General features: G+C 69.6%; 43 protein-coding genes. 23 read left to right on the top strand and 20 right to left on the bottom strand.

The window, feature by feature from the left end; translation table 11 throughout:
• Window positions 1-100: 100 nt before the first annotated feature.
• A complete protein-coding gene (locus Q0Q47_RS24860; RefSeq protein ID WP_293866475.1) occupies window positions 101-1,693 on the bottom strand; it encodes an ABC transporter substrate-binding protein in 1,593 nt (530 codons plus the stop codon).
• Window positions 1,690-2,346, bottom strand: a complete 657-nt coding sequence (locus tag Q0Q47_RS24855) for a cupin domain-containing protein (RefSeq protein ID WP_293866472.1) — start codon at window positions 2,344-2,346, stop codon at window positions 1,690-1,692. The genes Q0Q47_RS24860 and Q0Q47_RS24855 overlap by 4 nt, the downstream gene beginning before the upstream one ends.
• A 105-nt stretch (window positions 2,347-2,451) precedes the next feature.
• On the opposite strand from Q0Q47_RS24855, the gene Q0Q47_RS24850 reads away from it, so the two are divergent.
• From Q0Q47_RS24850 to Q0Q47_RS24825, 6 genes are read left to right on the top strand one after another with little or no spacing between them, the layout of a single operon-like run.
• Window positions 2,452-3,534, top strand: a complete 1,083-nt coding sequence (locus Q0Q47_RS24850; protein WP_293866469.1) for an ABC transporter permease — start codon at window positions 2,452-2,454, stop codon at window positions 3,532-3,534.
• Window positions 3,531-4,433 (top strand): ABC transporter permease, encoded by a 903-nt coding sequence (locus Q0Q47_RS24845; protein WP_293866466.1) that lies wholly within the window; start codon window positions 3,531-3,533, stop codon window positions 4,431-4,433. Before Q0Q47_RS24850 ends, Q0Q47_RS24845 begins: the two co-directional genes overlap by 4 nt.
• Window positions 4,433-5,272: an ABC transporter ATP-binding protein gene (locus Q0Q47_RS24840; RefSeq protein ID WP_293866463.1), complete on the top strand. Its 840-nt coding sequence runs from the start codon at window positions 4,433-4,435 to the stop codon at window positions 5,270-5,272. The genes Q0Q47_RS24845 and Q0Q47_RS24840 overlap by 1 nt, the downstream gene beginning before the upstream one ends.
• On the top strand, window positions 5,269-6,009 hold the full coding sequence (locus Q0Q47_RS24835) for an ABC transporter ATP-binding protein (RefSeq protein WP_293866460.1): 741 nt from the start codon (window positions 5,269-5,271) through the stop codon (window positions 6,007-6,009). Before Q0Q47_RS24840 ends, Q0Q47_RS24835 begins: the two co-directional genes overlap by 4 nt.
• Window positions 6,010-6,035: 26 nt before the next feature.
• Window positions 6,036-6,536, top strand: a complete 501-nt coding sequence (locus Q0Q47_RS24830; RefSeq protein ID WP_293866458.1) for a GAF domain-containing protein — start codon at window positions 6,036-6,038, stop codon at window positions 6,534-6,536.
• Between the two features lie 58 nt (window positions 6,537-6,594).
• Window positions 6,595-7,050, top strand: coding sequence for a DUF202 domain-containing protein (locus tag Q0Q47_RS24825; RefSeq protein ID WP_293866455.1), 456 nt, complete (start codon window positions 6,595-6,597; stop codon window positions 7,048-7,050).
• Window positions 7,051-7,219: 169 nt separating this feature from the next.
• Here the strand turns inward: Q0Q47_RS24825 and Q0Q47_RS24820 are convergent, their stop codons facing one another.
• Entirely contained in the window at window positions 7,220-8,383 is a 1,164-nt protein-coding gene (locus tag Q0Q47_RS24820) for an efflux RND transporter periplasmic adaptor subunit (protein ID WP_293866453.1), read from the bottom strand.
• A 14-nt stretch (window positions 8,384-8,397) separates the two neighbouring features.
• On the bottom strand, window positions 8,398-11,562 hold the full coding sequence (locus tag Q0Q47_RS24815; RefSeq protein ID WP_293866451.1) for an efflux RND transporter permease subunit: 3,165 nt from the start codon (window positions 11,560-11,562) through the stop codon (window positions 8,398-8,400).
• A gap of 418 nt (window positions 11,563-11,980) precedes the next feature.
• Between Q0Q47_RS24815 and Q0Q47_RS24810 the strand changes: the two genes are divergently transcribed.
• A complete protein-coding gene (locus Q0Q47_RS24810) occupies window positions 11,981-12,562 on the top strand; it encodes a TetR/AcrR family transcriptional regulator (RefSeq protein WP_293866448.1) in 582 nt (193 codons plus the stop codon).
• A 188-nt stretch (window positions 12,563-12,750) separates the two neighbouring features.
• Here the strand turns inward: Q0Q47_RS24810 and Q0Q47_RS24805 are convergent, their stop codons facing one another.
• The 3 genes from Q0Q47_RS24805 to Q0Q47_RS24795 form a co-directional block, all read right to left on the bottom strand.
• Window positions 12,751-13,380 carry a cupin domain-containing protein gene (locus tag Q0Q47_RS24805; protein ID WP_293866445.1) on the bottom strand — a complete coding sequence of 210 codons (630 nt, stop codon included), beginning with the start codon at window positions 13,378-13,380 and terminating at the stop codon, window positions 12,751-12,753.
• Between the two features lie 347 nt (window positions 13,381-13,727).
• Entirely contained in the window at window positions 13,728-15,074 is a 1,347-nt protein-coding gene (locus Q0Q47_RS24800) for a sigma-54 dependent transcriptional regulator (protein WP_293866442.1), read from the bottom strand.
• A complete protein-coding gene (locus Q0Q47_RS24795) occupies window positions 15,071-16,966 on the bottom strand; it encodes an ATP-binding protein (protein WP_293866439.1) in 1,896 nt (631 codons plus the stop codon). The genes Q0Q47_RS24800 and Q0Q47_RS24795 overlap by 4 nt, the downstream gene beginning before the upstream one ends.
• Before the next feature lie 298 nt (window positions 16,967-17,264).
• On the opposite strand from Q0Q47_RS24795, the gene Q0Q47_RS24790 reads away from it, so the two are divergent.
• Window positions 17,265-18,611, top strand: a complete 1,347-nt coding sequence (locus tag Q0Q47_RS24790) for a dicarboxylate/amino acid:cation symporter (protein ID WP_293866436.1) — start codon at window positions 17,265-17,267, stop codon at window positions 18,609-18,611.
• Window positions 18,612-18,674: 63 nt separating this feature from the next.
• Here the strand turns inward: Q0Q47_RS24790 and Q0Q47_RS24785 are convergent, their stop codons facing one another.
• From Q0Q47_RS24785 to Q0Q47_RS24775, 3 genes are all read right to left on the bottom strand, one after another.
• Window positions 18,675-20,051, bottom strand: coding sequence for a hypothetical protein (locus Q0Q47_RS24785; RefSeq protein ID WP_293866433.1), 1,377 nt, complete (start codon window positions 20,049-20,051; stop codon window positions 18,675-18,677).
• A 176-nt stretch (window positions 20,052-20,227) separates the two neighbouring features.
• Window positions 20,228-22,675, bottom strand: coding sequence for an FAD-dependent oxidoreductase (locus Q0Q47_RS24780; protein WP_293866430.1), 2,448 nt, complete (start codon window positions 22,673-22,675; stop codon window positions 20,228-20,230).
• Window positions 22,672-23,562, bottom strand: a complete 891-nt coding sequence (locus tag Q0Q47_RS24775) for a choline/ethanolamine kinase family protein (protein WP_293866427.1) — start codon at window positions 23,560-23,562, stop codon at window positions 22,672-22,674. The genes Q0Q47_RS24780 and Q0Q47_RS24775 overlap by 4 nt, the downstream gene beginning before the upstream one ends.
• 204 nt (window positions 23,563-23,766) lie before the next feature.
• Here Q0Q47_RS24775 and Q0Q47_RS24770 point away from each other — a divergent pair, with 204 nt between their 5' ends.
• The gene (locus Q0Q47_RS24770; RefSeq protein ID WP_293866424.1) at window positions 23,767-24,564 is read left to right on the top strand and encodes a DUF1194 domain-containing protein; all 798 of its coding nucleotides are present in this window, start codon (window positions 23,767-23,769) and stop codon (window positions 24,562-24,564) included.
• 12 nt (window positions 24,565-24,576) lie between these two features.
• Here the strand turns inward: Q0Q47_RS24770 and Q0Q47_RS24765 are convergent, their stop codons facing one another.
• On the bottom strand, window positions 24,577-25,779 hold the full coding sequence (locus Q0Q47_RS24765; RefSeq protein WP_293866421.1) for an amidohydrolase: 1,203 nt from the start codon (window positions 25,777-25,779) through the stop codon (window positions 24,577-24,579).
• Window positions 25,780-25,966: 187 nt separating this feature from the next.
• Here Q0Q47_RS24765 and Q0Q47_RS24760 point away from each other — a divergent pair, with 187 nt between their 5' ends.
• Window positions 25,967-26,755 carry a lytic transglycosylase domain-containing protein gene (locus tag Q0Q47_RS24760; protein ID WP_293866418.1) on the top strand — a complete coding sequence of 263 codons (789 nt, stop codon included), beginning with the start codon at window positions 25,967-25,969 and terminating at the stop codon, window positions 26,753-26,755.
• Between the two features lie 54 nt (window positions 26,756-26,809).
• Here the strand turns inward: Q0Q47_RS24760 and Q0Q47_RS24755 are convergent, their stop codons facing one another.
• Complete coding sequence (locus Q0Q47_RS24755) at window positions 26,810-27,115, bottom strand: hypothetical protein (RefSeq protein WP_293866415.1); 306 nt, start codon at window positions 27,113-27,115, stop codon at window positions 26,810-26,812.
• A 174-nt stretch (window positions 27,116-27,289) separates the two neighbouring features.
• On the opposite strand from Q0Q47_RS24755, the gene Q0Q47_RS24750 reads away from it, so the two are divergent.
• Window positions 27,290-28,597, top strand: coding sequence for an NAD(P)/FAD-dependent oxidoreductase (locus Q0Q47_RS24750; protein WP_293866412.1), 1,308 nt, complete (start codon window positions 27,290-27,292; stop codon window positions 28,595-28,597).
• Between the two features lie 80 nt (window positions 28,598-28,677).
• Window positions 28,678-29,247, top strand: coding sequence for a HupE/UreJ family protein (locus tag Q0Q47_RS24745; RefSeq protein WP_293866409.1), 570 nt, complete (start codon window positions 28,678-28,680; stop codon window positions 29,245-29,247).
• A 9-nt stretch (window positions 29,248-29,256) separates the two neighbouring features.
• Here Q0Q47_RS24745 and Q0Q47_RS24740 read toward each other — a convergent pair whose 3' ends face one another.
• Genes Q0Q47_RS24740 through Q0Q47_RS24730 form a run of 3 tightly spaced genes read right to left on the bottom strand, consistent with a single transcriptional unit; the run spans window position 29,257 to window position 33,361 of the window.
• Window positions 29,257-31,584: a xanthine dehydrogenase family protein molybdopterin-binding subunit gene (locus tag Q0Q47_RS24740; protein ID WP_293866406.1), complete on the bottom strand. Its 2,328-nt coding sequence runs from the start codon at window positions 31,582-31,584 to the stop codon at window positions 29,257-29,259.
• Window positions 31,584-32,399 (bottom strand): hydratase, encoded by an 816-nt coding sequence (locus tag Q0Q47_RS24735; protein WP_293866403.1) that lies wholly within the window; start codon window positions 32,397-32,399, stop codon window positions 31,584-31,586. Before Q0Q47_RS24735 ends, Q0Q47_RS24740 begins: the two co-directional genes overlap by 1 nt.
• A gap of 2 nt (window positions 32,400-32,401) precedes the next feature.
• Window positions 32,402-33,361 (bottom strand): acetamidase/formamidase family protein, encoded by a 960-nt coding sequence (locus Q0Q47_RS24730; RefSeq protein WP_293866400.1) that lies wholly within the window; start codon window positions 33,359-33,361, stop codon window positions 32,402-32,404.
• 167 nt (window positions 33,362-33,528) lie between these two features.
• On the opposite strand from Q0Q47_RS24730, the gene Q0Q47_RS24725 reads away from it, so the two are divergent.
• Window positions 33,529-34,749 (top strand): cysteine desulfurase-like protein, encoded by a 1,221-nt coding sequence (locus Q0Q47_RS24725; RefSeq protein ID WP_293866397.1) that lies wholly within the window; start codon window positions 33,529-33,531, stop codon window positions 34,747-34,749.
• A 16-nt stretch (window positions 34,750-34,765) separates the two neighbouring features.
• Entirely contained in the window at window positions 34,766-35,779 is a 1,014-nt protein-coding gene (locus Q0Q47_RS24720) for a LacI family DNA-binding transcriptional regulator (RefSeq protein WP_293866394.1), read from the top strand.
• A 287-nt stretch (window positions 35,780-36,066) separates the two neighbouring features.
• Here the strand turns inward: Q0Q47_RS24720 and Q0Q47_RS24715 are convergent, their stop codons facing one another.
• The gene (locus Q0Q47_RS24715) at window positions 36,067-37,107 is read right to left on the bottom strand and encodes an ester cyclase (protein WP_293866391.1); all 1,041 of its coding nucleotides are present in this window, start codon (window positions 37,105-37,107) and stop codon (window positions 36,067-36,069) included.
• A gap of 149 nt (window positions 37,108-37,256) precedes the next feature.
• On the opposite strand from Q0Q47_RS24715, the gene Q0Q47_RS24710 reads away from it, so the two are divergent.
• The 8 genes from Q0Q47_RS24710 to Q0Q47_RS24675 all read left to right on the top strand — a co-directional run bounded on the left by Q0Q47_RS24710 (window position 37,257) and on the right by Q0Q47_RS24675 (window position 46,772).
• Window positions 37,257-38,324: an ABC transporter ATP-binding protein gene (locus tag Q0Q47_RS24710; RefSeq protein ID WP_293866388.1), complete on the top strand. Its 1,068-nt coding sequence runs from the start codon at window positions 37,257-37,259 to the stop codon at window positions 38,322-38,324.
• A 52-nt stretch (window positions 38,325-38,376) separates the two neighbouring features.
• Window positions 38,377-39,597, top strand: coding sequence for an ABC transporter substrate-binding protein (locus Q0Q47_RS24705; RefSeq protein WP_293866385.1), 1,221 nt, complete (start codon window positions 38,377-38,379; stop codon window positions 39,595-39,597).
• A 66-nt stretch (window positions 39,598-39,663) separates the two neighbouring features.
• Window positions 39,664-40,689 (top strand): carbohydrate ABC transporter permease, encoded by a 1,026-nt coding sequence (locus Q0Q47_RS24700; protein ID WP_293866382.1) that lies wholly within the window; start codon window positions 39,664-39,666, stop codon window positions 40,687-40,689.
• Entirely contained in the window at window positions 40,690-41,907 is a 1,218-nt protein-coding gene (locus Q0Q47_RS24695; protein ID WP_293866379.1) for a carbohydrate ABC transporter permease, read from the top strand.
• A gap of 5 nt (window positions 41,908-41,912) precedes the next feature.
• On the top strand, window positions 41,913-42,449 hold the full coding sequence (locus tag Q0Q47_RS24690; RefSeq protein ID WP_293866376.1) for an ester cyclase: 537 nt from the start codon (window positions 41,913-41,915) through the stop codon (window positions 42,447-42,449).
• 17 nt (window positions 42,450-42,466) lie between these two features.
• Window positions 42,467-43,441, top strand: coding sequence for a nuclear transport factor 2 family protein (locus Q0Q47_RS24685; protein ID WP_293866373.1), 975 nt, complete (start codon window positions 42,467-42,469; stop codon window positions 43,439-43,441).
• A gap of 77 nt (window positions 43,442-43,518) precedes the next feature.
• Entirely contained in the window at window positions 43,519-44,646 is a 1,128-nt protein-coding gene (locus Q0Q47_RS24680) for a cobalamin-independent methionine synthase II family protein (RefSeq protein WP_293866370.1), read from the top strand.
• Window positions 44,647-44,795: 149 nt separating this feature from the next.
• The gene (locus Q0Q47_RS24675; protein WP_293866367.1) at window positions 44,796-46,772 is read left to right on the top strand and encodes a methyl-accepting chemotaxis protein; all 1,977 of its coding nucleotides are present in this window, start codon (window positions 44,796-44,798) and stop codon (window positions 46,770-46,772) included.
• A 21-nt stretch (window positions 46,773-46,793) separates the two neighbouring features.
• On the opposite strand, the gene Q0Q47_RS24670 is transcribed toward Q0Q47_RS24675, so the two are convergent.
• From Q0Q47_RS24670 to Q0Q47_RS24660, 3 genes are all read right to left on the bottom strand, one after another.
• Window positions 46,794-48,236 carry a UdgX family uracil-DNA binding protein gene (locus tag Q0Q47_RS24670; RefSeq protein WP_293866364.1) on the bottom strand — a complete coding sequence of 481 codons (1,443 nt, stop codon included), beginning with the start codon at window positions 48,234-48,236 and terminating at the stop codon, window positions 46,794-46,796.
• Entirely contained in the window at window positions 48,233-49,453 is a 1,221-nt protein-coding gene (locus Q0Q47_RS24665) for a putative DNA modification/repair radical SAM protein (RefSeq protein ID WP_293866361.1), read from the bottom strand. The genes Q0Q47_RS24670 and Q0Q47_RS24665 overlap by 4 nt, the downstream gene beginning before the upstream one ends.
• A gap of 122 nt (window positions 49,454-49,575) precedes the next feature.
• Window positions 49,576-51,075, bottom strand: coding sequence for a mannitol dehydrogenase family protein (locus Q0Q47_RS24660; protein WP_293866358.1), 1,500 nt, complete (start codon window positions 51,073-51,075; stop codon window positions 49,576-49,578).
• A 146-nt stretch (window positions 51,076-51,221) separates the two neighbouring features.
• On the opposite strand from Q0Q47_RS24660, the gene Q0Q47_RS24655 reads away from it, so the two are divergent.
• Window positions 51,222-51,437, top strand: a complete 216-nt coding sequence (locus tag Q0Q47_RS24655; RefSeq protein WP_293866355.1) for a CsbD family protein — start codon at window positions 51,222-51,224, stop codon at window positions 51,435-51,437.
• Window positions 51,438-51,480: 43 nt separating this feature from the next.
• Here the strand turns inward: Q0Q47_RS24655 and Q0Q47_RS24650 are convergent, their stop codons facing one another.
• The gene (locus tag Q0Q47_RS24650) at window positions 51,481-51,882 is read right to left on the bottom strand and encodes a hypothetical protein (RefSeq protein WP_293866352.1); all 402 of its coding nucleotides are present in this window, start codon (window positions 51,880-51,882) and stop codon (window positions 51,481-51,483) included.
• Window positions 51,883-52,216: the final 334 nt, after the last annotated feature.

Here is a 52,216-nt window from a genome sequence, read left to right as displayed (position 1 = left end):
CCCCGAACGAGTGTTCACCATGTCTCCGGTCTGTACACCAAGCCCGGCCATGACGTGGAGAGGTGGGAGCAGCTCCCTGGACGTTGCCTCTGGAGCCGGCTCAGTTCTTCTTCACGAGACGATAGAACACGAAGTCGGACGTCGCGCCGTTGACGTAGCCCGACACCGCCGGCGCCATGGCCACGCGCGAGGTCGCCTGGAACATCACCACGATCGGCGACACGGCCTGCACCTTCTTCTGCAGGTCGAGGTAGATCGCGTTGCGCTTGGCCGGGTCGGCTTCCGCGAGCGCGGCCTTGGTGCCCTCGCTGAGCTCCTTCGGCGGCATCCAGGAGTTACGCCACGTGGTGGTCGACTGGTACTTGTCGTCCGAATTGTCCTCGTTGTAGGCGAAGGCCTTGGCGTTGGAATGCGGGTCCATGAAGTCCGGCCCCCAGAACAACAGGGCCGCCTTGTGGGTGCGGGCGCGGTACTTGGTGATCACCTGCGCGCCGGTGCCGGGGACGATTTCGAACTGGATGCCGGCGTCGGCGAAGCTCGCCTGGATCGACTGGGCCATGTCGGTGAAGGGCGCGGAGTTGATGACCTCAAGCGTGACCTTGATCGGCAGCGGCACCTTCGCGTCGGCGAGGATCTGCTTGGCCTTGGCCGGGTTGTAGGAATACGGCTTGTCCTCCAGCGCGCCCGGGAAGCCCGACGGCCAGAAGGCCTGGTGGGTCCGCATCTGGCCCTTCAGGAAGCTCGAGGTCATGCCCTCGTAGTTCACGAGATAGCGCGCCGCCTCCCACACCGCCGGGTTGGTGAGTTCCGGCGTCTTCTGGTTGAACGAGATGAAGTGGACGGCGGCCTGGGGATAGTTCTCCAGCTTGAAGCCGCCCTTCGTCTGCAGCCCGTTGATCTGGTCGGGCGTCAGGTTCTTGGCCATGTCGACGTCGCCGGTCTCCAGCAGCAGCTGCTGTGTCGCGGCCTCCGCCACGTGGCGGATGACGACGTTCTTCATCGGCGGCGCGCCCTTGAAGTAGGTCGGGTTCGCCGCGAGGCTCAGGATCTCGCCCTTGCGATAGGCGCGCAGCGTGAACGGGCCCGAACCGGCCGACTTGCCCTTGAGGTAGGCGTTGCCGAAGTCGCCGTTCGCTTCGTTGGCCTTCACGACGACGGAGTCGACGACCGAGCCGGGCCGGGCGGCCAGCACGTTGAGCACGAAGCCCGAGGCGAAGTTGCCCGTGTACTTGATCGTCACCGTGTTGCCGGAGCCGGTGACCATCTGCTCGACATTGTCCTTGTTCCAGCCGAGCTGGGTCAGGATGAAGGCCGGGGCCTTGTTCAGCGCCACGACACGCTTGAACGAGTAGATCACGTCGGCGGCGGTGAGCGGGTTGCCGGACGCGAACTTCACGCCGTCGCGCAGCGTGAAGGTGATGGTCTTGGCGGCGTCGTCGGCGACCCACGAGGCGGCGAGGCCGCCCGCCAGCTTCTGCACGTCGTCGGCGTCGTACTGGACGAGCCGGTCATAGGTCTGCGTCACGTACTCGCCCGACGAGAACTCGTAGGCCTCGGCCGGGTCGATCGAGACGATGTCGTCGATGTTCTGGGCGATGACGAGCGTGTCGGCGGGCGTGGCGGCGAGCACGGCGGCGGGCGCGACGGATATCAGCAGGGCGCCGGCGAGGCCGGCCAACGAGAACAGCTTCATGACTTCTTCTCCCTCCGAGGTTTAGCGGGTCTTGCCGTTTGCGGCGATGGTTGGATCGGGCGCACGGCGCGTGGCCGGAACATCGCGAGCGTTCCGGTCCAGAGCAGCCGCACGGGCTTCTTCGTGTGGTTCGCCCAGGCGTGCGGACGGTTGCCACGGAAATGCATGCTGTCGCCGGCGTTGAGCACCGACCGGTGCCCGTCGAGGCTCTGCGTCAGCGAGCCTTCGAGCACGTAGATGATCTCCTCGCCCTCGTGCGAGACCGTCTCCGAGACGAAGCCCGGCGGCACGGTCATGACGAAGGAGGAGAGCGTGTTGCCGGCGAAGTCCGCGGCGATGCGCTCGTAGACGCAGGATGAGCCGTCGACCTGGAAGCGCTCGCGTTCGCCGTCACGCGTGATTCCGTCTTCCAGCGAGGGCGTCGCGATGAAATAATCGATGCCGACGTCGAGCGACTGGGCGATCTGGGCCAGCGTCCCGAGGGAGGGGGTCGCGAGGTCGCGCTCGACCTGGCTGAGGTAGCCCACCGAGATTCCGGCGGCATCGCAGAGCGCCTGCAAGGTCATGCCGACCTGGCGGCGCCGGGCCCGGATGAGGGGACCGACCCTGGGGTGGCCGGAGCGGTCCGGCGCAACGGCGTGGGAAGCGGTCATGCGTGAGGCTTCATGCGCGGAGACGGGCCACCAAAATTTTCTTGATAGAAGCAAAAATTTTTGTACCGTCCAAGCAGTTTTTTGATGCCGACCCGGGAGGCACGCATGTCCGTCGAAGCCTCCATCGCCCCGGTGCCGGGCGTGTCGCGCCGGCAGGGCACGGCGGGGCGGAGGATCGTCCGGCTCGCGCAGAACCTGGGGGCCGTCGGGATCTCCGTCTTCCTCACGGTGCTGGGCCTGATGGCCATCACCTTCTTCATCGGCCGCGTCATCCCGATCGACCCGGTGGCGGCTGCCGTGGGCGACCGCGCGCCCAAGGACGTCTACGAGGCGACCCGTCTCGCCATGGGCCTCGACCGGCCGCTCTACGAACAGTTCTACCGCTACTGCGTCGCGGTGTTTCGCGGCGATTTCGGCATGTCGCTCTCCACCGGCAATCGCGTCGTCGACGACATCGTGCGCGTGTTCCCGGCGACCTTCGAGATGGCCTCGATCGGCATCGTCGTGGGCGTGCTGCTCGGCGTCCCGATGGGCGTGTGGGCCGCCGCCCGCCAGGGCTCGTGGATCGACCAGGTCATCCGCGTGCTGGGCCTGATGGGATACGCCGTCCCGGCTTTCTGGCTCGGTCTCGTCGGCCTCGCGGTCTTCTACGCGCGCCTGCGCTGGGTGGGCGGCCCGGGCCGCCTCGACATCGCCTATGACGGCATGGTCGATCCCGTCACCGGCATCCTGCTCATCGACGCGCTGCTCGCCGGCGAACCGGCGATCGCCCGCAACGCGCTCTGGCACCTCGCGCTGCCCTGCGCCGTGCTCGGTTTCTTCAGCCTCGCCTACATCGCCCGCATGACGCGCTCCCTCATGCTCGACCAGCTCGGGCAGGAGTTCATCGTGACCGCGCGGGTGAAGGGCGTGCCGGAGTGGAAGGTCATCTGGAAGCATGCCTTCCGGCCGATCCGCATCCCGCTGATCACCGTCATCGGCCTGTCCTATGCCGGCCTCCTCGAAGGCTCCGTGATGATCGAGACGATCTTCTCCTGGCCCGGGCTCGGCAACTACATCACGACGGCGCTCCTCAACGCCGACATGAACGCCGTGCTCGCCGGCACGCTGGTCATCGGCGCGGTCTTCATCGTCATCAACAAGGCCTCCGACGTGCTCTATCGCATCCTGGACCCGAGGGCGCGATGAGCGGGACGATCGCCTGGCTCCTCGACGAGACGCCGACATCGCGCATGCAGGCGCGGCTCGGCCGCCTTTACCGGCTGACGCTCGCCATCCTGGCCAATCCGCTGGCGGTGGTCGGCGCCGTCATCGTTCTGACGCTGGTGCTCACGGCGGCCTTCGCGCCCCTCATCGCCACGCACGATCCCATCGCGCAATCGCTCTCGGAGCGGCTGAAGCCACCTTCGGCCGCGCACTGGATGGGCACCGACGAACTCGGCCGGGACATCTGGTCGCGCGTCGTCTACGGGTCGCGCATCACGCTCACCATCGTGCTGCTGGTGGCGGCCATCGCGGCTCCGCTCGGCATGGTGATCGGCGCCGTGGCGGCCTATGCCGGCGGCTGGATCGACCGGGCCCTGATGGGGCTCACCGACATCTTCCTGTCGATGCCCAAGCTCATCCTCGCGCTCGCTTTCGTCGCGGCGCTGGGTCCGGGCATCGAGAACGCGATCATCGCCATCGCCATCACGTCGTGGCCCGGCTACGCCCGCATCGCGCGGGCCGAGGCGCTGGTCGTGCGCCGCTCGGAATTCGTTGCGGCGGTGGAACTGCAGGGCGCGTCCGCGTGGCGGGTGATCGTGTCCAACATCCTGCCGCTCTGCGTGTCCTCGATGATCATCCGCGTCACGCTCGACATGGCCGGCATCATCCTCACGGCCGCGGGCCTGGGCTTCATCGGCCTGGGCGCCCAGCCGCCCGTGCCCGAATGGGGCGCGATGATCTCGCGCGGACGCAGCTTCATCCTCGACCAGTGGTGGGTCGCCACCATGCCGGGCTTCGCCATCGTCATCGTCAGCCTGGGCTTCTGCCTGCTCGGCGACGGCCTGCGCGACGCGCTCGACCCGCGTCGCAAGGAGGGGTGATGAGCGACACGCTCCTGGAGATCCGCAACCTGCGGGTCAGCTTCCCCACGCTGCAGGGCGGGCGCGTCGAGGTCGTGAAGGGCCTCACCTTCGGGCTGGGCCGCGAACGCCTCGGCATCGTCGGCGAGAGCGGCTCGGGCAAGTCCATGACCGGGCGCGCCATCCTGCGCCTCATCCGCCCGCCGGGACGCGTCACGGCGGACCGGATGGACTTCCAGGGCAAGGACCTGCGTAGTCTCGACGAGAGCGCGATGCGCGCCGTGCGCGGTGCCGGCATCGCCATGGTGATGCAGGACCCGAAATACTCGCTGAACCCGGTGATGACCGTCGGCGAGCAGATCTCCGAGGCGCTCGAGACGCACGAGCGGATCGGCCGCCGCGACGTGCGCCGCCCCGTGCTGGAGATGCTCGAGGCCGTGCGCATCGACGATCCCGTGCGGGTGGCGAAGCTCTATCCGCACGAGGTGTCCGGCGGCATGGGCCAGCGCGTGATGATCGCGATGATGCTGATCCCGCGCCCGGCGGTGCTCATCGCCGACGAGCCGACCTCCGCCCTCGACGTCTCCGTGCAGGCGCAGGTGCTCGACATCATCGACGATCTCGTGCGCAGCCACGGCATGGGGCTCATCTTCATCAGCCACGACCTCGACCTCGTCGCCGGCTACTGCGACCGCATCCTCGTCATGAACCGCGGCGAGATCGTCGAGGAGTGCGCGGCGGGCCGGCTCTCCGAGGCAACCCATCCCTACACGCGCGGCCTGCTCGCCGCGGTGCCGCGCCTCGACGAGGTGCGCGACGAACTCCCGGTCATGGACCGCCGCGCGGGGGCGCCCGCATGAGCGCGCTGTCGATCCGCGGCTTGTCGGTGTCCTACGGCGAGACCACCGTCACGCACGACGTGAGCTTCGACGTCGCGGAGGGCGAGAGCTTCGCGCTCGTCGGTGAGAGCGGCTCGGGCAAGTCGACGGTGCTGCGCGCCGTGGCCGGGCTCGCCCGCGACTGGACCGGCGAGATCGTCGCCTTCGGCGAGCCGCGCACGCGGCGCATCGAGGCGTCCTTCGCGCGGCGCTGCCAGATGGTGTTCCAGGACCCCTACGGCTCGCTGCATCCGCGCAAGACCATCGATGCCATCCTCGCCGAGCCCTTCGCCATCCACGGCATCGGCGACACGGACCGGCGCATCGTCCAGGCCCTGGAGGCGGTGGGCCTCGACCCGCGCTTCCGGTTCCGCTTCCCGCACCAGCTCTCCGGGGGCCAGCGCCAGCGCGTGGCCATCGCCCGTGCCCTGGTGCTGGAGCCGCGCCTGCTGCTCCTCGACGAGCCCACCTCGGCGCTCGACGTGTCCGTGCAGGCCGAGATCCTGAACCTGCTGAAGCGCCTGCGACGCGAGCAGGGCCTGACCTATGTGCTCGTGACCCATTCGCTGCCCGTGGTGAGCTTCCTGGCCGACCGCCTCGCGGTCATGCGGCAGGGCCGCGTGGTCGAGACGGCGACGGTCGAGCAGCTGCGCGACGACACGTTCCGTGACCCCTATTCCCGCGAGCTGCGCCGCCTCAGCCAGCCTCACGCCCGTTGACCACTCCGCAAGAGACGAGAATCCCCATGACCCTGCCGCAAGCCGCCCTCGATACCTTCGATGCCGCCCTCGCCAGGGCGACCACGCCGCCCGAGGTCTGGACGGCGCTGTGCGCGCTCGGACGCGCGACCGTCCCGGCGAAGCTGTTCACGGTCATGCAGATCGACAACGTCCGCGAGGTCGCCGGCCGCGTTTTCACCAGCGACCCGGTCGCCTATCCCGTCTCCGGAACCAAGCCCTTCCGGTACGGCGACTGGTTCGACCAGGTGCACAAGCGCAAGGAACCCTTCGTCGCCAACACGCTCGCCGACATCGCCAAGGTCTTCCCCGACCACGAGCTCATCGGCTCGCTGGGCTGCGGTTCGGTGGTCAACCTGCCCATCGAGATCGGCGGCAAGGTCGTCGGCACCGTCAACATGCTGGATGCCGAACAGGCCTATGACCCCGCGACGGTGACCCAGGCGATGCACCTGCGCCTTCCCGCCAAGGCGGCATGGCTCGCCGCGCGGCACTGGGGCCAGGGTTAGTCGGCAAACGCCCGGGGCGTCTCCAGCCACTTTTGCCTGCGCCGCGCGTTCACTGCCCATGGCGCAGGACGACTCCACCTCCAGAACCGTCAAGGAGACGGCCAAGGCCACGCAGGCCGCGGCCGGCCATGCCGCCGCTGCGGCGCGCTCGACGATGTCGAGTGCCGACCGCACGACGCAGCTCGCAATGGACAGGACGGTGCTCGCCGCCGAGCGGACCTATGCCGCTTGGGTGCGCACCGGGCTCGGCGCCTTGGCGAGCGGGCTGGGCGCGCAGAAGCTGTTGGAGGGGGTCATCCCCCTGTGGCTGGTGCGATCGACCGGGACCGTGCTGGTGCTGTTCAGCGCGTTCTGCTTCCTCGCCGGCATCTGGCGCCAGCTCTTCCCGGACCGCAGTTCGCCCCCCTCCGACGTGCGGCACATGCCGACGCCCATCCTCGTGTTCGTGAACGGCTTCCTGGCCCTGGTCGCGCTGTCGGCGCTCGTGGCGGTGTGGCTGGGGCCGACGCGGTGAGCCACCCAACCATCCAGCCCCCAAGCCCCTCATCCTGAGCCACGGCCCGCCGGGCCGTGAGTCGAAGGACGCACCAGGGTGCAGCCGCAGGCAGTCTGCGTCCTTCGACTCGGCCGCTTTGCGGCCGGCTCAGGATGAGGGAGAGGGAGGCTGAAGGGACAGACGAAGGCTATCGCGTTGACGCCACCTTGGCCGGCATCGGCGACACCGGTGCGCCGGGGCCGATCTTCTGCAGGTTGCCCGTGATGACCTGGTCGCTGTCCTTCAGGCCTGCGACCACCGACACCAGCTCGCCGTCCGTGCGGCCGACCGTGACCGGGCGCATCTCGACCTTGTTGCCCTGGCCGACGACGTAGAGGTACTTGCCGAACTGGCTGGAGCCGAGTGCCGCCTGCGGCACCATCAGCATGTCGGGCTCCTGGCCGAGCAGGAGGCGGATGCGCACGTACTGGCCGGGAAGCAGTCCGCCGTCGGCATTCGCAAGGGTGGCGCGGGCCAGGATGGTGCCGGTGTTGGCGTCCAGCGCGTTGTCGAGGAAGGACAGCTCGCCCTTGCGCGACGCTTCGCCGGGGACGACCACCTCGGCCTCCACCTTGCCCTCCGACATCGCCTTGCGGACCCGCACGAGGTCGGGCTCGCTGGGGCCGAAGGTCACGTAGACCGGCGCGATCTGGACGAGGGTGTTCAGCACCGTCGAGCCGGCGCCCACGAGGGTGCCGAGCGAGGCCTGGTTCTTGCCGAGCCGCCCCGCGAAGGGCGCGCGGATCTCGGTGTAGGACCGGTTCAGCTCCGCCACCTTGATCGCCGTGCGATCGATGGCGAGAGCGGACTCGGCCTGCCGCACCGCGCTCGAGCGCTGGTCGAACGTGTCCTTCGACAGGTAGCCGCTCTTGGCGAGGTCCGTGCCGCGGTCGAGGCTGGACTTGAGATAGTCCAGCGATGCCACGTTGCGGTCGAGCTGCGCCCGTGCCTGCTCGATGGCGAGGTCGTAGTCGCGCGGGTCGAGGCGGTAGAGCAGGTCGCCCGCCTTCACGTCGGCGCCTTCCGGCACCACCTGCTCGACCAGATAGCCCGAGACCTTGGACTGCAGCGCCGTGCGGGCCACGGCCTCGGTGCGGGCCGGATACTCCAGCAGCACCGGCAGCGACTTGCGCACCGCGGCGACCACGGGCACCGGCATCGGCGGCATGGCGGGCGGCGCGGCCTGCTGGGGCGGCGTGGACGCGCCGGCCATCTCGCCGTACCAGCGCTTCAGGTCGTCGACGCGCGGGGCGACGACGACGCCGGCCCCGACGAGGACGAGAAGCGCGACAGAGGTTTTCCACAAACGCATGGTGTGGCTCCGGATCATTCGGCCGGATGGGGCAGGGGGCCCCGATCCGGCGCGTGGGGGAGATGTCCTTCGTCCGCGCGGCCGCCCTTGCGCTCGCGCAGGAACTCGATGGTCGCGTAGAAGACGGGCACGAAGATGAGGGTCAGCAGCGTGGCGGCGAGCATGCCGCCGAACACGGTGGTGCCGATCGACTGCCGGCTCGCGGCACCCGCGCCCTTGGCCACCATCAGCGGCACGACGCCGAGGATGAAGGCGAAGGCCGTCATCAGGATGGGACGCAGGCGCAGGCGCGCCGCCTCCATGGCCGCCTCGACGATGCCGAGCCCGTCCTCGCGGCGGCGCCGCGCGAACTCGACGATCAGGATGGCGTTCTTGGCCGACAGGCCGATCAGCATCACGAAGCCGATCTGCGAGTAGACGTCGATCTGCAGGCCCCGGATCTGGAGGGCCAGCAGCGCCCCGAACAAGGCGAGCGGCACGGCGAGCAGCACCATGAAGGGCATGGACCAGCTCTCGTACTGCGCCGCCAGGATCAGGAACACGAACACGATGGCGAGTACGAAGACGACCGTGGCGATCGAGCCCGCCTTGAGCTCCTCGAAGGTGATGCCGGTCCACTCGTAGCCATAGTCCGGCGGCAGGGTCTTGGCGGCGCGTTCCATCGCCGCGACGGCCTGGCCCGAGGAGTATCCCGGGGCCGCCGCGCCGTTGATCTTGGCGGAGGTGTTGTTGTTGTAGTGCGGCACGGTTTCCGGCCCGACGGTGGGCACGAGCGTCCCCAGCGTGTCGAGCGGCACCATCCCGCCGCCATTGTTCCGCACGTAGAGCCGCGACAGGTCGTCGGCCGAGGCGCGCGCCTGCTGCTCAGCCTGCAGGGTCACCCGGAAGGTGCGCCCGAACAGGTTGAAGTCGTTCACGTACAGCGAGCCGAGATAGATCTGCAGCGTGTTGAACACGTCCGGCAGATTGAGACCCAGCATCTTCGCCTTGTTGCGGTCGAGGTCGTAGGAGAACTGCGGCGTCGACGTGGAGAAGGTGCTGAAGAGCTGCCGGCCGTTGATCTCCGGTTGCTTGCGGGCCTCGGCGATCAGCGCCTGCGTGACCTCGTTGAGCGCGGCGGCGCCGCGACCACTGAGGTCCTGCACCTGGAACTCGAAGCCGCCGGTGGCCCCGAGCCCGGGAATCGACGGCGGATCGAAGGCGAGCACCAGCGCGTCCGGGATCATCAGGAGCTTCATCCGCACCGCGTTCACGATGTTCGACGCCTGCAGCTCGGGACCGCGTTCGTCCCACGGCTTCAGGATCGCGAACTCCACCGCGGAGTTGGACTGCGCGGCGTTGGTGAGGAAGTTGAGGCCGCTGATCGAGCCGACGATCTGGATGCCCGGCTGCGCCTGCAGGACGTCGCGGACCTGCGCGGCGACCGCATCGGTGCGCTCCAGCGAGGCCCCATCCGGCAGCTGCACCACCACGAAGAAGTAGCCCTGGTCCTCCACCGGCAGGAAGGTCGATGGAATGCGCTGCCACAGCGCCGCCGTCGCCCCCGTCCCCGCGAGGAACAGGACGATCAGCGCCCAGCGCCACCGCACGAGGCCGCCCACGGCCCGTGCATAGCCGTGCGACATCGAGTCGAAGGCGCTGTTGAACCAGCGGAACGGCGGGAAGCGCGGCGGGCCGCGATGGCGCAGGAACGCGGCGCTCAGCGCCGGGCTCAGCGTCAGCGAGTTGAAGGCCGAGATGCCGACCGAGATCGCCACCGTCAGGGCGAACTGGTTGTAGAGCCGGCCGGCCACGCCCGGGATGAAGGCGACCGGGATGAACACGGCCATCAGCACGGCGGTCGTCGCGATGATCGGCCCCGTCACCTCCTTCATGGCGACGCGCGTCGCCTCGAGGGGCTTGAGGCCGGCCTCGAGCTGTCGCTCCACGTTCTCGACCACCACGATGGCGTCGTCCACGACGAGGCCGATGGCCAGCACCATGCCGAGCAGGCTCAGCATGTTGAGCGAGAAGCCGAGCAGGTGCATCACCACCAGCGTGGCGACGAGCGACACCGGGATGGCGATGGTCGGGATGATGGTCGTGCGCCAGCTCTGCAGGAAGATGAACACCACCGCCACGACGAGCACGAGGGCCTCGCCCAGCGTGACCAGCACGTCCTTCATGGCGGCGGAGACGAAGCGCGTCGTGTCGTAGTGCATCGCGTAGGCGATGCCCTTGGGGAAGCGCGTCGAAAGCTCGTCCATCTTCGCCTTGACGGCGGCCTGCAACTGCAGCGCGTTCGAGCCCGGCATCTGGAAGACGCCGAGGACGACCGTCGGATCCTTTCCGAAATAGCCGGACGAGGCATATTGCAGCGCGCCCAGCTCGATGCGGGCGACGTCCTTCAGGCGCAGCACGGCGCCGGTGGTCGCGTTGGCGCGGATGGCGATCTCGCCGAACTGGGCGGGATCGGTCAGGCGCCCCATGGCGTTGACCTGCAGCTCGAAAGGCGTTCCGGCCGGGGCGGGCGCCTGGCCGATCTTGCCCGCGGCCACCTGCACGTTCTGCTCGGCGATGGCGTTCTGCACGTCGACCGCGGTCACGCCGAGCTTGGCGAGCTTGTCCGGATCGAGCCAGATGCGCATCGAGTAGCGCCGCTCGCCGAAGATCTGGACGTCGCCGACGCCCGCCAGGCGCTTCAGCGGATCGACGATCTGCAGGAAGGCGTAGTTGCTCAGCGTCACCGGGTCGACCGACCCGTCCGGCGAGGTCAGGCTGACGATCAGAACGAAGTTGGGGTTCTGCTTCTTGATGGTCACGCCGGACTGGTTGACGATCGCGGGCAGCGACGACGAGGCCTGGGACACGCGGTTCTGCACGTCCACGGCCGCGGTCGCGAGCGGATAGCCTACGTTGAACGTGACCGTGATGTTGGCGCTGCCGTCGTTGGAGCTCGACGAGGACATGTAGGTCATGCCCTCGACGCCGTTGATGGCCTGCTCCAGCGGCGTCGTCACCGTATCGGCGACGACCTGCGCGCTGGCGCCCGGATAGCGGGCGCTCACCACCACCTGGGGCGGCGTGATGTCGGGGAACTGGGCGACCGGCAGCAGGAAGTAGCAAATGCCTCCCGCCAGCACCATGATGATGGCGATGGCGGAGGCAAAGACGGGTCGGCTGATGAAAAAGTTGACCATGGCTATCTTCCGCGGGGGGACCCCGCCAATCCGACGTCTGCTGCAAGACGTGAGAGGCGAGCGCAATCCGACAGAAGTGCCGTCAGAGAGGGCGTGTTTGTAGCTGACTTCAGCTTCGAGGCAAGAGGGCTCCAGGCGCGGCGCAGCGCAGCCGGGTCGGCGCCATCGGCGCGCATCACGGCGCGAATGAGCGGATCGGAGAGGGCTTCGTCGAGCGTGAGATCGTCGCGGCGCATGGGCATGTCTCCCTCCGGCAAGAATCGGACCGGGCGGGCAACCGGTGCTGCCCGCTTGGTGTTTTCCCGTGTCTTGACGGTCTAGAAGGTGGGTGTTACCTGTCAGTAACAAGGCCAAGAGTTACCGACCGGTCACACCCATGTCAAGGGGGCAAGTGTCCCGCCGGTTGAAGGAGACCCTGGTGATCGACATTTGCGGGAAAGCCCGTCCGCGCGAGCGGATCGTGGAGACGGCGACCAGCCTGTTCCGCCGGCACGGCATTCGCGGTATCGGCGTCGACGCCATCGCCGAGGCGGCCGGCACCAACAAGATGACGCTCTACCGCCACTTCGGCTCCAAAGACGAACTGATCGCCGAGTGCCTTCGCCACCAGGCCGACAAGGCCGAACGCAAATGGGCCGACCTCGAAGCCGCCGCCCCCGGCGACCCTCTGGGCCAGCTCCTGGGTTGGTGCCGCCTCGCCGCCGAATTCCTCGCCCGCGAGGCCCAGGGCTGCGATCTGGCCAACACGGCCGTCGAACTGCACGAGGACGATCACCCCGCCCGCGCCGTGATCGAGGCCTTCAAGACCGCCCAGCGCGACAAGCTCGCCTCAGTCTGCCGCGCCGCCGGCGCCGCCGAGCCCGAACTCCTCGCCGACACGCTGCACCTGCTCATCGAAGGCGCCCGCGTCAGCCGCATGAGCGTCGGCCCGGGCGGCCCCAGCGCCCGCTTCCTCACCGCCGCCGAAGCGGCCGTCAGGGCCGCGGTCGGGGCGCGCTGAGGCTCAGCCTTCCTCTTTCACACCTTTTCCCCGTCCTGCCCGGGCTTGGCCCGGGCATCCACGACTTCGCCGGGCCAAGCGGAAGTCGTGGGTGGCCGGGCCAGGCCCGGCCATGACGGCTGGGAGGGAGAGGTCTTTCCCGGGGCAGGTCCGATAGCCCGGCGAAACGCGAAGGTGGGCCGGTCCGGTCAAACCCGCTCCGGATCCGGCTCCGCCCGCCCATGGGTGTGCTCCCACAGGTGCCCCATCCGCTTGCCGCGCTCCAGCGTCGTCTCGAAGAAGGCGGCCTTCACCGGTTCGGGCGCATGCGCCAGGTCATGGTGGTGCCCCATGCCGATCGTCACCGCGTCGCCCGGCCGCATATCGAGGAAGCGCCCACCCACCACCACGGTGGCCCGGCCCTCGAGCAGGAACCAGTACTCGTCGTAGTCGTGGTAGTGCGAATCCATCCGGGTGGTCTTGGCATAGGCCACCGGATCGCCCGTGTCGGTCGGGTCGGCCTCGTCCGCGATCCTGAACACGCCGCAGCCCGCGACCTCGTCGCCCCAACGCCCGCTCATGCGGATGAACTGGGACGGCGCGGAGCGGCTCCGCAGCGAATAGGGCCCCGGGTCCGCCACGTCGAAAAACTGCCCCTCGCGCAGCGACAGCGACCCCGCCGCATGCGCGATCTGCAGCACGCCGGCCGTGACGAGGATGCGCTCGCGCCGATGTCGGCGCGTGCGATCAAGGGTTTCCTCGGGGGCCAGATCGACGATCTCGAAGCTCTGGAGCTGGCACCAGGCAGGAAAGGCGTCACCGCTTCGGACGATGGACATGGGATGCTTCTCACTCCGCAAGGTATTCAATCGCTGTCGTCGTCCTGGCCCCCGCGCTCCTCATCCTGAGCAGCCTGCGAAACGGCCGCTGCGCGGCCTGCCAAGAGCGTGTGAATCTTTCGGCAGTCCAGCTGACACTTCCCTCTCCGCGTCCTGGCCGGGCTTGGCCCGGCCATCCACGACTTGAGAATGGCCCCGGCAAAGTCGTGGATGCCCGGGCCGAGCCCGGGCAGGACGGCGGAGGGGTGGTCGCGCACTGGAGGAGTTGGATGCAAAGCGGCGCCGAACATTGATTCACAAGCTCTCAGGATGAGGACCGTGGGAGGGCTTGCTGATCCGCACGGTCCTCATCCCCGCCGGAACCCCGCCGCCTCGATCCCGTGGCGCGCGAGCTTGTCGTAGAGCGTCTTGCGCGCGACACCCAGATCCTCGCCGACGGCACGAACGTCGCCCTTGTGGCGCGCGAGCGCGTCGCGCAGGAGGCCGGCCTCGAAGGCGTCGACGCGCGCCGCCAGCGACCCCTCGGGAGACCCCGCCGGTTCGTCTCCGGAGACGCCGACCCCGTCGAGGCCCAGCGCGACCCGCTCGGCCAGGTGGGCGAGCTCCCGGACGTTTCCGGGCCACTCTCGGGCCGCGAGGTCCGCGCGCCAGCCTGGCGACACCTCCGGCCGGGGCCGCCGGAAGCGCTCGGCGGCCCGGTCGAGGAAATGCTCGAACAACAGCGGCACGTCGGCGCGGCGCTCGCGCAGGGCCGGGAGCTTCAGGGTCACGACGTTGAGCCGGTAGTAGAGGTCCGGCCGGAACGCGCCGCGGGCGCTCGCCTGCGCGAGATCGACCTTCGTCGCCGCCACGATCCGAAGGTCGACGGGCCGCCGCTCGTTCGTGCCCAGCGGCTCCACCTCGCGCTCCTGCAGGACGCGGAGCAGCTTGACCTGCAGGCCGAGCGGCATGCTCTCGATCTCGTCGAGAAAGAGCGTCCCGCCGCTCGAATGCTCGATGCGCCCCACGCGGCGTTTCTGGGCGCCCGTGAAGGCGCCGGCCTCGTGGCCGAAGAGTTCGCTCTCGATGACGCTCTCGGGCAAGGCTCCGCAGTTGAGCGCCACGAACGGGCGGTCGCGCCGGCCGCTCCAGCGATGCAGCGCGGTCGCGACGACCTCCTTGCCGGTCCCCGTCTCACCCTCGACGAGGACGTCGACGGCCGTGTCGGCGATGTCGCGGATGGTCTTGCGCAGGCTGCTCACGGCGGGCGTGTCGCCGATCAGCGTCACGTCGCCCTCGCGCGCGGCTTCGAGAGCGGCCGCCAGGCGACGGTTCTCCAGGACGAGCCGGCGCTTCTCCAGCGCCCGCCCCACCGAGGCGATCAGCCTGTCGGCGGCATAGGGCTTGGCGAGGAAATCGTACGCGCCCTCGCGCATGGCCTCCACGGCCATGGCGATGTCGCCATGCCCGGTGATGAGAATGACGGGGAGGTCCCCGTCGGCGCGGCGCAGCGTGCGGAACAGTTCCAGCCCCGAGATGACGGGCATGCGCACGTCGGTCACCACGACGCCGGGAAAATCGCGTCCGAGCCTCTTCAGGGCCTCCTGCGCGGAGGCGAACGGCTCCACGGTGAAGCCGGCCAGCTCGAGGCTCTGGGCATTGGCCCTGCGGATCTCGTCCTCGTCGTCCACGAAGGCCACGATGCCGCCGGTCATGACGTTGCTCCTGCCTCGGCCCCGCGGAACGTCACCACGAAACTGGCGCCGCCGCCATCGGCCCGTCCCGCCACGATGCCGGCGCCGAACTCCCGCAGGATGTCGCGGCTGATGGCGAGGCCCAGGCCCAGGCCCGAAGCCTTGGTCGTGACGAAGGGGGCGAAGACGTCCGCCTCCCGCGCGTCCGGCAGCCCCGGCCCGTTGTCGACGACGGCCAGGATCGTCTCGCCGCCCTGCGTGCGCACCTCGATCCTGATGGCGCCGTCGGGCCGGCCCTCCAGCGCATCGAGCGCGTTCTGCAGCAGGTTCACGAGGACCTGCTCGACCCGCACGAGTTCGCCCTGCACGGGCAGGGGGCCCGCCGGAAGCGCGACGTCCAGGTCGACGCCCTGCCGCCGCACGCGGTGCTCCAGCAGCAGCAGGGAACCCTCGATCGCCTGGCGCAGGGACACCGGCTCGACCACGCCGGACGCCCGCCGCGCGAAGCCCCTCAGCTCCTGGGTGATGACGCCGATGCGTTCGGTGAGGGTGGCGATCGTGGAGAGGTTCTCGCGCGCGTCGCCCGTCCGCCCGCGGTCGATCAGGATGGCGGCGTTGTCGGCATAGGTCCGGATCGCGGCGAGGGGCTGGTTCACCTCGTGCGCCACGCTGGCGGCGATCTGCCCCATGGTGGCGAGCTTGTTGGCCTGGACCAGTTCGTCGCCGAGCTGCCTGAGCGCCGCCTCGGTGCGCCGCCGCTCCTCGATCTCGCTCTCCAGGCGGCTGTTGGCCGTCCGCAGCGCGCTGGTTCGCTCAGTGACCCTGTCCTCGAGGTCCTGCCGGACGGCCTCCTGCCGCCGGGCCCGCTGCTGCTGGCGGTTGCGCGCGGCCAGCCAGAGGCCGGCGCCGATGGCGGCGATCAGCGTGCCGAGCCCGGCGGTGAGGCGGGCCTGCCATTCGGCCCGGTTCAGCATCGGCTCCACCGGGGCCAGCATGTGCAGGGTCCAGGTCGTTCCCGGGACGATGTCGGCCACGTGAAGCGCCGGCCCGTCGGTGCCGCCGCCCGCCACCAGCAGCACGTCGTCGTCCTCGCCGGCCGGCCAGGGCCTGAGCGGGAGGGGCTCGAGATCCTTGTCGGTGACCCTGAACTCGGCCTGGACGCGCCGGCGCGCATCGGCGTCGAGCGGCCCGACGGTGCGGAAGCGCCAGGCCGGCCAGTCCGTGACCACGACCACGCCGTCCCGGTCGGTCACGTAGGTCCGGCCGCTGCCCCGCGCCCAGTCTTCCTCGATCGTCTCGAACTCCAGCTTCACCACCACCACGCCCGCGATCCCCCGGTCGTCGAGCACGGTGCGCGAGAGATAGAGGCCGGGCCGGTTGCTGACCGTGCCGAGCGCGAACTGCTCGTAGCCACCGCTGGTGATGGCATCGCGGAAATAGGGCCGGAAAGCGTAGTTCTGCCCGACGAAGCTGGTGCTCTCGCGCCAGTTGCTGGCGACGACGGTCAGCCCCGCTGTGTCCATGGCGTAGATCACCGCGGCACGGCTCAGGCGGGCGAGGTCCTCGAGCTTGGCGTCGAAGCGCTCGCGGGCTCCAGGCGATCCGCCGCCGCGCAGAACCTGCGCCAGGTCCGGGTCGCGCGCGAGGACGGCCGGCAGGGCCCTCTGCTTCTCGATCTCGCTGCGCAGCGCCGCCACGTGAAGGGTCGTGGCGGTGTCCGCCGTCCTGCGCAGGTCGTCCAGCGCCACGCGCCGTGCGAGCCGGCCGGCCGAGACGGTCGCGGCGAGCAGCACCGCGGCCGTGAGCACGATCAGGGCGACCCAGCCGCGCCACGGCCCACCGCGCTGCGCCTCGACGCTGGGCGTCGCGGGCGCGGCCACGGGAGGCGCCGGGCTGTTGGTGACGGCTGTCATGGCCGCAAGCATAGGCGCGCCGCGGCTCCGGGGCCAAGCGCCGGGCGGGTGCGGATTTCCGCACGGCCCCGGCGGACGGAGTCACGATTTCCGCCGGGCGGCGTCGTGCGCCGGCGCCAGGGCCATTGAAACGACTGGCGAATTCGCCGCGCCGGTTCTGGCACGTCCGTTGCGGACGGAAAAGCACCGTCCGGCTCTGCGGGCGGTAGAGGAAACCCCGGCGATCCGGCCGACACGTGGCACGAACGGTCAAACCGTAACGTCCCCGCCAAGGCCCGCCGACTGAGGAGGACGATCAATGGCCACTGCCATCGCCGGCGCCGCCCCAGCGCCCCGCAAGCCGCTCTACAAGGTGCTCTACGTCCAGGTGCTGTTTGCCGTCGCTTGCGGCATCCTTCTGGGCCACTTCTATCCGCAGCTCGGCGAGCAGATGAAGCCGCTGGGCGACGCCTTCATCAAGCTCGTGAAGATGATCATCGCGCCGGTGATCTTCCTCACCGTGGTCAGCGGCATCGCCGGCATGACCAACCTCGAGAAGGTCGGCCGCGTGGGCGCCAAGGCGCTCGGCTACTTCCTGGTGTTCTCGACGCTGGCCCTGGTCGTCGGCCTCATCGTCGCCAACGTGCTGCATCCGGGCTCGGGCCTTCACATCGATCCCAAGTCGCTCGACATGAAGTCGGTCGCGACCTACGCCGCCAAGGCGCACGACCAGTCGGTCACCGGCTTCCTGATGAACATCATCCCGGACACGGTCGTGGGCGCCTTCGCCTCCGGCGAGATCCTGCAGGTGCTGTTCTTCTCGGTGCTGTTCGGCTTCGGCCTCGCCTTCATGGGCGACCACGGCAAGCCGGTCCTCGACTTCATCAAGATCGCCGCCGAGGCCATCTTCGGCGTCGTCAACATCATCATGAAGGTCGCCCCCATCGGCGCCTTCGGTGCGATGGCCTTCACCATCGGCAAGTACGGTATCGGCTCGATCAAGAACCTCTTCTTCCTGGTCGGCTCCTTCTACCTGACCTCGGCGATCTTCGTGCTGGGCGTGCTCGGCCTCGTCGCCCGCTACAACGGCTTCTCGGTGGTCAAGCTCATCCGCTACATCAAGGAAGAGCTGCTGCTGGTGCTGGGCACGTCCTCCTCGGAGTCGGCGCTGCCTTCGCTCCTGCAGAAAATGGAGCGTGCCGGCTGCTCCAAGCCGGTCGTCGGCCTGGTGGTGCCCACCGGCTACTCCTTCAACCTCGACGGCACGAACATCTACATGACCATGGCCGCGCTGTTCATCGCGCAGGCCACGGACACGCCGCTGTCGCTGGGCGACCAGGTGCTGCTGCTGCTCGTCGCCATGCTGAGCTCCAAGGGCGCCGCCGGCGTCACCGGCTCCGGCTTCGTCACGCTCGCCGCCACGCTCTCGGTGGTCCCGACCGTGCCGGTCGCCGGCATGGCCCTCATCCTCGGCATCGATCGCTTCATGAGCGAGTGCCGCGCGCTCACCAACTTCATCGGCAACGCCGTGGCCTGCGTGGTCGTGGCGCGCTGGGAAGGCGAGTGCGACATGGACCGCCTGCACGCGGCCCTCGACGGCCACCCGCAGCCTCTGCCGGCCCCCGTGGTCGACGTGGCTCCGGTGCCGGTGCCCAAGGCCGCCTGACTGTCGCAGGCTCGACGCAGCCCTTCCCCGCGAGACGCGGGGGAGGGTTTTTTCATGCGCGCTTCAATAGCGCGCCGCCGCGCGGTTCAGGATGGCGCCGCTCTCGCCGACGATGGCGATCCGCCCGCCCTCCAGCCGCAGCTGCAGCTGGTATGTCGCGGCACCGGTCGAAATCGTGCCGCGCGCGGCGCTCGCGGCGCGCCAGTCCGTGATGGCGTTCACGTCGCACAGCCGTCCGTCCGGCGAGCAACTCGCCGTCACCGTGCCGGGCCGCACCGAGTAGGTCCTCTCGGGCCAGCGCTGCGCGAAGGCGCGCTTCTCGTCCAGCACGGTCTGCTTGCCCAGCGGCTTGCCGTAGTAGGTCACGACCTCCGCATAGGCTTCCTGCAGGGTGGCCATCGCGGTGCCGTTGTCCATCGACCAGCGTGCCTGCAACGTCGCCATGAAGTCGCGGGCCCGCTGCTCCGCCGAGGAGCCCGTGGCCGGCGCCGCGGATGCGACGGAGGGCGCCGGCGACGGAGTGCCGCCATAGACCACCTCGGCCATGCGTTCCGTGCGTGCGATCAGGCTGTCGTTGGGGATAGCGCCGGTCGCCACGAGCGCATCCTTGCGGGCGACGCCCGAGCCCTGCGGGAACGGCCCGATGACGACGGCATACCAGCCATTGACGTAGCGAAACACGTAGGTGTTGTCGAAGCGGCGCTTGACCTCGGTCGCGATCTGCGTCGCCTCCAGCATGGTCGGCCGGCTGAACACCTGGATCCAGTCGCCATACTGGCCCCACGAGCCGGGCGGCGGGGTCGGCGGGCTCGACGGCGGGGCCGACGCTGTCCCTGGCGTCGATCGGCTGGGGCCGTCGTTCAGGTTCACCTGCCGCACGTCGATCCCGATGCTCTGGGCGTCGGCGAAGGTCAGCCACTTGATCTCGTCGGGAGCCGCGCTCGTCACGTAGACCACGGCGCGCTCGGGCAGGCCGAGCTGGGCGACATAGGCGCCCACCAGTGCGTTGCCCACGGAGGTCGCCACCTTCACGTCGCCGGTCTGCACGTGGGCGGCATGGAAGCCGACCCGTGCCGTGCCGCTCATGGCGCGGTTGCGGCCGCCCAGCCACGCCAGCGCGCAGGCGGAGGCGCAGCTTTCCCCGTCGGACACGAAGGTCGAGAAGCCCTTGATGCGGATGGCCTTGCCGATCTCGATCCCGGCCTTCAGGTTGCCGCCATTGCTCTTGAACACGACGATCGCGTTCTCGTGGGGCAAGGCGACGTTGGCGAAGGTCTTCTCGTCCCCCAGCACCATCTCGCCCGAGATGAAGATGAGGACCACGCCGTTGTCGAGGCGTCGCGAGTCGATCGCCGCCGCTTGGACGGGCGAGGCCGCCCCCAAGACGGCCGAAAGAAGAGCGGCCCGCAGCGCGCTGCGAGCCAGGACCTGGAAGAGCATGCCATCCATCCGCATCGGATCGGTGGCGAGCCTCGTTCGAAAGGCCTTCGAGACCGTTGCCGCGACCGCGGACTCGCGCAGGGGATTTGCCCTTACGCTTACGGAGACCTTGCCGGATTCGACGCAATTCAATCCGATGCGCGATGGCGGGGGCGCCGGCGTTCCGGCGGCCGTCGTCAGGCCTTCAGTCGATCGCCCCGCGGATCGACCAGCGGGGCCAGCGTGACCCTGCAAGGCGTGCGCTCCATCGCGACCACGAGATCCCAGGCGCCGCTGGCGAGGAAGGCATCGTCGACTCCGTCGGCCCGGCGCACATAGCCCAGCCCGATGGGCCGGCCGACCGTGTAGCCGTAGCCTCCGCTCGACAGGTAGCCCACCGGCTCGCCGTCGCGCAGGATCGTCTCGCGCCCGAGAAGCACGACGTCGGGATCCTCGCACACGAAGGTCGCGAGGCGCTTGCGCAGGGGCATTCCCCGCGCGCGCTCCAGCGCGGCGCGGCCGATGAAGTCCCGGCCGGTGTCGAGCCGCACGGCGAAGCCGAGCCCGGCCTCGTAGGGCGTGTCGTTGGGCGTGATGTCGGCGCCCCAGGCGCGGTAGCCCTTCTCCAGGCGCAGCGACTCCATCGCCCGGTAGCCCGTGGGGACCAGTCCGAGCGGCTCGCCGGCAGCCATCAGCGCGTCGAACACGGTAGCCAGTCCCGGCATCGGCACGTGCAGTTCCCACCCCAGTTCGCCGACATAGCTGACGCGCAGCGCCCTGACGCGGATGCCGGCGATGTCGATCTCGCGCACCGCGCCGAAGGGGAACGCCGCGTTGGAGACGTCCGCCGGCGTGAGCGTCTCGAGGATCGCCCGTGCCTGCGGGCCCATGAGCGACAGCGTGCCGAACTCCTCGGTGACGTCGACGAGCAGCGCCTCCGAGCCGCGCGGGATGTGGTCGGCGATCCAGCCGGCGTCATGGGTGCGGAAACCCGTGCCGGTGACGATGTAGAAGCGGTCCTCGGCCAAGCGCGCGACCGTGAGGTCGCACTCGATCCCGCCGCGGGCGTTGAGCATCTGCGTGTAGGTGAGGCGGCCCGTCGCCCGCGTCACGTCGTTGGCGCAGATACCGGACAGCGCCCGCGCCGCATCGGCGCCGACCAGTTCGAACTTGGCGAAGGACGTCTGGTCGAACAGTCCGGCCCGCTCGCGGACGGCCCGGTGCTCCTCGCCGACGGGGGCGAACCAGTTCTGCCGGCCCATGGCGTAGACGTCCTCGGCCGCAACGCCCGGCGGCGCGAACCAGTTGGGGCGCTCCCAGCCCAGCTTGGAGCCGAAGACGGCGCCACGGGCCTTGAGCCGGTCGTAGAGCGGCGAGACGAGCCGCGGCCGCGCGCTCTCGTATTCCTCGTGCGGAAAGACGATGGTGTAGTGCTTGGCGTAGGCCTCCAGCGTGCGCTCGCACAGCCAGGCGCGGTCCTTGTGCAGCCCCGCGAAACGGCGGATGTCGACCACCCAGAGATCCATCGGCGCTTCGCCGGCCATCACCCACTGGGCCAGCACCCATCCGGCGCCACCGCCGCTGGCGATGCCGAACGCGTTGAAGCCGGCCCCGACATAGACGTTGGCCCGCTCCGGGGCCCGCCCCAGGATGAAGTTGCCGTCCGGCGTGAAGCTCTCCGGACCGTTGATCATCTGCTTGACGCCGGCCTGCGCCAGCGCCGGGACGCGGGCGATGGCCTGCGCCATGTGCTGCTCGAAGTGGCCCCAGTCGTCGTCGAAGAGCCGGAAGGCGAAATCGTCCGGCACGTCGCCCTGGGTCCAGGGGATCGGGTCGGGCTCGTAGCCGCCCATCACGAGGCCGCCGACTTCCTCCTTGAAGTAGGTGAGGCGGTCGGGATCGCGCAGCGTGGGCACGCCCGGCGCGAGGCCGGGGATCTTCTCGGTGATGATGTACTGGTGCTTCACCGGCTGCAGCGGAACGCTCACGCCGGCCAGCGCGCCCACCTGGCGCGACCACTGCCCGGCGCAGATCACCACCCGGTCGCAGGCGACGCGGCCCGCGGTCGTGTTCACGGCGACGACCCGGTTGTCGGCGATCTCGAACCCGGTGACCGCCACATCCTCGGCGATGCGGGCGCCGTGCATCCGGGCGCCGCGGGCCAGCGACTGCGTGATGTCGGAGGGGCTCGCCTGGCCATCGCTCGGCAGGTAGCTCGCGCCGACGAGATCCGACGTCTCCATCAGCGGCCAGAGCGCCTTGACCTCGGACGGGGACAGCAGGTGCATCTCGAGCCCGAAGCTGCGGGCCGTGGTCGCCAGCCGCCGGTACTCCGTCCAGCGCTCCGGGTTGGTGGCGAGCCGCAGGCAGCCGCTCATCGTCCAGCCCGTCGCCAGCCCCGTCTCCGCCTCGAGCCTGCGGTAGAGATCGACCGAGTAGCGCAGCACCTGGGTGATCGAGGCCGAGGAGCGCAACTGGCCCACGAGCCCCGCGGCATGCCAGGTGGAGCCCGACGTCAGCTTGTGCCGCTCGATGAGCAGCACGTCCGCCTTCTGGTCGCGGGCAAGATGGTATGCCGTCGAGCAGCCGATGATGCCGCCGCCGATGACGACGACCTGCGCATGCGAAGGGAGGGTGGTCGTCACAGCGGTCCGTGCCTGTCCTGGAAGGCCGCGAGGGCCCGTTCGGTGCGTGCGAGATAGTCGGTCGCGTAGCCGGCATAGTCCACGCCCGGCTTGCGCAGGTGGATGCCGGAGACGAGCGCCCACACCGCCTCGCGCAGCGTGCTGGCAACCTTCATGGCGTCGAAGCCGACGCGCAAGGCCTCGTCCGGCTCGCGCTCGAAATAGAGGCCGAGCAGGCGCTCTTCCGCATCCGGCGCCAGGCCCGCGTTGGTGGCGACGTTGGCGAGGTCGAACATCGCGGTCCCGAAGGCGCCGTACTCCCAGTCGATCAGCCACAGCCGGTCGCCGTCGTCGATGAAGTTTCCCGGCAGCAGGTCGTGGTGGCCGAACACGATAGGCAGGGGCGCCTGCAGCGCTTCCAGGCGATCCACGACGGGCATCCACCGGGCGAGCTCCGGCACGAAGGGGCTCTGCGCGGCCTCAAGCATCGCCGCGTAGTCCCGCAGGATGTGGAACACCCAGAAGATGCGGCCGGGCCCGGTCATCCGCCGGCCGACCTCGCGGTGGCAGCGGTGCAGCAGGGGAACGATCCGCTCCACGCCGGAGCGCATGTCCTCCTCGGTCCAGGTGCGGCCGGCGACGAAGCGGAACACCGAGACGCCGGGTTCACTGTGGACGAGCTCCGGCGACAGCCCTGCCGCATGGGCCGCGCGCGCGGCGGCCCATTCGTTGTCGCGAAACACGTGGTGCGCCGGGATGTCGCCGCCCAGGCGCGCGACGTAGTGCGCCGCCCCGTCCTCGACCCGGAACGCTTCGTTGCTGAGCCCGCCCTGGAGCGGGGACACGCCGACGGTCCGACCCTGCCAGCACGACAGCCCACGCACCCGCGCGACCAGCGTGTCGGTCATGTGATGGTCTCCCGTGGCGAAACGGTCATGGCCGCTTCCGATCATCGAAACGTGAATGGGTCGTCGGGGGGCGTCAATGGCACCTTGCGCATCGCTGGACGTCACCGGGCCTCTCGACGGTGACCTCTCCCGCCTGTGATCCGGGGGTGCCTTGCCTCCCGGTTCGCCTGTGCGACACTTGCTGACCGGAAGCGGAGCCCCCCGATGACCCGATGTCGTGCGCTTGGCGGACTGGCGTTCCTGATCGCGGCCCTGCTGCACCCGGCGGCCTCCCGCGCCGACGAGCTCGAGGTGGACCTCGCGCTGGTGCTCGCCGTCGACGTCTCCCGGTCGATGGACAATGAGGAGCAGGTTCTCCAGCGCGAAGGCTATGTCGAAGCCTTCCGCTCGGAGGTCGTGCACAACGCCATCCGCAACGGCATGGTGGGGCGCATCGCCGTCACCTACATGGAATGGTCGGGGCCGGGCCAGCAGGCGGTGGTGATGCCCTGGACCGTGATCGACGACGCGTCCGGCTCGCGGGCCTTCGCCGACCGGCTGGGCAAGGCGCCCATCGGCCGGATCTTCTCGACCTCGATCTCGGGCGCCATCGACTTCGGCGTCGCGCTGTTCCGGCAGAGCAACGTCACGGCGCTGCGCCGGGTCATCGACGTCTCGGGGGACGGGCCGAACAACACCGGCCGGATCGTGACGCTGGCCCGCGACGAGGCCATCGCGCAGGGGATCGTCATCAACGGGCTGCCGTTCATGGTGAAGCAGCCGACGGGCTTCGGGGACGTCGAAAACCTCGACCACTACTACGAGGATTGCGTCATCGGCGGCCCCGGCGCCTTCTCCATCCCGATCCGCGACAAGACCCAGATCGGCGAGGCCACCCGCAACAAGATCGTGCGCGAGATCGCCGATCTCGGGCCCGAACCGCGCATCGTGCCGGCCCAGGGCAGGCCGGCGGCCAATTGCCTGATGGGCGAGCAGCAGCGCCGGATGCAGTACGGCCCCTGACGCGCCGGCGTCTCAGCCCGGCGGCAGGCTGAGTTCCTGCCGGACCAGCTGCACCCAGTAGGACACGCCGTAGGGTATGGCCTTGTCGTTGAAGTCGTAGTCGGGCTTGTGCACGCCGACGTCGCCGCCTTCTTCCGCCGTGCCGTTGCCCATGAAGATGAACGCGCCGGGCTTCTTGCGCAGCATGAAGGCGAAGTCCTCGCCGCCGCCCGTCGCCGGCAGGTCGGCATCGACGGCGGCTTCACCCACCACGGCCGAGGCGGCGGCGACCGCCGCGTCCGTCTCCTCGCCGTGGTTGACCAGCGGTTCCGCCAGCCAGTCGATCTCGAAGGTCATGCCGGCGCCGTGCATCGCCGCCAGGCCGCTCGCCAGCTCGCGCATGCGCCGCTCGGTGATCTCTTTCACCGCGTCGTCGTAGTGACGGGTCGTGCCGGCCACCATCATCGAGGCGGGCATGACGTTGCAGGCTTCCTTGTCGCCGCCGCCGATGTGGCCGACGCTGATGACGGCCGGGTCGAAGGCCGAGATGTTGCGGCCGACGATGGTCTGGAGGCCCAGGACGTAGTGGGCGACGATGACCGAGAGGTCGGTCGACAGGTGCGGGGTCGAGCCGCCGTGGCCGCCCGTGCCGGTGAACGTCACGAAGAACTTGCTGCCGCCGGCCATCGCCGGGCCCTTGCGGATCCCGAACTGGCCGAGCGCCATGCCGGGCCGGTTGTGCATGCCGTAGACCGCGTCGCAGGGGAACCGGTCGAACAGCCCGTCGGCGAGCATGGCCAGCGCACCGCCGCGGCCTTCCTCGGCCGGCTGGAAGATGAGCTGGACCGTCCCGGCGAAGTCGCGGTGCTCGGCCAGGTAGCGCGCGGCCCCCAGCAGCATGGTCGTGTGCCCGTCGTGGCCGCAGGCGTGCATGATGCCCGGGTTCTTCGAGGCATAGGGAAGGTTCGTCTGCTCCGGGATCGCCAGGGCATCCATGTCGGCGCGAAGGCCGATGGCCCGCCGGCCCGGGAGCCTGCCCTTCAGCGTTCCCACCACGCCGGTCCCGCCGACGCCCTCGGTGACCTCGATGCCCCATTCCCTGAGCTTGGCCGCCACGAGGGCCGCCGTCCGCGTCTCCTCGAGGCCCATTTCCGGATGCGCGTGGATGTCGTGGCGAATGGCGACGAGGTCGGGAAGGATGCGTCCGATCTCGGAGGGCAGGGAATGGGCGGTCACGGCGGGGTCTCCTGGAATGGACGTCGCCCGAGGTTAGGCCAAAGCGTGAAGATCGGTCCATGCCTGTCTCGGCGTGGCAACCTTGCGGGCCGTGCACGCGTTCGCACGTCGTGCTTTTGCCGCAACGCCCGTGCTAGGCTCAGGTTGCAACCGAGGGATTTACTGAATGAGACTTGCGCGATTGACGATGACCGCCGCCTGCCTGCTCGCCGCGGGCGGCGTGGCCCGTGCGGCGGAGTGCGGCAATTCGTCGGGCGGGTTCGAGACCTGGAAGCGGCAGATGGCGGAGGAGGCTCGTGGTGCCGGCCACAAGCCCGCGACCATCGCAGCGCTCATGGGCACCACCTATTCGCATGCCACCATCGGTGCCGACCGGGGACAGAAGAGCTTCAAGCTGTCGCTCTCCGAGTTCATGAAGAAGCGCGGGTCGGCGGCCATCGTGTCCCAGGGACGCCAGCGCAAGGCGAGCCAGGCGGCGTTCTTCGCCGGCCTGGAGAAGCGCTTCGGCGTCCCCCCGGGGCCGCTCCTGGCCATCTGGGGCATGGAGAGCGGCTTCGGCGCCTTCACCGGCAAGCAGAACACGCTCTCGGCCGTGGCCACGCTGGCCTATGACTGCCGCCGGACGGAGTATTTCACCGACCAGCTCGGCGCGATGCTGACCCTGATCGACGCCGGGACGCTCTCGGTGGCCTCGCGCGGCGCCATGCACGGCGAGGTCGGCCAGACCCAGTTCCTGCCCAAGAACGTGCTGCAATACGGGGTGGACGGGGACGGCAACGGGCGCATCGACCTCGACACCATGGCCGACGCGCTGGCTTCCACGGCCAATTTCCTGAAGGGCCACGGCTGGAAGCCGGGCGCCGGCTACCAGCCCGGCCAGCCGAACTTCGTGGCCATCCAGGGCTGGAACGCGGCCTCGGTCTACCAGCAGTCGATCGCGATCATGGGCCGCCAGATCGACGGCGGCGAGGACTGATCCTCAGGGCCCCTCGAGAGCTGCGGCGCAGCCCGGGCCTCGGGTCACGCGCTGTCAGGGGAGGGCGGCGATCGCCGCGTCGCGCAGGCGGCCGGTGAAGCCGACCGTCCATTCGTCGCCGTCGAACGGTGTGAAGCGCACCTCCAGCCGGCCGTCGATGCCGCCGGCGAAGTCCCACTCGGTCTCGTAGTCGATGCCGTTGTCCAGGAAGTCTTCGCCCTGGAGCTCGAGCCCGGCGCCGGACATGATCAGCGCCCAGTCGCCGGCGCTGATCTCGATGGCGTGCACCTGGTCCTTCCAGGACACGGTCACGACGACACCGGACCCTGTGATCGAGAACGGAGCTGAATCGGGGCTCAAGCCGGGTCCTCCTGTGAATCGGGAACGCCGCCCGAGGATCGCCCAGCCGGGTGCCGCATTCAACGCCCATGCGCTTTCGAGACCCCTAACGCCTTTTTACATCGATTTATTGGCATTCGACTGAACCAGTCCCCGCCACCGGGCGTATCGGTTGTGGCTGGAACGGGGACGCCGATGAAAACGCAGATCGTCGTGGTCGGTGGCGGGGCCGGCGGACTTGAGCTCGTGCGGCGCCTGGGAGCCAAGCTCGGGCGCGACAGCTATGACGTGATCCTGGTCGAGCGCAACAACACCCACATCTGGAAGCCGCTGCTGCACGAGGTCGCCGCGGGCTCGCTGGACGCCAATCTCGACGAGGTCGGTTACCGCAGCCACGGGCACCGCTGGTGCTACCGCTATTTCTACGGAACGCTGGAAGGCATCGACCGGACCTCGGGCCATGTCGTGATCGCCCCCGTTCTCGACGAGGACGGCAGCGAGATCATCGCGCGCCACCGAATCCGTTTCGACTATTGCATCCTCGCCATCGGGGCCATCGCCAACGACTTCGGCACGCCGGGCGTGCGCGAGCACTGCATCTTCCTCGACGACCGCAGCCAGGCCGACCGCTTCCGCAGCAAGCTGTTGAACCATTGCCTGCGGGTGTCGCGGTCGCTCAGCGCCGACCCGAAGTCGGACGCGACCGTGAACGTGTCCATCGTCGGCGGCGGGGCGACGGGCGTCGAGCTGGCGGCGGAGCTGTTCAACGCGGCAGCCGGCCTGCGCCACTACGGCCTGGAGGTGTTTGACGAGAGCCGCCTCAAGGTGACGCTGATCGAGGCCGGCCCCCGCATCCTCCCGGCCCTGCCGGAGGACCTCGCCAAGGCGGCGCACGAGGAACTCGAGAAGCTCGGCGTGCGGGTGCTCACGGGCACGGCCATCACCCAGGCCACGGCGACGTCCATGGTGACCAAGGCAGGGGAAGAGATCCCGGCCGATCTCAAGGTGTGGGCGGCCGGCGTGCGCGGGCCCGACCTCCTCAAGGATCTCGACGGCCTGGAGGCGACCCGGAGCAACCAGCTCGTCGTGAAGCCGACGCTCCAGACCACCAACGACGAGCGCATCTTCGCCATCGGCGATTGCTGCTTCTGCAAGCTGGAAGGCTCCGATCGGCCCGTGCCGCCGCGCGCCCAGGCGGCACACCAGATGGCGGAGACCGCCTACCACAACATCCTGGCGCTGATCGCCAACAAGCCCCTGAAGCCCTTCGTCTACCGCGATCGCGGCTCGCTCGTCTCGCTCTCGCGCTTCGACACGGTCGGCAGCCTCATGGGCAACCTGGTCGGAGGCCGCATGGCGGTGGAGGGGCGGCTGGCCCGCATGGTCTACCTGTCGCTCTACCGCATGCACCTCATCGGGATCCACGGCTGGCTGAAGGGCATCGCGCTCATCCTGGTCGGGCATGTGAACCAGGTGGTCCGGCCGCGGCTCAAGCTGCACTGAGCCGGCATTCATGGCATGGTCGTTGCGAGCCGTGGACGACGCCGCGCGCCGGAGCGCGCGGGCCTGATGGAGACCAGACGATGCTGCCCTTCCGCCTTGCCGCCGCCCTCGCCGCACTGGTCCTGCCCACGGCGGCTTTCGCCCACACCGGGTTCCACGCGGACGGCCTCGCCGACGGGGCGCTGCACCCGCTGACCGGCGCGGACCATCTCCTGGCGATGGTGGGCGTGGGGCTCTGGGCCGCGTCGCTCGGCGGCATCGCTCGCTATGCCCTTCCCGTCGCCTTCGTGAGCCTGATGGCCGTTGGCGCCGCGCTGGGTCTCGAGGGCATCGCGATGCCGGGGGTCGAGCACTGGATCGCCGCCTCCGTGGTCGGGCTCGGTGTCGCCGTGGCGTTCCAGGTCCGCGTCCCCACGCCGCTCGCGGCGCTCCTGGTCGCGGTCTTCGCGCTGGCGCATGGGCAGGCCCATGCGGCCGAAATGCCTGCGATGGCGTCACCGCTTGCCTATGCCTTGGGCTTCGGGCTTGTCACCGCCGCGCTTCACGGCGCGGGCCTGGGGCTCGGCACCGCCCTGTCGGGCACCCGGCTGCCCCGCATCGCGGGCGGCCTCACGGCCCTGGCGGGCCTCGTCTTCGCCTTCGGTTCCTGAAGCGCCGGGCTACCGGACGCCCGCTCCTCGGATCGCCTGCCACACCTTCTCGGGCGTGAGCGGCATGTCGAGATGGGTCACGCCCAGCGGGGCGAGGGCGTCCAGGACCGCGAGCACGATCACCGGCGGCGCCGCGATGGCGCCGGCCTGTCCAACGCCCTTCGCGCCCATCGGGTTGGACGCGGTCGGGACCTCGCGGAACCTGATCTCGAAGGCGGGCAGGTCGTCCGCCCGTGGCACCGCATAGTCCATGAACGTCGCCGCCTGCAGCTGACCCGAGGAGGCGTCGTAGGCGACCTCCTCGAGCAGGGCCTGGCCGATGCCCTGCGCCAGCCCGCCATGCACCTGCCCTTCCGTGAGGAGGGGATTCAGCAGGACACCGAAGTCGTCCACGGCGACGTAGCGCTCGACGCTCACCACCCCTGTCTCGGGATCGACCTCAACCTCGGCCACGTGGCAGCCGTTGGGAAACGTGTACGCGTCGCACCGGTTGTCGCCGTGCCCCTGGGCGAGGGGCGTCAGGCCCGAGGCCGCCAGGGCCTCTGCCAGATCGGCGAGGGCGACCTGCCGGGCCGCATCGCCGCTCACGCTGAACACGCCGTCGGCGAAGCGCAGCAGGGCGGGGTCTGACTGAAGGAGGCCGGCCGCGCGGGGCAGGGCCTTGCCGACGAGGTCGTCCGCGGCCAGCAGGATCGCCGCCCCGCCCATGTGCAGCGAACGCGCTCCGCCGTGACCGCCGCCGCGCGGCACCGTCCGCGTGTCGGCCTGCACGAGGCGGATCGCCTCTGCCGGAATGCCGAGCCGGTCCGCAGCGAGGCGAACGAAGCTCGTCTCGTGGCCCTGTCCGTTGGACTGGGTGCCGACGGCCAGCGCGAAGCGTCCGTCGGGTTCGGCGGCGATCCAGGCTTCCTCTCCCGGCTGGCCGCGCGACGTCTCCAGGAACATCGCGAGGCCGAAGCCGCGCAGCCTGCCGGCGCGCCCGGTCTGGCGCGCGCGACGGCGGTATCCGGCGCGGTCGGCGAGCCGAAGCGCAGCATCGATCGCCGCCAGCGGCTCCCCACCGTCGAACAGCGCCCCGATGGCGCTCCTGTGGGGGAACGTCCGGATCAGGTTCCGGCGGCGCAGGTCCACGGGGTCGATGCCCAGCCGTCGCGCCGCCGCGTCCACCAGGCGCTCGACGATGTAGCAGGCCTCCGGCTTGCCGGCGCCGCGATAGGCATCGATGGGAGCCGTGTTGGTGAAGGCGCCACGCACGTCGAGGCTGACCGCAGGAATGGCATAGAGGCCTCCCACCGCGGGCGTGATCGCCGTCGTCGCGCTGCCGGGACCCAGCGAGCTGACGTGGGAGCCGAGATGGGCGACCGTGGTGAAGTCCAGCGCGGTGAAGCGTCCGTCCGCGTCCAGGCCGAGCCGGGCGGTCGTCCGGATGGCGCGGGCGTGCGTGCCCGCCTGGAAGTCCTCCGAGCGTTCGGCGATCCAGCGCACCGGCCGGCCCAGCTCACGAGCGGCGAGCAGCAGCAGGGCGTATTCGGGGTAGGTCACGTTCTTCATGCCGAAGCCGCCGCCGACGTCGGGGCAGGCGACGTCGATGCGCGACGGATCGACCCGCATGACCGCGGCGAGCTCGGCGCGGATCATGTGGACGGAGGCGGCGCTGACCTCCAGCAGTCCCCGTCCGGCCGCGGCGTCCCACGTCGCCAGCGCGCAGCGCGGCTCCAGGGCGGCCGCGGCGATCCTGGCGTGGACGAGGTCGAGCTCGACCACGTGCGCCGAGGCGGCGAGGGCGGCCCGTGTCGCCTCGGCATCGCCGCGGCGGTAGTGATAGGCGAGGTTGCCCGGCGCCTCGTCCCAGAGCGCCGGCGCTCCCGGCGCGAGCGCCGCGTCGGCGTCGACGACGGCGTCGGTCGGATCATAGTCGACGACGATGGCCTCGAGCGCCTCGAGGGCGGCGGAGGCCGATTGCGCGACGACGAAGGCGACCGGTTCCCCCACGTGGCGGACGCGATCCGCCGGCAGCACCGGGCGCGGCGGGACGACGAGCCCGGATGCCGGATCGAGCGCCAGGGAGCAGGGCATGGGGGCCAGGCCGGCGGCCGCGACCTCGCGGGCGGTGAAGATCGCCGCCACGCCGGGCAGGCTCCTGGCGGCCTCCACGTCGATGCCGCGGATCCTGGCGGCCGCATGGGGCGAGCGCAGCACGGCGGCATGCAGCAGGCCCTCGGGTTGCAGGTCGCCGACATAGCGACCGTGGCCGGTGAGAAGGCGCGGGTCCTCGCGTCGGCGCTCCGAGCGCGGGTCGGCGAAGGCCTCGACGAGGGGACGCTTCCTGCTGGCCATCAGTCCACGAGACGCACGGTGATCCCGGGCAGCGCGACGCCGTCGAGCCGCGTGCTCCAGGTTTGGCCGGGGGACACCGGCAGGGCCCGGGTCAACGTCCCGGTCGAGATGATTTCGCCGGCCTGCAGGGGCGGTGCCTCGGGATCGGCGGCCAGCACCGCCACGAGGTGCCGCAGAGCCCCCAGGGGGCCCGTGCCGAGCACGTTGGCGGAGTGACCCTCGTCCATCGCCTCGCCGTCGCAGGACAGGACGATGCGGAAATCCGCCAGGGCGGCGAACCACGCGTCCGCGTCGGCGGGAAGAATGCTCGCCGGCTCGCCCAGGACGAGCGCGCCGTGCAGCGCGAAGGCGGCGACCGTGTCGGCGGCCTGGAAGCGCCAGCCGGGGTAGACCGACTGCACGATCTCGAAGCCGTGCGACACCCCCGCGACGCAGCCCAGCAGCGCGCGCTCGTCCATGCCCGGCCTCGGCGTGCTGCCCAGCGTCAGCATGATCTCGGGCTCGATGCGCGGCTCGACCAGATGTCCGATGGGTTGGGCATCGATGGAGCGGGCTTCGCGCACGGTCCGGTCGTACACGCATCCCCAGATGGGCGCGTGTACGTCGTACTCGTCCCAGATCGTGCGGTTGGTGAACCCCACCTTGCGCCCCACCGGCAGCCAGCCTTCGCTTTCGCGCCACCGCCTGATCCGGTGGCCGGCCGCGGTGGCGACCGTCAGGTCGAAGCCGGTGTCCGCCGCGGTGAACGGCGGGATCTGCCGCCCCTCACTCGAGGCCGAGAGAATGGCGGCCGCGGCGGCCTCTGCACGGTCCATCGTCAACCCCGGCGCACGCCTGCGAGGAGCGTCTTCTCCAGCATCATGTGGCAGCCCTTGTTGCCGTCCACCGTCTGGGTCACGTGCAGGTCGCCGGCCAGGGAGCACAGCATGTACGCCTCCTCGCGGGTCAGCGTGGTGAGGCGGGTGACGTGAAGGATCATCTCGCGCAGCGCCTGCTTGGCCGCATCGTCGAGGTCCTCGTTCATGCCCATCGCGATGAGGTGCGTCGCCGATTCGGCGAAGGGCCAGCTCCAGCCCAGGCCCTTGTGCACCGTCAGCCGGAACGTGCCGTCGAGGCCGGTCTCCAGGCCCGTCAGGCAGACCTCGCCGTCACCCTGGGCCCCGTGGCCGTCGCCGGCGGAGAACAGGCCACCCGGCGCCCAGACGGGCAGGTAGAGGGTGGTGCCGGCGCGCAGCTCCTTGTTGTCCATGTTGCCGCCGAACGCGTGGGGCGCCATCGTCGACTGCGCTCCCCACAGGGCCGGCGGCGCGACTCCCATGACGCCGAAGAACGGGTCCAGGGGCACCTCCACGCCAGGCACCATGGTGATCATGCCGGCCTCCCGGTCGATGCGCGGGTGGATGAGCTTGGGCTCCGGGAAGTCCTCCGGCAGCGTGCCCAGGAGCGGCACGATGGCCATGTAGCCCCAGTCCATCCAGGGCGTGACGGACAGGATGTCGACCTGCAGCACGTCGCCGGGCATCGCCCCCTTCACCGCGATCGGACCGGAGATGAAATGCGACGCGGGCCCGGGCTTCACCGTGGCCATGGCCTCTTTCAGGATGGCCGGGATCTCGTAGGCGGGGTCGGTCGGCAGCCGGGCGGGCCGGCAGGCGGGCAGGGCCCGGATCGACACCGTGTCACCCGACTCGATCTCGATCGCCGCGGGGATCGCCGCGTCGAACGTGCCCCAGACGACGGTCTGCGGCGTGGTCGGAAGATCGTGGTGGCGGCTCATGGCGGCGTCTCCGGACGTGGGCTTGCCCGCGAACTTAGCCGCCGCCTTGCCGGCTCGCTACGGCAATCGGGGCGGCTCAGGGCTGCAGGATGCCGCATCCACTGGACAGTCACGCGGGCTTGGCCATTCTAGGCGCGCCGGTCCCGCCACCCTCGGAATCCCCGCTGATGCCGCTTCTCGATCTCGCCGCCGTCCGTTCCGCGTTCCCCGCGCTCGCCGCCTCCGACTGGGCCTATTTCGACAATGCCGGGGGATCGCAGGTCCTGCGCGGCGTGGCGCACCGCGTGTCGGACTATCTTCTCACCACGAGCGTGCAGCTCGGGGCCACCTACGAGCCGTCGCGCGTCGCGGCCGAACGGTTCGCCCAGGCGCGGGCCCGCATCGCGCTGATGATCGGCGCGTCCCGGGCGGAGGAGGTCGTGCTGGGGCCCAGCACGACGCAGCTCATGCGCAACCTCTGCGCGGCCATGGCCTCGCAGTTCGCGCCGGGCGACGAGATCGTGCTCACCGATTTCGACCACGAGTCCAACATCGGGCCCTGGCTGCAGCTGCAGGAGCGCGGCGTCGTCGTGAAGTGGTGGTCGGTCCGGCCCGACTTCACCATCGACCTTGCCGATCTCGACGCGCTGCTCGGCCCGAAGACGAAGCTCGTCTGCGTGACGCACGCCTCCAACATCCTGGGCACGATCAACCCGATCCCGGCGATCGCCGAGCGCGTCCATGCCGCCGGCGCGCGCCTGTGCGTCGACGCCGTCGCCTATGCGCCCCACCGGGCGGTGGACGTGGTGGCGTCGGGCGCGGACTACTACGTCTTCTCGTTCTACAAGACCTACGGCCCGCACTTCGCCGTGCAGTGGGGCCGCCACGACGCGCTCCTCGAGCTCGACGGCCTCTACCACTGGTTCTACGGCAAGGAGAAGGTCCCGGGGAAACTCGAGCCCGGCAACGCCAACTACGAACTCGCCTGGGGCAGCGCCGGCATCGTCGACTATCTGGAGGGTCTGGGCGGCGGCGAGGGGCGCAAGGCTATCGTCGCGGCGTTCGAAGGGATCGCGCACCATGAGGAGCTCCTCGCCGAGCGGCTGCTCGGCTGGCTGCGGGCCCGCAACGACGTGACCATCGTGGGCGAGCGCGAGGCCTCCCGCGACAAGCGGGTGCCGACGATCTCGTTCAAGGTCGCCGGCCGGGACTCGGCGCAGATCGTGACCACCGTGGATCGTCGCCGGATCGGCATCCGCCATGGCGACTTCCACTCGCGCCGTCTCGTCGAGCGTCTCGGGCTTTCGCCGGGCAACGGCGTCGTGCGCGTGTCCATGGTCCACTACAACACGCTGGAAGAGGTCGATCGCCTGGTCGAGGCGCTCGACGAGGCGCTGGGGAGCCCCTGACCCGCCGATGCAGAAGGTGTCCGTCACATCCGCAGACGTCGCGCGCCTGGCCAAGGTCTCCCAGTCGGCGGTGAGCCGTACCTTTTCGCCGGGCGCCAGCGTCTCGCCCAAGATGCGCGAGCGCGTGCTGGCGGCGGCGAAGGAACTGGGCTACCGGCCGAACGCGATCGCCCGCGCGATGATCAGCGGACGCTCGGGTCTGATCGCGCTGCTCGTCGCCTATCTCGACAACAACTTCTACCCGGTGGCGCTCGAGCAACTGTCCCGGGCGCTGCAGGCGCACGGCTACCAGGTGCTCCTGTTCATGACGGCGCCGGGCGACCAGGACCGCGTCGTGCAGCAGATGCTCGAGTACCAGGTCGAGGGCATCGTGATGGCCTCGGCCACCCTGTCCTCCGGCCTCGCCCGCGAGTGCGCGGAGACGGGCGTGCCGGTCGTCCTGTTCAATCGGTACGTTCCCTCCTCGCCGTCCAGCAGCGTCACCTCCGACAACATCGAGGGTGCGCGCCAGCTCGCCCATCTGCTCGCCGAGGCCGGCCACAAGCGCATCGCCTTCATCGCCGGTTTGGAGGATTCCTCCACCAGCCGCGACCGTGAGGCCGGCTTCTGCAAGGGACTTGCCGAGAAGGGGCAGGCGCTCTTCGCCCGCGGGGTCGGCAGCTATCGCCGCGAGGGCGCGGCCGCGGCCGCCCGCCAGCTGTTCCGGGCGAAGGAGAAGCCGGACGCGGTCTTCGTCGCCAACGACCACATGGCCTTCGCGGTCATGGACGTGCTGCGCGGCGAGCTGAAGCTGCGCATCCCCGAGGACGTCTCGGTGGTGGGCTACGACGACGTGCCCGAAGCGGGCTGGGGCGGCTACGCGCTGACCACCGTGACGCAGCCCTCCCAGGAGATGGTGGACGCCACCGTCGAGATCCTGCTCGAGCAGATCACCAGGCGCGTCGTCCTGCGCCGGGCCGCCGTGCTGCCCTGCCGGCTCGTGGTGCGCAACTCGGCGCGGTTGCCCAAGGGGATGGGCAGGCGCGGTTAGAACGGTGCTGCGGGATTGTGCGCCCTTCGACACGCCGTCTTCGACGGCTGCTCAGAGCCTGTGAGTCTTTATTCCGCGCGGGTGGTAGTCCAGTTCAGGCCCACCTCTCAGCCGTCATCCCCGGGCTTGGCCCGGGGACCCACGACTTTGCCGGCGCCACTCTCAAGTCGTGGGTGGCCGGGCCACGCCCGGCCATGACGCGGAGAGAGTGGTGCAAGCTGGACAATCCAAAGATTCACAAGCTCTGGGCAACCCTCAAAGCGGCCGTGTCGAAGGACGCAGCATGGCTAAGCCGCCTGGATCCGCCCGCGCTTGAAGAAGCTCTGCATGCGGCCGAACACGTCCACGTCCATCTGCTTGAGCAGATGGATGATGTCGAGCGGCACCCAGTTCTCGCGGATCAGGCCCTCGTGGTGGAGGTAGAAGTCCATCACGCGCATGGTCACGTCGCGGCCCGTCGGGGCCGTGCCCAGGAAGTCGCCGCCCTTGTGCGAGGCGAAGACGCTGGGCCAGCCGGAGGTCGCCGAATAGGGGCCGTCGCCGATGCGGACGTAGTGGTTGCCGCCCCTGCGGTTGGGGAAGGCGATCCGGAACGGCAGCTGATGGTAGTCCACGAAGCCCTGGAGGCCGCGCGTGGTGCCGATGCCGGACGGGCCATACCACATCATCTTCGGGTGCCAGTGCACCTTCTGCGGCATGTCGAGCAGCCCCTGGCGCCCGTGGCCGGCGGTGTCGTCGTAGTCGCCCAGGCTGCGGTGCATGGCGAGCGTCTGGGCGAGGCTCGCGGCCGAGAGCTCCGGGTCTTGCTCGGTCAGCACCACGCCGTCCGCGGTGAGGGGACCGGGCCACTGCTCCTCCGTGCCCAGGCTCGGCGCCACGGGCCAGAAGCCGGCCTGCCGGATGACGTCCATCACGTCGATCAGCACGGTGCTCTGGTCGATCTTGCCGTTCGACACGCGGTGGAACTCGCCGTAGCGGATGTAGATGGGCCGTCCGGTGGCGGGAATGGTCAGCCAGTCCTCGCGGAAGGTGCCGAGGTAGTGGCCCACGGTGCCGACGAAGTCATGGCCGTTGTAGTGGCCGCCGATGACGATGGTGTCGCGCCGCTCGAGATCCGGGAACGCCTGCACCAGGGGCCGCCAGACGACGTCCGCGATGGCCCCGAGCCCGCGCATCTCGTTGAGCGGGTGCGAGCCGCGCCATTCGGCGTCGGGGTGGTAGGCCGCCGCCAGTCGCTTCTCGACGCTCGCCGGCGAGGAATCCGCCAGGGCATAGAGCGCGTCGCGCACGACGCGCTTGTTCTGGATGTGGTGGTTTGTCCCGGTCATGGGATTCTCGTCAGCGTGGCCACGATTGAAGGTTCAGCCATCTTGCATACGTAATCAATATCTGCCAGCTTTTTGCCCGCACGATCGTCCGGCGGGCGCGTGGCAAGGGCCACGTGTCCCGAGCCCCCGAGCGGGAGGGTCCGCGCGCAATGGTCGAAGTCGCTCTCAAGGGCGTGACGAAGCGGTGGGGCTCGTTCATCGGGGTCCGCCAGGTCGACCTGTCGATCGCCGACCGCGAGTTCATCGTCTTCCTCGGCCCGTCGGGCTGCGGCAAGACCACGACGATGCGCATGATCGCCGGCCTCGAGGATCCCAGCGAAGGCGAGATCCGCATCGGCGGCCGGGTCGTGAACGACCTGGAGCCGAAGGATCGCGACGTCGCGATGGTGTTCCAGAACTACGGGCTCTACCCGAACCTCACGGTCTACGAGAACATCCGGTTCCCGCTGAAGGTGCGCCGCGTCGACCCCGCCACGCACGACGCCCGCGTGCGCAAGGCCGCCGCCATGGTCGAGCTCGGCGACCTGCTCGGGCGCCGTCCCAAGGAGCTGTCCGGAGGCCAGCGCCAGCGCGTGGCGCTCGCCCGCGCAATCGTGCGCGAGCCGGCGGTGTTCCTGATGGACGAGCCGCTCTCCAACCTCGACGCCAAGCTGCGGGTCTCCACCCGCGCCCAGATCAAGAACCTGCAGCACGAGCTCAAGGTGACGACCATCTACGTCACCCACGACCAGATCGAGGCCATGACCTTGGCCGACCGCGTGGTCGTGATGAACAAGGGCGAGTTCCAGCAGGTGGGCACGCCCGCCGAGATCTACGACCGGCCCGCCAACACCTTCGTCGCGGGCTTCATCGGCTCGCCGGCGATGAACCTCGTCGACGGCGAGTGCCGCGGCGGCGTCTTCACGGCGCCGAGCATCACCGTGCCGGGCCTCACCGGCGCGTCCGACGGACCCGTGACACTGGGCTTCCGGGCCGAGGACACGGTGCTCTGCGAGCCGGCGGCGGGGCAGGTGTCCGCGCCCATCTACAGCGTCGAGCTTCTCGGGGACTCCACGCTCGTGACAGTGCGTTCGGGCGACGCCCTCGTGGCCGCCAAGGCATCCAAGACGTTCAGGGCGGAGATCGGCGAGGCCGTCGGCTTCAGGCTGGCGCCCGACCACTGCCATCTGTTCGACCGGGCAACCGGCCGGCGTATCGGCGGCCCGGCCGCCGCCTAGCTGAAAAGACCCGGCAGGCGTTTCGCCGGTCGGACAACAGGAGGGGAAAGTCATGACGATACGCACTCTGGCCGCTGCGGCGGCTCTCTCGCTCGTCTTCGGCGCATCGGCGCAGGCGGCCTGCGCCTTCAAGAACGACGTCCCGGTCAAGTCGCTGACGGCAGGCTTCCAGGCATGGAAGTCGGTCACGTCCGCGATGGCCGAGTGCGGCAACGTGCAGGCCGAGCTCGACCAGGACTTCGGCAAGAAGCAGCCGGAAGCCTTCGCCGCCAAGCCGTCGCTCTATCAGATCGGTGGTGTCGCGGCCGAGACGTTCGTGCCGCTCAACACGGCGGGCACGATCCGTCCGCTGGACGACCTGGTCGCGAAGTACGGGCAGAAGCTCACGCCCAACCAGCTGGTCAAGGTGGACGGCAAGGTCATGGCCATCGCCATGATGGTGAATGCGCAGCACCTGATGTACCGCAAGGACGTCTTCGACCAGCTCGGCATCGCCGAGCCCAAGACCTACGACGACGTGCTCGCCGCCGCCGCGAAGATCAAGGCGGCCGGCGTGATGGCGACGCCGATCGGCGCGACGATGCGCACCGGCTTCAATCTCGGCCAGGATTTCGTGAACCTGTACATGGGCTACGGCGGGCAGTTCTTCGGCGAGGGCAACATGCCCGCGCTCAGCACCGGCGATGCCGGCGTGAAGACGCTCGAGATGATGAAGAAGCTCACGGCCTACATGGACCCGGAATACCTCACCGCCGACTCCACGGTCGTGCAGAAGCAGTTCCAGCAGGGCAAGATCGCGATGGCCAATTTCTGGGCCTCGCGCGCCGGCGCTCTCGACGACGCGAAGGAGTCGACCGTGGTCGGCAAGATCGCCATGGCCGCGGCACCCGCGGCCGTGCCGGGCGGCAAGCCGGCGACGACGGTGTGGTGGGATGGCGCCGTCATCGCCAAGAACATCAGCGACGCCGAGGCCGATGCCGCCTTCCGCGTGCTGATGGAAGGCATGGACAAGGAGATGGTCACCGCGAACAACGCCGACGCGGTGTGGCTGATCGACGGTTACGTCCCGGGCCGCTCGGCCGAAGGCGCTCTGGCCTCGATGAAGGGTGGCGCTCCCGCCTACCCGGCGGCGCCGCGCCTGGGCCTGCTCACCACCGCCATCGGCAACACGCTCGCCGACTTCTTCACCGGCAAGTCAGACGCCATGGCAACCCTGAAGGCGATCGAGGCGAAGTACGTCACCTCCGCCAAGGAAGCCGGCCTGATCAAGTAAGCCGCTCGGCAACGCTGCGGGTCGTGGCCACGCGACCCGCAGCCCCTTCGCCCAGGGACATCCTTCATGAAGACGCGCACCTTCGCCGCCTTCGTCGCGCCGTCCCTGGCGATGATGCTGCTGTTCATCGCGCTGCCGCTCGTCAGCGTGCTTCTGCAAAGCACGGAGAACACCCGCCGCATCTTCAAGGAGGAACTCGTCGAGCGTTGCACGCCCGGCTTCCCCGCGCCGACCTGCGAGAAGGAAAGGCGGCAGATGCCGGTGATGGACGCCAGCGGCAATCCGGTCACCGAACGCGTCTTCGTCGGTCTGGAGAACTTCCGAACCCTGCTCAAGACCGAGCAGATCGCCGGCATGATCGCGGAAGGCCGGTCGCTCTGGCAGGCCATCTCCGCCGTGGACTTCTACCGGGCGCTCGCCTTCACGCTGATCTTCACGTTCATCACCCTGCCGCTCGTCATCGGGGTCGGCCTCGCCATCGCCATCGCCCTGAACGCGACCGTGCAGGCGATCCGCGGCCCGATCATCTTCATCTCGCTCCTGCCGTTCATCATCACGCCCGTGATCGGCGCGCTGTCCATCCGCTGGCTCTTCACCGGCGACGGCCTCATGACGGCGGCTCTGAGACACCTGGTGGGGCAGGACGTCTCGCCCTTGTCAAACTCCTGGTCGATCGCGCTCTTGATGATGCTCTACCGCGTCTGGCACGTCGCGCCCTTCGCCTTCGTGATCTTCTACGCGGGGCTGCAGACGCTGGACAACGACACCGTCGATGCGTCGGTCGTCGACGGCGCGTCGCGCTTCGAGCGCCTGCGCTACGTCGTTCTGCCCCATCTCGCGCCGCTGATCCTCTTCGTGGCGCTGATACACCTCATGGACGCTTACCGGATGTTCGACGAGGTGGTGGGCTTCGCCAGCCAGGCCTACGTCATCTCGCTGCAATGGCTCACCTTCGAGCTGCTGATGCCCGACAACACGGGCAACCGCGCCATCGGCCGCGCGTCGGCATCCGCCGTGCTGACCATGATCGGCATCGTCATCCTTCTCGTGCCGCTCATCCGTCGCACCTGGCGTGACCAGAAGGGGCGGTGAATGATCTCGCAGAGCTCTCTGGCCCGCCGCGTGCCGTTCAGCCTCCGTGCCCTGACACTGGGATTCCTGGCGCTGTGGATCGTCATCGCCCTGTTTCCGCTCCTGTGGATCACCGTGATGTCGTTCCGACTGCCGGTCGATGCGCTCGCCTCCAACCCGCTGACCGTCCTGCTGGGGCCGCGGACACTGGCGGCAGGCGAGGGGCTCTCGATCCTCGACGCGCTCCTGTCGGTGGCCGTGTTCTTCGCGGTCGTCCGCGTGATTGCGCGCCAGGCCTCCCCGCTGGCCGCGCGGTTGTCCCTTGCCGAGAGCCCGGCGCTCGGTTGGCTGTTGTCCGGCGCACTGCTCGGGATCGCGGCGCTGGTCGTCCTGGCGGGGCTCCTGCCGCCGGCGCTTCGGCTCGCGGCGTGGCTCGTGCGCCCGATTCCCGGGGTCGGCATGCTGGCCGAACCGGTCATCGGCTTCACCGCCCGCCACTATGTCGCCGTGTGGGCCGGGCACGGGTTCTGGCGCAATTTCGTGAATTCGCTCACGGTCACCGCCGGCGTCGTCACGATCTCTCTGACCTTCGGCACGCTGGCGGGCTATGCCTTCGCCCGCAACGGCTCCCGGCTCGCGTTTTTCCTCCTCATCGCCGCCTTGATCTTCCGGGCACTGCCCAACTCGACGCTGGTGGCCGGCTACCTGCCGTTCTTCGTGCGCAGCCGCGAACTGCTCCAGCCGTTGTGGGACGCGCCCGTGCTCGGTTCGGTCCTGTCGCTGTTCGCGGAGCATCCGCCCACGCTCTACGGCAAGCCGATTGCCGTCATCGCGGCGCTGGTCGCGATCAACCAGCCCTTCACCATCTGGATGCTGCGGTCGTTCTTCCAGACGGTGCCGTCCGAACTGGACGAAGCCGCGCGCGTCGACGGCTGCTCCCATTTCGGCGCATTCCGGCGGGTCATCATGCCGGTGATGTGGCCCGGCGTGATCACCACGGGGCTGTTCTCGTTCCTGCTCGCCTACAACGACTATCTCGTCTGCGCGCTCCTGCTCGACGCGCAGTCGCAGACCATGGTCCCCGCCATCAGCCAGTTCTTCAACCGGGAGACCACGTCCACCGACCAGATCGAGGCGATCGCCGCCGCGGTGTCGATCACCGCGCCGCTCTTCCTCCTCGTGATGGTGTTCCAGAAGCAAATCGTGTCCGGCCTCACCGCCGGCGCCGTGAAAGGATGAAGACCATGGCCGGAGCCCGCCCGGAACAGGCCGCGCTGACGCGCGACAACGACCTCTCGAAAACGGCCGAGACCCAGCGCGTGATCGAGGGCATGGTCGACGGGCTGAACGACCACAAGATCAACGGCATCGCGGACTTCTTCCATGAGGCGTTCCGCTGGATGGGCAATGCCGGCTGCGGGACCAAGAACGGCCTGCGCGAGTTCCAGGACAACTGGCAGCGGCCCTTCCAGGCCGCCTTCTCCGACAAGGTGGCGATCGACGAGGCGCGCATCTTCCAGGGGGAGTGGGGCGCCTGCTTCGGCGCCCAGCACGCCATCCACTCGGGCGAGTTCATGGGCATCGCGCCGACCGGCAAGCGGGTCGAGATCCGCTACATGGATTTCTGGAAGGTGGTCGACGGCAAGATCGTCGACAACTGGGTGATGGTCGACTTCCCCCACGTCATGCGCCAGCTCGGCGTCGACCCATTCAACGGGCACGGGTGGGAGGAGTACGATGCGGGCCGCAAGGTGCCGCCCCGCCCCAACCACGACAAGTGAACGCAGGACAGCCGCAAATGGCACTCGAAGGCTTCGATCCCCGCTGGAAGGATTTTCCGGACTACATCCTCGGCATCACCAGGGAGATCTGGGAAGACCGCGGCATCGCCACGCTGCACCACTACTATGCGCCGACGATGCCGGTGCGCTCGCCGGGCTCCATCGTGCTGGGCAACCAGAACGTCATCGGCGCGACCATGGCGACGCTGGCCGAGTTCCCCGATCGCCAGCTTCTGGGCGAGGACGTGATCTGGTGCGGCGATCCCGTCGGCGGCTTCCTCTCCTCCCACAGGATTCTGTCCACGGCGACGCATGCGCGCGACGGCGTGTACGGTGCGGCCACGGGCAAGACACTGCGCTATCGCGTCATTGCCGACTGCGCCGCCCGCAACAACCAGATCTTCGACGAGTGGCTGGTACGCGACCAGGGGGCCATCGTGCGCCAGCTCGGCTGGGACCCGAAGGCCTATGCCGCCGACCTGATCGCGCGCGAGGGTGGGCCCGAGCGCGCCACCAGGCCGTTCACGCCCGACATGGACGTCGACGGCGGCTACCACGGAACGGGCAACGGCCACCCGGTGGGGCAGCGCTACGCCGACATCCTGTCCCGCATCATGGGGGCGGACATCGCGACGGTCGCGCGCGACTACGACCGCGCCGCCCAGGTCGAGATGCCGGGCGGCGTCACCGGCCACGGCTGGAGCGACACCGACCGCTTCTGGATGAGCCTGCGGGCGGCCCTGCCCAATGCGCGCTTCGAGCTGCACCACGTCATCGGTCTCGAGGAGACCGGGTTTGCTCCGCGTGCCGCGATCCGCTGGTCACTCACCGGACGCCACGAGGGATGGGGCATGTTCGGCGCGCCGACCGGCGCCGACGTGCACGTCATGGCCATCAGCCATGCCGAGTTCGGCCCCTGGGGGCTGCGGCGGGAATGGATCCTGTTCGACGAGACGGCGATCTGGAAGCAGATCCTGCTGAAGACCGGCTGACGGCCGCCAAGCCCATCAAGCCACGACAATCCGGGCCCGGCGATGCTCCGCGCCCGCTAGGACCAGGGAGGCCCGCCTTGACCACCATCCGCACGACCCATGTCGGTTCGCTGCCCCGTTCGGCCCTCGTGGCCGACCTCCTGTTCGGACGCGAGAAGGGCCTGCCTTTCGACGCCTCGGCCTATGACGAGGTGATGACGCAGGCCACCCGTGCCATCGTCGCAAGGCAGCGTCAGGTCGGCATCGACATCCCGTCGGACGGGGAGACCTCCAAGATCTCCTACGCCACGTACATCAAGGACCGGCTGACCGGGTTCGACGGCGACAGCCCGCGCGACCCTCCGCAGGATCTCGACGACTATCCCGATTTCAAGATGCGCCTGGCGAAGGCGGGCGGGACACCGCAGTACCGCCGCCCACGGTGCGTGGGGCCCATCGCGGTGAAGTCGATGGAGCCGCTGCGCAAGGATCTCGACGCCATGACCTCCGCCATGGGCGCCGCGGGGTACCGCGACGGCTTCATGAACGCGGCGAGCCCGGGCGTCATCGCCCTGTTCCAGCCTTCCGACCACCACGCCTCGCTCGACGACTATCTCCGCGACCTCGCCGAAGGCATGCGCGCCGAGTACGAGGCCATCGTCGCCGCCGGTCTGGTGCTGCAGATCGATGCGCCGGATCTCGGGCTCGGGCGGCACATGATGTACAAGACTCTCGACGAGGAGGGCTTCGTCCGCCGCGCCGAGATCCATGTCGAGGTGCTCAACCACGCCCTGCGCAACGTCCCCAAGGACCGCGTCCGGATGCACGTGTGTTGGGGCAACTACGAGGGGCCGCATACGCGCGACATCGCGCTCGGCCGGATCCTGCCCGTGCTGCTGAAGGCCAGGATCGGGGGCCTCCTCTTCGAGGCCTCCAATCCGCGCCACGCGCACGAGTGGACGGTCTGGACGCAGCAGCGGACGCCCGACGACCTCGTGCTGATCCCGGGATGCCTCGACTCGACGACGAACTTCGTCGAGCATCCCGAGCTCGTCGCCCAGCGGCTGCGGTCGTTCATCGATGCGGTGGGACCGGACCGCGTGATCGCCGGAACCGATTGCGGCTTCTCGACCTTCGCCGGCTTCGGCGCGGTCGATCCGGAGATCGCCTGGACCAAGCTCTCCTCCCTCGTGGAAGGTGCCGCGATCGCCTCCAAAAGGGTCTGAACGCTCCCCACCCCAAGAAGAGCGGTGAATAGCGAAGGGCAGGCGACCGTCCGGTGGGCTGCCCCTCGCTTTCTGGACTGTGCGCATTAGTCCAGTTGTAAGCATTTTTGCGTAAATCACTCCGTTACATCGTTTCCGGGGTGATCCTCATGTTCCGTTTTCCCAAGGCCCTGCGATCCTTGAGCGCGCGCATCGCCGTTGCGGGCGCCCTGATCGTGTCGATCGTGGCGGCAGGGGTCGCCTGGAAAGCCTACGACGATGCGGACGCAGCGCTGCGCGCACGGGCGCAGGCCGCCCTCAACACCAATCTCAACCTCCTGCGAGACCTGCTGTCGCAGAAGGGTGCGCCCCGTCGCGAAGGGGACACGCTCTTCTTCGGCCAGGGGGCCGTGAACGGCGACTTCTCGAGCGTCGACCGGGTCCGCACCATCGCCGGCGGCGTGGCCACGGTGTTCATGGGCGACCTGCGCGTCACGACCAACGTGGCCAAGCCCGACGGCACGCGCGCGGTGGGCACGCGGCTCGCCCAGGGGCCGGCCTACGACGCCGTCATCAAGAGCGGCAAGCGCTATGAGGGCGAGGCCGACATTCTCGGCGAGCGCTACTTCACCATTTACGACCCCATCAAGGGCACCGACGGCAGCGTTCTGGGCATCCTCTTCGTCGGCGTGAAGAAGTCGGAATTCCTCGCCACCCAGAGCGAACTTCTCCGCGACATCGCCATCGCCGCTGTGCTGGCCACCATCCTCGGGCCGCTGCTGCTCGCCTGGATCGTTCGCCGCAGCCTCGCGCCGCTGCTGATCCTGCGACGGGCCATGGGCGGCCTGGCCGCCGGGGACCTGGTCATCCAGCCGCCCCCGCCCTCGGGGACGCCGGAGATCGACGACATGTCCGATGCCTTCGGACGCCTGCGTGCCGCAGCGGTTCGCCAGGATGCCCTGGAGCGCGAGGCCGAGCGCGAGCGCCAGCGTGGCGACAGCGAGCGCAAGGTCCGCGAGGAGGAGCAGGCGGAAGCCATGCGTCTCCAGGGCGAGGCCCACTCGGCGCAGGCCCGCGTCGTGGGAAGCCTCGGCGAGGCCCTGAACGAACTGTCGACCGGCAACCTGACCTACCGGATCACGACCTCGTTCCCCGGCGAGTACGACGCGCTCCGCGTCACCTTCAACGCGACCGTCGAGCGGCTCGCCGAAACCATGGGCGGGATCCAGGAGACGGCCATCACCGTGGCGTCCTCGGCGCGCGAAATCACCGCCGGCGCCGGCGATCTGTCCAAGAGGACGGAGGAGCAGGCGTCCTCGCTCGAGCAGACCGCCGCCACGACGGAGGAGCTCGCCGCCTCGGTCAAGGCATCGGCGGCCTCCTCGCGCCAGGCGGTCGATCTCGCCGAGGAGGCGATCACGGTCGCCACGCACGGCGGCTCCATCGTCACCAACGCGGTGGAGGCCATGGCCCGCATCGAGCAGGCCTCCTCCAAGATCACCGACATCACCTCGGTCATCGACGACATCGCCTTCCAGACGAACCTTCTCGCGCTCAACGCCGCGGTCGAGGCGGCGCGGGCGGGCGAGGCGGGCAAGGGCTTCGCCGTCGTCGCATCCGAAGTGCGCACGTTGGCCCAGCGCTCGTCCGAGGCGGCCAAGGACATCTCGGCCCTCATCAGCACCTCCACCTCGGAGGTCGCCCAGGGCGTAAAGCTCGTGCGCTCGGCCGGTGACGTCCTCGGCCAGATCGTCGACGCGTCGCGCCGGGTCGCCGGCACCGTGTCGGAAATCTCGACCGCCGCTGCAGAGCAGGCCAACGGCATCGACGAGATGAGCCAGGCCGTCGCCCACATGGACGACATGACCCAGCAGAACGCGGCGCTGGCCGAGGAAAGCGCGGCGTCGGCCGATGCGCTGGCCACGCAGATCGAGCAGCTGAGCGATCTGGTGTCGAGCTTCCGGGTGCGCGAGCATGCCTTGCGCGCCAGCAGCGTCAAGCCGACGCCGGCGCCGGCTGCCCGGCCGGCCGCGCGGGTGGCGATCAACGAGCCGAGCCGGCTTCGCAAGCTCGCCGAAGACGCCTTCGACACGGGTGGCCGCAAGACGGCGTCGAAGAAGGTGGCCGGCGGCTGGGACGAATTCTGACGAGGGCGGCGTCTGCCCGGCTCAGGCCGGGCGAGCCAGGGCCCAGGCCTGCGCGAGGTCGCGCACCAGGGCCTCGAAAGCCGCCTCCGCGGCCTCACGGTCCGGCAGGCGCAGCACGTAGGACGGGTGCGTCGTGACGAGGCCCCGCCGCCCCTCGGCGAGGTCCAGCACCTCGCCGCGGACGCGGGTGACGGCGACCGTGTGCCCGAGCACGGCTTGCGCGGCCGATGCGCCCAGCATCACGACGACGTCGGGTCGAACGAGCGTGAACTCCTGCTCCAGCCACGGCAGGCAGGCCCGGATCTCCCGCGCCTCGGGCTTCTTGTGGATGCGCCGCTTGCCGCGCGGCTCGAACTTGAAGTGCTTCACGGCATTCGTGACGTAGACGGCGTCCCTGGGCACGCCGGCCTGCGCCAGCGCCCTGTCGAGCAGGCGTCCGGCCGGTCCAACGAAGGGCCTGCCGGCCAGGTCCTCCTCGTCGCCGGGCTGCTCGCCCACGATCATCAGGGCCGCGTGCGCGGGGCCCTCGCCGGGCACCCCCTGGGTCGCGGGCTCCCACAGCGGGCACTCGCGGCAACCCTGGATCCGGTCGGCAAGCGCCGGCAGCCCGGGCGCCGCCGCTTCCGACCGTTCTGCGTCCTCGTCCACCAGCTTCGCTCCCCGCCGTGCCACCGGCAGCGTCGGCGCGGCCGCCACCATGGCGGCGGCCCGGCTCGGCGCCTCCGCCACGAGGTCCTGAATGAGTTGCGCCTCGGGCAGGTTCCGCCAGAACCGACGCGGCATCTCGGCCCGCATCGCCGTGGGATTGACCCGCGCGGGGTTGAAGACGCTCGCATAGTAGCGACGCCAGAGGTCCTCGAGGTCGTCCCCGGTCGGCGCGACCGCCCGGTCGACCCCGTCGCTGTACTCCAGCGCGTCGCCCGTCCAGCGCACGCAGCGCTCCGGGGTCAGGATCGTCCACAGGAGGCTGGCGAAGCGCCGGGCGAAGAACGGGGCCGCCGCCTCGACCACGTGGTGATCGGGCTCGTACCAGGCGATGAAGGCTTCGCCGTCCGGACCTTCGACGGCCCGGAAGCGCACGAAGGCGTGCATCTTGTGGATGTCGCGCCGCACCGCCTTCGCCAGGGCGCCGAGGCGCGCCACGTCGGGGTCGGAGGCCACCTGCGCGAGGCCCGGCTCGTCGACCAGCCGCCAGAGGATCCGGTAGATCAGGGCGAACCGGGCGGGCTCGCGATGGAGCGACGCCGAAGCGATCGTCGACAGGAAGGCGCGGGAGACCGCGGGGACGGGCCGCGACGAGGCCGTCGGGCCGCCCCCGGCCGGCGCGTCCTCGAACAGGCCGGGCTCGTGCCCTGCCACCGCGAACTCCACGTCCCTGGGCTCCACGCCCTGCCGGAGAAGGTCGCGTGCCGCGGCCCGGAAGCCCGAAAAGTCCGTCTCGGCGGCGAGGCGAACGCGGGTCATGGGGCGGCGAAGAGGTCCAGCTGGCGCGGGGCTGGCCGAAGCCTGGCGGCGAGGTCGGGCGCGTCGAGAAGCTTCGTCGGGCGGTGGTCGGGGAGAACCACGAAGGGCAGCGCCTTGCGCAGCGGCACCCTCAGGCGCGCCAGGTCGTCCGTGCGCAGGCTGCGCACCCGCCGCGACACGAGGATCCGGTCGACGGTCCGCACGCCGAGGCCGGGCACCCGCAGCAGGTCCTCGCGCGTGGCCTTGTTCACGTCCAGCGGAAAGCGCTCGCGGTGGCGGAGCGCCCAGGCGAGCTTCGGATCGATGTCGAGGTCGAGCATGCCGCCCTGCGCCCTGTCGACGATCTCCTCGACGTCGAAACCGTAGAAGCGCATCAGCCAGTCGGCCTGGTACAGCCTGTTCTCGCGCACCAGGGGAGCCGGCTTCAGGGGCAGCGCCTGGCTGGCGTCCGGAATGGGGCTGAACGCCGAGTAGTAGACGCGACGCAGGCGGTAGGACCCGTAGAGCGACGCGCTGGTGGAGAGGATCTGCGAATCGTCCGACCCGTCCGCGCCGACGATCATCTGTGTCGACTGGCCGGCCGGCGCGAAGGACCGCCCCTTGGAGCGTGGTGCTTCCTCGATCGTCGTGCGCAGGCGGCCCATGGCCTTGCGGATGTCCTTGATCTCCTTGCGGGGAGCCAGCGCCTGGAGGCTCTCGGGCTTCGGCAGCTCGACATTGACGCTGAGCCTGTCGGCCCACCGCCCGGCTTCCTCGACCAGCAGGGGATCGGCGTTGGGGATGACCTTCAGGTGGATGTAGCCGCGGAACAGGTGCTCCTCGCGCAGGGTGCGTGCCACCCTCACCAGTTCCTCCATCGTGTAGTCGGGACTGCGGATGATCCCGGAGGACAGGAACAGCCCCTCGATGTAGTTGCGCTTGTAGAAGTCGAGGGTGAGCTTCACCACCTCCTCGACCGTGAACCGTGCCCGCCGGACGTGGCTGGACGACCGGTTGATGCAGTACAGGCAATCGTAGACGCAGGCGTTGGTCAGCAGGATCTTGAGCAGGGACACGCAGCGTCCGTCGGGGGTGTAGCTGTGGCAGATGCCCGAGCCCCCGGATGAGCCCAGCCCCTTGCCGTCCCGCGAGTCGCGCTTCTGGCCGCCGCTCGAGGCACAGGACGCGTCGTATTTCGCCGCGTCGGCGAGGATCTCCAGCTTCGTCTTGATGTCCATGAGCCCAATGCAGGTCGCCGATGACGGGTCGCGACCGTACAGAGTTCCCTCTTTGTTCTCAAGCCGCGGCAGCTTGCGGCATGACGTCACGCGAAGACCGGGGAACCTTTTCGAAAGGCCGTTCAGCCGGCCGCCAGGGTGGCGGCCGCTCCGCGTGCTCCCTTGTCGGCCAGCAGGCGGGCCGCGGCCTCGACCGCGCCGATGAACGCCGGCTCGCGCGGAAGATCCGTGCCGAAGATGGCCTCGACCTGGAGAACGGCGCGGGCGCGCGCGGCAGCGTCCGGCCCCGCGCCCTCGATCCTGTCGCGCAGCTGCGCCGCCATCGGATCGCGCACGTCGATCGCCGCGCCCTTCTCGTCGACGCCGGAGACGTACCGGATCCAGGCGGCGACCGCGAGGGCGAGGCAGGGGATCGGAAGGCCCGCCGCGAGCCGCTCGCGGATCGTGAAGAGGAGACGCTGCGGCAGCTTCTGGGAGCCGTCCATGGCGATCTGCCACGTCCGGTGACGGATCGCCTTGTTGGCGAAGCGCGCGAGCAGTTGGCCCGCATAGGCGTTGAGGTCGACGCCGGCCGGCGCCTTCACCACGGGGACGATCTCGTCGGCCCACAGCCGCGCCACGAAGCGCGCGAACACGGCGTCTCCAACGGTGTCGGCGATCGTCTCGTATCCGGCCAGGTAGCCGAGATAGGCGAGCGAGGAATGAGCGCCGTTCAGCATCCGGAGCTTCATCTCCTCGAACGGGGCCACGTCGCCCACGAGCTCGACGCCGACGCGCTCGAAGGCGGGGCGCTCGCCATCGATGAAGGTGTCCTCGACGACCCACTGCCGGAAAGGCTCGTGCACCACCGGCGCCGCGTCGTACAGGCCGGTCGCCGTCGCGACGGCCGCGATGTCGGCGTCGGTGGTGGCCGGCACGATCCGGTCCACCATGGTCGACGGGAAGGCACCGTGGGCTTCGATCCAGGTCGCGAGGCCGGTCTCGCGCAGCGCGGCGAAGTCCACCACGAGATCGCGGACGAGGCGGCCGTTGTGCGGAAGATTGTCGCAGCACAGCACGGTAAAGGGCGGGAAGCCCGCGACGCGCCGACGCTCCAGCGCCTCGACGATGAGGCCCACCGCCGTCCGCGGCGTGCCGTGGTTGGCGAGATCGTGCACGATGTCGGGATGGTGCTCGTCGAGCCGGCCGGTCGCCGGGTCGTGGCAATAGCCCTTCTCGGTGATCGTGAGGCTGACGATGCGGGCCGCGCGGTCGGTCATCATCGCCAGCAGGTATTCGGGATCCTCGGGCGCCACGAGGCTCTTCTTGACGCAGCCGACGATACGGGCCGTCGCACCGTCGCCGTCGCGCTGGAGCGCGGTGTAGAGCGCGTTCTGTGGCGCGAGCTTGTCGCGCTGGTCGGGCCGTTTCAGGCTGACGCCCGCAATGCCCCAGTGCGCGAACTCCTGCGCGAGCACGTCTTCCACGTAGGTGGCGACGTGGGCCCGCACGAAGGCTCCGAGGCCCAGGTGGACGATGCCGAGCTTCATGCGCGCTCGGTCGTAGGTGGGACGTGTCACGCCGGCGCGGATCGCGCCGAGCGTCTGGTCCGAGAGTCGGGGGAGGTCGGCGGGAACGGTCACGATGGGCAGCTTCCAGGACGCACAGAAGGGCGCATCCTTACCAATCCGTGAGTGGCAACGCCACCCGGGGGGCGGAACCGAAGCTCGTGCTGAAGGTTGTTTGCGCGGCGGGGCCACTGGGGCCCTACGACGAAAAGGAGCACGCCATGGGTAGCACGAGCGACAAGATCAAGGGCATGGCGAACGAAGCCGCCGGCAACATCAAGCAGGGCGTGGGCAAGGCGGTCGGCAATGATCGCCTGCGCGCCGAAGGCGCCGCGCAGGAAGCCAAGGGCGAAGTGCAGCAGGCCGTCGGCAAGACCAAGGACGCTGCGAAGGACGTGGCCAATCGCGCCGCCGACGCCGTGAACCGCAAGCTCTGACGTTGAATTCGGCCGGCCCCGGCATGCCCGGGGCCGGCGACTCTCAGATTTCGAAGACTTCGACGGTTTCACCCTGCCGCGCCCGCTCGATCGCGGCGGCGAGTCCCTGGGCCGTGAAGGGGATTTCGATGGTGGCGGGCATCTCCCGCCGTTCGTTCGTCAGCCGCATGCGCTCGATGGGCATCAAGGCCAGCACGAACGGGATGTCCGCGAGGCGCGGCATGCCCGACAGCAAGGCCCACAATCCGTAGCCGTTCATGGGTGGCGCGCCGAAGGTGGCCACCACGACGTCGCAGGGGCCCTCCCTGAGGCGACGAATGGCGTCCGTTCCGCTCGTCACCCCTTCCGCGTCATAGCCCAGGTCCTGCAGGATCCTGACGGTCACGCCGAGGGTCATGCGATCGCGGGAAATGGCGAGGGCGGAGGGCGGCTGACCGTGCGACATGGCGGAACCCGGCGGACAGGATCTCAGGAACGATCCGGCTGGATGCGCACGCTCGAGACCCGCGCTGGTTGTACCAGTCGGCGGTTTACAAATGCTAAGTTACAGAATTGCATATTCCGGATTGCGGACCCTCGAACGAAGGGACCGTGCCGGCTGCTGCCGCAGCGTTGACCTGCCGCTCAGCTCACCGGTCGCGTCGCCGTCAGTTGGCGCGCGCCGATCCCGCGACGCTTTCGGGTGTGGCATCCGGTCGCGGCCGGATGTCGAGCGCCGCGGCCGCGGCGGCGAAGCCCTCCGCCGCCACGCGCGTGCCGTCGGCCGGGCTCGGCGAATG

Source organism: uncultured Alsobacter sp. (genome assembly GCF_945952055.1).
GTDB lineage: Bacteria > Pseudomonadota > Alphaproteobacteria > Rhizobiales > Beijerinckiaceae > Alsobacter.
This window is presented reverse-complemented; position numbering and strand designations above follow the sequence as displayed.

Coding starts and splice junctions, on each gene's coding strand:
- Q0Q47_RS24730 (WP_293866400.1), bottom strand. CDS start 33,361: ATGAGCCGCCACCACGATCTTCCGACCACGCCGCAGACCGTCGTCTGG.
- Q0Q47_RS24715 (WP_293866391.1), bottom strand. CDS start 37,107: ATGACCGGGACAAACCACCACATCCAGAACAAGCGCGTCGTGCGCGAC.
- Q0Q47_RS24690 (WP_293866376.1), top strand. CDS start 41,913: ATGGCCGGAGCCCGCCCGGAACAGGCCGCGCTGACGCGCGACAACGAC.
- Q0Q47_RS24840 (WP_293866463.1), top strand. CDS start 4,433: ATGAGCGACACGCTCCTGGAGATCCGCAACCTGCGGGTCAGCTTCCCC.
- Q0Q47_RS24750 (WP_293866412.1), top strand. CDS start 27,290: ATGAAAACGCAGATCGTCGTGGTCGGTGGCGGGGCCGGCGGACTTGAG.
- Q0Q47_RS24850 (WP_293866469.1), top strand. CDS start 2,452: ATGTCCGTCGAAGCCTCCATCGCCCCGGTGCCGGGCGTGTCGCGCCGG.
- Q0Q47_RS24825 (WP_293866455.1), top strand. CDS start 6,595: ATGGCGCAGGACGACTCCACCTCCAGAACCGTCAAGGAGACGGCCAAG.
- Q0Q47_RS24740 (WP_293866406.1), bottom strand. CDS start 31,584: ATGGCCAGCAGGAAGCGTCCCCTCGTCGAGGCCTTCGCCGACCCGCGC.
- Q0Q47_RS24860 (WP_293866475.1), bottom strand. CDS start 1,693: ATGAAGCTGTTCTCGTTGGCCGGCCTCGCCGGCGCCCTGCTGATATCC.
- Q0Q47_RS24725 (WP_293866397.1), top strand. CDS start 33,529: ATGCCGCTTCTCGATCTCGCCGCCGTCCGTTCCGCGTTCCCCGCGCTC.
- Q0Q47_RS24675 (WP_293866367.1), top strand. CDS start 44,796: ATGTTCCGTTTTCCCAAGGCCCTGCGATCCTTGAGCGCGCGCATCGCC.
- Q0Q47_RS24790 (WP_293866436.1), top strand. CDS start 17,265: ATGGCCACTGCCATCGCCGGCGCCGCCCCAGCGCCCCGCAAGCCGCTC.
- Q0Q47_RS24855 (WP_293866472.1), bottom strand. CDS start 2,346: ATGACCGCTTCCCACGCCGTTGCGCCGGACCGCTCCGGCCACCCCAGG.
- Q0Q47_RS24845 (WP_293866466.1), top strand. CDS start 3,531: ATGAGCGGGACGATCGCCTGGCTCCTCGACGAGACGCCGACATCGCGC.
- Q0Q47_RS24795 (WP_293866439.1), bottom strand. CDS start 16,966: ATGACAGCCGTCACCAACAGCCCGGCGCCTCCCGTGGCCGCGCCCGCG.
- Q0Q47_RS24800 (WP_293866442.1), bottom strand. CDS start 15,074: ATGACCGGCGGCATCGTGGCCTTCGTGGACGACGAGGACGAGATCCGC.
- Q0Q47_RS24785 (WP_293866433.1), bottom strand. CDS start 20,051: ATGCTCTTCCAGGTCCTGGCTCGCAGCGCGCTGCGGGCCGCTCTTCTT.
- Q0Q47_RS24815 (WP_293866451.1), bottom strand. CDS start 11,562: ATGGTCAACTTTTTCATCAGCCGACCCGTCTTTGCCTCCGCCATCGCC.
- Q0Q47_RS24685 (WP_293866373.1), top strand. CDS start 42,467: ATGGCACTCGAAGGCTTCGATCCCCGCTGGAAGGATTTTCCGGACTAC.
- Q0Q47_RS24820 (WP_293866453.1), bottom strand. CDS start 8,383: ATGCGTTTGTGGAAAACCTCTGTCGCGCTTCTCGTCCTCGTCGGGGCC.
- Q0Q47_RS24700 (WP_293866382.1), top strand. CDS start 39,664: ATGAAGACGCGCACCTTCGCCGCCTTCGTCGCGCCGTCCCTGGCGATG.
- Q0Q47_RS24705 (WP_293866385.1), top strand. CDS start 38,377: ATGACGATACGCACTCTGGCCGCTGCGGCGGCTCTCTCGCTCGTCTTC.
- Q0Q47_RS24775 (WP_293866427.1), bottom strand. CDS start 23,562: ATGACCGACACGCTGGTCGCGCGGGTGCGTGGGCTGTCGTGCTGGCAG.
- Q0Q47_RS24830 (WP_293866458.1), top strand. CDS start 6,036: ATGACCCTGCCGCAAGCCGCCCTCGATACCTTCGATGCCGCCCTCGCC.
- Q0Q47_RS24745 (WP_293866409.1), top strand. CDS start 28,678: ATGCTGCCCTTCCGCCTTGCCGCCGCCCTCGCCGCACTGGTCCTGCCC.
- Q0Q47_RS24670 (WP_293866364.1), bottom strand. CDS start 48,236: ATGACCCGCGTTCGCCTCGCCGCCGAGACGGACTTTTCGGGCTTCCGG.
- Q0Q47_RS24710 (WP_293866388.1), top strand. CDS start 37,257: ATGGTCGAAGTCGCTCTCAAGGGCGTGACGAAGCGGTGGGGCTCGTTC.
- Q0Q47_RS24760 (WP_293866418.1), top strand. CDS start 25,967: ATGACCGCCGCCTGCCTGCTCGCCGCGGGCGGCGTGGCCCGTGCGGCG.
- Q0Q47_RS24695 (WP_293866379.1), top strand. CDS start 40,690: ATGATCTCGCAGAGCTCTCTGGCCCGCCGCGTGCCGTTCAGCCTCCGT.
- Q0Q47_RS24835 (WP_293866460.1), top strand. CDS start 5,269: ATGAGCGCGCTGTCGATCCGCGGCTTGTCGGTGTCCTACGGCGAGACC.
- Q0Q47_RS24650 (WP_293866352.1), bottom strand. CDS start 51,882: ATGTCGCACGGTCAGCCGCCCTCCGCCCTCGCCATTTCCCGCGATCGC.
- Q0Q47_RS24665 (WP_293866361.1), bottom strand. CDS start 49,453: ATGGACATCAAGACGAAGCTGGAGATCCTCGCCGACGCGGCGAAATAC.
- Q0Q47_RS24805 (WP_293866445.1), bottom strand. CDS start 13,380: ATGTCCATCGTCCGAAGCGGTGACGCCTTTCCTGCCTGGTGCCAGCTC.
- Q0Q47_RS24735 (WP_293866403.1), bottom strand. CDS start 32,399: ATGGACCGTGCAGAGGCCGCCGCGGCCGCCATTCTCTCGGCCTCGAGT.
- Q0Q47_RS24655 (WP_293866355.1), top strand. CDS start 51,222: ATGGGTAGCACGAGCGACAAGATCAAGGGCATGGCGAACGAAGCCGCC.
- Q0Q47_RS24770 (WP_293866424.1), top strand. CDS start 23,767: ATGACCCGATGTCGTGCGCTTGGCGGACTGGCGTTCCTGATCGCGGCC.